The sequence below is a fragment of the Marivivens niveibacter genome (assembly GCF_002150005.2).
Taxonomy (GTDB): Bacteria; Pseudomonadota; Alphaproteobacteria; order Rhodobacterales; family Rhodobacteraceae; genus Marivivens; species Marivivens niveibacter.
On record NZ_MSPP01000001.1, the window covers coordinates 738,454 to 796,124 of the forward strand.

Here is a 57,671-nt window from a genome sequence, read left to right on the forward strand (position 1 = left end):
TAACATCGATATCTGCCTCGTAGGCTTCCGTCAGGGATTCGACGACGAATTCATCCCATTCCGGAATTTCGATATCTTCGATAATTTCTTCTTCGATCGCGAACCGTTCCAGAAACGTTGAAATGATCTTGCGTTTTTTCGTTTCCGTTTGCGGTGGGTGATCTTTGATATACGCAACAAAGCGCTGCATGCCTTCAGGCGACATGATTTCGCGTAGTAGATCAAAACCGCCCGTGATGCGCGTTGTGGGATCGACCCCCGATATTTCGCGGATCAATTGCGCCCAGATAAAGGGCGTATCTTCGTTGCACCAAACGGTGATCGGAATGCCGGGCGCATTTTCCTGAATGCGGCGGATAACGTCGGACCAACGGATGCTGTCCAATTCTGCGCCGCGCAGAAACGTATTTACGTCATCTGTTTTGGATTTCGCCAGCGTTGCAGGGATAAACGTCGCTGGGTCGCGAATACCCAGATAGAACGAAATTTTGTCATGCGGGAATAGGTCGCGCAGGGTCGCACATTTGGCCGATGCCAGTGAATAGAATTCACCGCCTTCAAAGATCCGATTGGGAACGCAGATGAAATCAGGGTTCGACAGGATCAACCTGCTGCCTTCTTGATCCTCTAAAATGGCATCAATCAAAATATCCCGCGTATCAGCAGCGGGCAGCATCCCATTGAGGTTATTCAATGTTTCCCGAACCAGCCTGCGATACCGATTGGGGCGCGGCACAACAATCCCATGTTCGGCATACCGATCCGCGTTTTTCAAAAGGCTTTTCAGTAGACGTTCTTCGTCTGTGCAACTTGCGCCGATGTGGAACGCAATTTCCAAGTGCCTGCTCCTTTTGTGCCTTCTTTGTGCGGGTCTAATATACGGTGATTTCTGGACAGGGAAACCGGTTTCGGCTAGGCGGTGATTTATGTCCGATGAAACTGCTCAGAATTACAGCCCTCTAGCACGTCGCATGTCGTTCGACCCATGGTCAACAGCGTCGATTCTGATTGCGCTGTTGGTGCTTGCGCCCATTGCAGCGGTGCTTTGGTTTGCGGCCACGCCGACCGACAATATCTGGCCGCACCTGATGTCTACCACGCTGCCGCGCTATTTGGGAAATACGCTGGTTTTAATGTCGGCGGTGGGCGTTGTGACAGCGGCGGTTGGGGCCGGGGCTGCTTGGCTGGTTGTGATGTACCAGTTTCCAGGACGACAGTGGATACAATGGGCGCTTCTTATGCCCTTGGCTGTGCCTGCCTATGTCGGCGCATATGCGTTGGTGGATTTGTTTGAATATGCGGGTCCTGTTCAAACGGCATTGCGTGACACATTCGGCTGGTCGCGACCGTCTGACTATTGGTTTCCTGCGGTACGCACGCGTTGGGCGGCGGTCGTGGTGCTGTCCGCGTCGCTATACCCATATGTCTATCTATTGGCGCGTGCTGCGTTTCGTGAACAATCCGGCGCAGGGTACGAAGTCGCCCGCGCATTAGGTGTGGGACCATGGGGCCGTTTTTGGCGTGTTGGTCTGCCTTTGGCGCGTCCCGCGATTGCAGCAGGCTGCGCCGTTGCGATGATGGAAACGGTCAATGATTTCGGCACCGTTGATTATTTTGCCGTTCAAACCCTGACCACGGGTATTTTTTCGACATGGCGTCAGGCAGGCAATTTGGGCGGAGCTGCGCAAATCGCGGTTCTGGTTTTGGGCTTGATCGTGATGCTGGTCACATTGGAAAAATTTTCCCGCCGCAAAAGCCGCTTTTTCACGTCGGCACGGGGTCAGCGCCCTGTGTCGCCTGTTGCGATCAAAGGTCCGGCAAAGTGGTTGGCCAGTTTCGTCTGTATCATCCCGCTGCTGATCGGCTTTGTCCTGCCGGTTTACGTTCTGTCGACCCATGCGATGGTCGCGGCAGAATGGGTTGCGCCAGGTTTGCTGCGGGCACTGGTCCATACGCTGGTCGTAGGCGGAGCTGCCGCGATTCTGACCGTGTTGGGCGGTGTCGTCATGGTCTATGGCGTGCGACTGTCAGGTAAAAACCTGCCTCGGATTTTGATGCCGGTCACTGCGATCGGATACGCCGCACCGGGGGCTGTTCTGGCATTGGGCATTTTTGTGCCATTGGCCGCAATTGATAACCGCGTTGCTGATGCGATCCTTTCGATCACAGGCTGGGACCCTGGTTTGATCATGACAGGTTCTGCTGCGGCTTTGGTGCTGGCCTATGTCGTGCGATTCTTTGCAATTGCCCAAGGCACTGCTGACGCTGCATTGGGCCGCGTTGCGCCCAGCTTGCCTATGGCGGCACGTTCATTGGGACAATCAGCAGGCGGCGTTCTGAACCGAATCTATCTGCCGCTGGTGCGCGCGTCGGTTGGGTCGGCTTTGTTGTTGGTTTTCGTGGATTGCGTCAAAGAATTGCCCGCCACACTGCTGCTGCGTCCGTTCAATTACAACACGCTTGCCACCCGCGTTTATGACAAGGCGAGCCTTGAAAACTTGACCGAAGCGGCCCCAGCAGCGCTGATGATTACGCTGGTCGGTTTGGCTGCCGTTGGTTTTCTTGCAAGAGCGAACCGATAGGGGTTGCAGCCCTCGATTTGTCAGGCTAATACCCCGCCCAGTGCCCCTATAGCTCAGCTGGTAGAGCAACTGATTTGTAATCAGTAGGTCCGCGGTTCGAGTCCGTGTGGGGGCACCATCAAATCCCAGACATCGACAGTATCGTGGTCATCGTAGATGGCTCATTGCCTTAGAATTCGGCCATGAGCGTGATGAATGCACCTTGGTCGTTGCGCGTCAGATCCGTCAGGTCATCCGAAAAATCGGTCGCGTTGTAACCGATGCCCAATGACACAGAATCTGTTACCTTGCGGCTAAGCGCGATCAGTGCGCCGCCTTGGGCGAAATCGGCATCCACGGCATTCAGATAGCGCAGTTCAACCAGCGCGTCCCATTCATGTGGCAGGTGGTATCGCGCATTGGCGATAGCAATCCATGCGTCATTATCGGTATAGGCCGATGCGGCGTCTGTGGCGCTTTGGCTGATGCGGGCGCCGATTTTGCCGCTGATTGTCCATCGGTCGGTCAAATCATAGATGGTGTTGATCGACGCGACATGGCTCCGCTGCAATGGCGCTGCGTCATCTGTGCCGTCTGTCGATTGGCCATAGTCATCGGCCAAATAGGTATAAGACGCCAATACGTTCAGGCGGTCATTCGTCGTCGGGCGGTAGGCGTATCCCAGTTTTGCACGCACATAGTCGCCAGCGGGCAGGGTGGCGTCATCGCCAATGGTTCGGATGCCATCAAAGCTAAGCAAGACACGCTTATCATCGTTGATGCGCACGATGCCGTCCATCACGACCGCAATCGTTTCGCGATCGACCTCGGTTGCGGATAGGGTTCCGTTGTCACGACGATATTCCAACAGTGCGCTGAAGGCGTTTTTGGTTTCATATGTCGCGTCATAGGCAAAGCTGATGGCGTTGCGGTCAAAATCGCCAGCTGGGTCGATGATACGCCCCGTTTCAAACGACGCGCTGATCGTTTCGCTGTTGGTCAGACGGTATTCAGCACCAAAGGTTGATCCAATAGATTGGTGACGGCCAAACATATCATAGCTGTTTTCGGAAAAAACATTCAGGTCAGAGGTCAGCTGAGAGGAACCGCCAGTGATGAAACGTCCTTTGTCGCGGCCGACCAAATCCACGCCGCTGATGGTGCGCCCTGCAGCCAGTTCATAGCCGAAGTAGGTTGTCGTTGTGCCATTGTCGTAATCCAGTCGCAGCAGGCCGCCCGTGCCGTCGGTGCCAGTCGAAACTTCCGCAGCAGCGGATAGGGTGTCTGTAAACGCATAAGACGCACCAATGCCGATACGGTCGTTGCGCGATAAAGCGCCAGACTGGTGCAGAGTCGACTGGCCGAATGCATATGCGGATAAGTCATCGTTCGGCGCATAGGTCGCTTTTACTGCGGCATCGGTGCGACGACCGTTTTCTGTTGGATTAGATGTATCGGTTTTGTCGGTGTGGCTGATACCGAAATCCAGTTCCCATCGGTCAGACACCGCATAGGACAATTCGCCGATCACCTCGGTTTCTTTCGATTGACCCGATTGAATGCGCTCTGCGGCAATGCCCCAGGCTAGGCGATCAGATACATTGACTGTGACGTCGAACCCTGTCGTGGTTTGGTCCGTTTGGAATTGGCGGTCAGGTGTCGAAAACCCAGCCGAATACCGCTCCGACCAAAGACGCAGCTGACCATCAGCATCTGCGCCTAGATCGCTCAGCGCCATTTCTGCATTCAATTTGAATGCGCGCCCGTTGCCCGCGGTTGGCGTGGTGGTTTCGTAAATACTGCCGCCGTCTGCAGAAAACTCTGCGCCATATCCTGGGCCGCGTGTCATCGCAGCCTCTGCTGTGATGACGCTGCTTTCGCCAAAATGATACGCTATATCAACGCCCTGCGCGGTCTGATCGGCAGAACCAGTTCTGTCGACAGTCGCTGTTGCGCCGATTTGCAGCCGATCATTTGCCCACCCTTCGACGCGGGTACCATAGGCATATCCGTCGATGTCATCGCCCGTCGGCGCATAGTCATACTGAACGACCAAAGATTGCGTGTTTTGGTCGGACGCTGCCGCGACCAAAGCGCCATCGTCCACAACGGCCGCAGATAGCGGGGCGGCCAATGTAATCAGGCCTTGGGTATAGTTGATGTCGTAATCGGTGCCCGCAGTTAGGTATCGGCGGGAAATCACGCGACCGGTGTCAGGGTCCGCCACGACGATAGAGGCAATCTCTGATCCGGGAGCGATGAATTGTTCGTTGAGGAAATAGACCGAGCCGCCCGTGCCGCGCAGGATGTCTCGGTTTGAGAGCGAATCCGGCGTTGCCGCATAAGCCGAAACCGTTAAACGCGGGTCGCCATTTGTTGTGCGGCTGGGCATTTCATAGCGACCCGACGCACCATAGATGGCCCGTTCGTTGCGCATCAATTCGGTGCTGGTTAGCGGAGCGCGTGCATTGCCCCACATCACATATGATCCATCGCGTTCGGCGCGCAGATAAAAACGACCATCGGTTGGCGCATCGTTGGTCGCGGTGCTGTCGTCGCCATATGTCGCGTAGGCCAAATCGGGATTCAGGCGCGCCAATAGGTTCAGCGGGTCTGACTGAGCGAAACCATTAAACAGCTGATCGACGGGTCGTTCACCCGTGTCTGCCGCGCCAACAAAGGACCAACCGTTTGCGGTACGGCCTCTGGTATAAAATGCGATTTGGCCGCGGTTCCATGTATCGCCTGATGACAATGACTTGCCATAGGTAAGCTCGGCTCGGCCCGTGGTTTCCCATTCACCGTTCGGGATAGTGATGACGGGGGAAACAGATGCCGCACCATTGGCCGAGGCCGTAATGACATGGCTGCCTACTGGCAAAATGCGTTGGATCACGGCGCGGCCATTTGGGCCGGCGGTGTATTGATCACCAAACGCGTTCAGTGACGCGCCTGCGGGTAAATCCGTCGCGCTGACCGTCACCGCTCCACCTGTAACAGCGATAGACCGATGTGCCAAAGACAGCGATGTATCAAAAGAGCGGTCGGTATCGACAGGGATCGCAACGGTTTCGTCATAGCGCCCATTTTGCCCATAGACCCGCAACGCGATCCGCTGATTTTCCTGCGTAGCAATGGTCACATTTTGGCCGATAGGGGCAGGGTGGACCGACACCAGTTTCCCGCCGTCATAAATGCGCAATTCGCTGGCCGATATAAACGCTGGATAGTTGGACAGCGTTTGAATAGTTGCACGGCCTTGATCTACGCGGATCGACATATCCAATACGCGCGGCGTCGCCAGTCCATCGGCGATGACATCGATGCGTCCCTGCTGCAATTGCGGGATTTGGCGATCTGGCAGGGTGTTGGCCAGCGCACGGTCACCTGACACGGGCGCACCGCCGACGACGATTGCAAAACCAGCCCCATCTTGGGCCACACCGGCAGAGCCGATGATCGCGGCGGTAGACAGTAAAAGGGCAAAGCGGCGTTTGGTGGTCATCATTGCTCTTGCTCTTTACTGTAGGTATTGAACGGTTTTGATAACCGTGATCGGCGTTCCGCGTTGTGCACGTGCCGCCCGTTTGATTGCGGTTTCAACCATATCCAAACGATCCAACGCGACGGCGTCGCTGTCGGTCGAAGACAGGATATAAACCAGTTCGATTTGCGATGGCTGGCCAGACAGATCAGCGACGAATGTAGCGATTGCTGAGCCCAATGGTTCTGGCAATTGGTCGTCGTCGCCAAAAGCGTCACTGGTCAGCGCGATCTGCACTGGCACCAATGGGCCTACGGCAAAGTTCATCTCGGCCGCCATGCCAGCCGTCAAACGCAGGCTGCGCGGGTTTTCCGACAAAACGCCCACGCCCTGAGGCAAGCTGCGGGTATCCAGTTCGATGGTGAAATTCGATCCTTCGCTGCGGGGCAGGGCCGCACATGGAACGTGGAACCGCCCGAAAGCATCGGTCGTAATCAACAGACCGTTCTGGGTCGCAATACGCGTGGCTGGAACGCCTGCTTCGCCTTCGGTTTGGCGGTTGTTTCCATCTGTGTCGATCCAGACTTTGCCGATGACATCGGAACAATCAAACACGCCTTCGGGTGTCATGCGCAGGGTAACGGTGCCAATGGTCGAAATCCGTTGGCCGGCTGCATTTTCAGCAAAGGTTCGGTTAACGATTTCCGCGCCATCCGACAGGGTCTGGGTCACACGGGCGTTGAATGTCACTGTCGCGCTGTTGCCCGCAGAGATATCAACACTGTCCCAAGTCAGGTTGGATCCGACCATGTCTGGTTCACGCGCCGCGCCATTGACTGTGGCGGATCCCGGCACATAGCCCAGACCGTTTGGCATGCGGTCCACCAATACAATGTCACTATAATCGCTGACCGAATTGTTGGTGAAATCCAGTGTGAAGGTCACAACATCACCCGCACCAACGGTTTCGCGGTTGGCGGTTTTGGTGGCTACAAACAAATCGCTTGGGCCAAATGCGATGACCTCGGGGTCGTTCGTTGTGTTGCCATCGGAGTCATCTGTGTCGTCAGATACGTCTGACACAATGGCGTTGTTTTGCGTCGCGGCGGATACATCGACTGAAGCGCTTAGAACGCCCGTTTCAATAATTGTATCTGTCAGGGTCGCCGCGACCGAATAGGTCCAGATTTCACCGGGTGTGACCAAACCATCGTTGTTGGCATCGCCGTCCACGTAGGCTGGCACAGCGGCAAAGCCTGATGCACTGCCTGTGCCGTCCCACAGGGTTTCGTCAAACGACACTGCATCCAGCGACACGTTTCCTGTGTTTTCAACAGTGATGACGTAGGGAACCAAAGTGCCCGCAGCGGCGGTTTCGGCAAAATCTGTCGATAGGGTTGCGTTCAACACTGGTGCAGGGGCGATGTACAATTCGGTCGGCGTATCACCACCTAATGTTGCATCGTTGTCTGACAGGTCAAACAGCGTCGCTCCAGTAGGCGAGGTTGCAGTCGCGGTGATCTGGTTTTCCAGCCCGGTCGCATCGACGTCTGCCTGTGTCAGGACGTAAGTCACCTCGTAAGTGGCGGTCTCACCCGGAACGATAGTGCCTTCGGCCGATCCGAAATCAGAGGTGACGTAGGTCGCTGTGATCCCCGAAATCGGCGTGCCATCGGCGCGGGTCATCGTATCGACAAGCGTGACGTTCGACAGCGTGACATTGCCAGTGTTCAGGGCATAGACGTCAAAAGTGACAGGATCACCGGCCTTGTCGCCCGATTGACCAACCAATTTTGTGATGTCCATTTCTGGCGCAGGGGCAAAGCGTGTGATTGTCGGATCATCGGCGGTGTTTCCATCCGCATCATCCCCGTCATCTGAGACATCAGACACGGTGACATCATTTGGCGCAGTCATGGTGACCGTTGCTGTGTTTGAAATGCCGCCTGAATCTATGTCTCCTTGGGTTAATGTATAGGTTACCGTCCACGCCAACATTTCAGACGGCGCAATTGGTGCAGCACCCGAAACCAGCGTCGGCGTCACCGCAATCGCATCGCCGTTCAAGCGCGTCATCGTGTCGGCTATCACAGGGGCATTTAGGGTCACGTTGCCGATGTTGCGCGCAGTGATGGTGTATTCCAAAACATCGCCGACTGCGGAGCCGGCGGTGGTCACGGTTTTTATGACATCCAGTGCAGGGCCAGCCACGAATAATGTCTCGGTCGGATCGTCGGCGGTGTTGCCGTCGGTGTCATTTCCGTCATCAGAGGTATCCGACACCGATACCAATTGCGGCGACACGGCTGTCACATCGACAGAGTTAAACACTCCGCCCGCATCCAGATCGGTCTGGGTCACGGTGTAACGCGCGGTATAAATCCATGCTTCGGTTACATTAAGTAGTCCATCGCCGTCATCGCCCGCCACATAGGCGAATGGCGCATCCAGTTGCACGGCGGTGTTGTCAACGCGCTGCATTGTATCGGTTAGCGCGATATTCGACAGCGTGACGTTGCCCGTGTTTTCCACCGTGAGGGTGTAGGTGATGACTTCGCCTGCCACAGGTGCGACAGCGGATGCTGTTTTTGTGGCTTCCACCGCTGGTAACTGGTCTGGGCCATCTGTCACCAACGTGGCGCTATCACTCACGTAAGTGCCCAGTTGGGTCGCGGCAGTGACCGATGCTGTGTTTTCGATATCACCCGCATCAACCATTTCTTGGATCACTTGGATGCTGAAACTGCACGGCGCCGATACGGCATTTGGCGCAAGCGTTTCGATCGTGCAGGCCAGATTTGGCGCCATTGGATCGGTTATCGTCACATCAAACATCGTGACGTTTCCAACGTTCTGCGCCGATAGCAGATAGGTCAGTGACGATCCCACAGCGCCAAATTCATTCGGTGTTGCGGTTTTGGCCAATGCAATCGCCGGCGACTGCGCGGGCAGAGTGACGTTCGCCGTGGCCGTTGCGGTGAGCTCAGATCCTTTTGGCGTCACTGCAGATGCAGATGCCGTATTGGTCAGTGTCCCTGCATCCAAATCCGACTGTGTCACGGTATATGTGCCGGTGCATTCAAGCGCCTCGGTCGGTGCAAGTTCGGCCCCTATCGACGCAGCGGTCCCGCCGACCGTACAGGTCAGCGCGTCAATCATTGGATCATCAATTGTGACCGCGCGCAAAGTGCGGTTGCCGTCGTTGAGCGCTGTGATTGTAAATGTCACAACCTCACCGACAGCCGCCACCACAGTGGGATTTGCCGTTTTGGTCAGGCTTAGGTTCGCCCCACCTGCGGCAGGGACAGTAACTGCCTGTGGGTCCGAAACAACTTCGTCATTTTCTGCGCCATACTGGGTCGAGGCATAGGCCTGATTGACGACCTCGCCGTTATCCAGATCAGACTGAACGACGGGGTAGGACCCATAACAGGTTGCTGTATCACCCGGCGCAAAGGTTTCATCGCCAGCCGTTGCGGTCCAACAAGTGATATCACCAATCAGCGGATCAACGATGATTACATCACGCACGAACGGGCGCGTGCCTGCGTTTTCGACTGTAAAGGTGTAATCCAGAACGTCACCAACCGCCGCAAATGTTGCGCCATCTGCGGCCGTTTTTGTCATCGACAGGGCAGGGACTGCGGCCTCTGGGATGCTGACCGTGGTGCCTAGCGACGACAGATCGCCGCTTTGTGCCGTAGCTAGGTTGGTCACCACGAACAAATCAACGTCGTCTGCTGTCACCACATAATCTGCAGAACAGGTGATCGACTGGGCAGGCGCCAAACCACCCGCAGGTAATGCAGGGCAGTCCACAGTATCGATGCGGTTATCAGCTACCGTGATCGGGTCAGTCAGGGTCGTGTTGCCAGTGTTGGTAACGGTATAGGTATATTCGATGATCGCGCCGACGACGAACTCTTCTGCGGGGACTGGCTCCACTGTTTTCACGATGTCGATGTCTGGCGTTTGGATGGCCGGTATTGTCACGGTGTTTGACGTGGCAGGTGTTCCGACCTCGGCCGATGCGGTCGCTGTATTTGCAACGGACCCTGCGTCAATGTCTGCTTGGGTCACGGCATAGCTGCCCGAACAAGTCAGCGTATCGTTTGGCCCCAACGGGCCAGCCCCGCAGGTCAGCGATCCGCCTGCATTTTCAATCAACGGGTCGGATACCGTAAATGGACCAGTCAACGTGATGTTGCCTGTGTTGGTCAGGACAAAGCTATAGTCCAGAACATCCCCAACCGTGTCATAGCTGGCCAAAGACCCAACCGCGCGCGATTTTGCGATTGTGATGGCTGGGGCCGCGGCGATTGTCAGTGTTGCAGGAGTGTCCGCTTCGTCATTGACGATTTGCCCGCTGGGCGCTGCGCCTTGGGCTATGACGGTATTGGAAACACCACCTGCATCTACATCGGACTGCGTCAGGGTATAGGTCGCCAAATAGGTCGCCGTTTCATTTGGCAACAACGATGCAGGACCAGAGCCCAGATCCGCGCCCGTAAAGGTCGGCCCAGAGGTCAGCGTCAGAACAGTGCTATCAGCGCGGGTTAGCGTATCAGTCAGCGCAATGGCCGTTAGCGTCACATTGCCTGTGTTTTGGACCGTGATTGCAAACTCAGCCGTTTCGCCTGCGACTGATACCGCGTTGGTCAGAGTTTTTTCGGTTTCGATAGATGGCAAGGCAGTGATGTCCAGCGACGCAGGTTTGTTACCCGGTCCTGTACCGTCATCCGAAATATCCGATACCGTCGCGCCAGCAGGCGTTGTGGCAGCTACGGTTGCGCTGTTGTTGATACCACCTGCATCAATATCGGCCTGCTGCAATGTATAGGACACGGTATAGGTCCAAACCTCACCCGTATCGATTTCGCCGTCAGTGTCTGTATCGCCGCTGACATAGGCGGGCGCTGCATCTGTTGACAACAACGCACCGTTTTTGCGGGTCAGTGTGTCGGTCAGAACCGGATCAGACAAAGTCACATTGCCTGTGTTTTCGGCTGTGATTGTGAAAGTGACCGCATCACCTGCAATGGGGGCAACCGGGGCGTTGCTGACGGTTTTTAAAACCTCGACCGCGCCAACAGGTGGCAGATCAACAATGGTTGCGTCATCATCTGCCTGCGTTGCGCCAGTGACGTCTGACACGATAGAGGCGTCAGGGGCCGTGCCGCTAACTGTAGCGCTGTTTTCAATGTCACCGGCGTCGACGTCGTCTTGCGTCAGGGTGTATGTCGCCACAAAAGTAAGGTTTTGCCCCACTGGCAAATCAATGGTCGCCGCATCGCCGCCCAGATATGCGCCGCCTGCATCATAGGTAATAGTCGGAGCGCCGCCCGTACCGCTAAAGGCGGTTTCTGTGACGTTGATATCAAACAGCGTCACATTGCCCGTGTTTGAAACTGTAAAGGTGTAGTCGACCGTATCGCCTGCATCTGCCCGTCCATCAGTACCAAAATTGGTTGTGGCGGTTTTGATGCCGCGAATGGCGGGGCTGCGTGTACCGGTGACTGTCGCGTCATCAATAGCAGTGGTTGTTGCGACTGGAATTTGTGTCGATGTGACTTCGGCGACGTTGGTGACGAACCCCGCGTCAACGTCGTCTTGGGTGACTGCGTACGTGGCCGTGCACAAAACGAAATCGCGTGGGGCCAACCCCGGTGCAATAGCAGGGCAAGTCACCGTTCCGATTTTGTCGTCAGAAATGACAGGTTGGGCTGTCAGGGTTACGTTGCCCGTGTTGGCCACGACATATTGGTAATCCAATGTATCTCCAACTGCGGCAAATCCCGTGTCCAACGCGGTTTTTTGCAACGTGAATTCCAGAATGTGGTCTGGGCCACGCGCGAAAACGCTGTCAGAGACCGATTGTTCTGTGCCGGTTGGATGTACAGGCAAATAGGTTGCAGTCGCCGTGTTCGTGACACCGCCGTAATACGGCGCTGGGCCGTTTTCGGCGTCGATGTCGGCCTGCGTAGCTGTGTATGTATAGGTACAGCTGTTATCGGTGTCCGTTGGTGACAGCGTGCCAATGTCGCAGGTTCCTGGAACCAGATCATCTGTGATGGAAACATCGGCCAGGGTCACATTACCAGTGTTTGTCACTGTGATACGGTACTCAATGTCTTGACCAACAGCACCAAAGGCAACGCCGCCGATCACGGTCGATGTGATCTCTTTCGTGATGGTCAGGTTCGGCGCGGCGGGTTCGACGGGCTGATTAACGGTCGAAGACGCCGTGATGGTAACGCCCTTGGGGTCGTCACCGCGTACGGTTGCCGTGTTGATAATGGTCTGTGCGTCAATGTCGTCTTGGTCCACGGTATAGGGCGCAGTACAGGTCCAGCTATCCCCCACAGACATCGTTTGCGGCATGGTTACAGGATTGGTGCCGTCGGTACAGGACAAAGCCAGCTCGGGCATGTTATCACTGACGATCACATTGGACAGCGTCTGGTTGCCGGTATTCTGAACCTCAATCGTAAAGGTGACCGTGTCACCAACCGCAGGGAACGCCGTAGCATCGCCCGTTTTTACGATCGCAAACGCAGGCGCACCCGCAGTTGTGATGGTTACATTGTCAGGGGCGGAAACAACGCTCAGCTGGTTTGTGCCGCCATAGGTGTAGACCGTATCGGCATAGGCGTCGTTTGAAAGTTCTTCGCCGTCCAAATCTGCCTGCGTGACAGAATAGGGTGCGGTACAGTCAAAACTGTCACCAACGGCAAAGTTGCCATAGGTCGCGGTATCGCGGCAGATAAAACTGCCGATCTTGTTGTCGATGACGTTGATGTCGCCGTTCAGATCAGCTTTGCCCGTGTTTGTCACTGTGTAGGTATACGTAATGACCTGCCCCAAGGTGTCATAGGTCACAGCATCCGCTGATTTCGCGATCGACAAAGCGGGCGGGTAAAGGACAGGATCGTTAGGATAAATCACCGAAGTTGGTGGGGATTCAATCGCGGCCCCGTCAAATGTACCGGCACTGGTCGCCACATTCACAGTAGAGCCCAAAGAAATGTCGCCATCTGTCACCACATAGTTCGCAGTACAGCTGGTGGTCGCGGCAGGGGGCAGTGATCCAGCGGTGCCACAAGAGATGGTCCCGATTAGGTTGTCGGTCACACTGAATGGCCCATCAATCGTGACGTTGCCGTTGTTTGTGATGGTGTAGGTGTAACCAATCGTTTCGCCCGCCGAATACAGGGGCGGGGTCGTTGTGACCTCTTTCAAGGTCGTCAGCGATGGGGTTTGCCGTGCGGTTACGGTGGCGGTATCCGTTGCTTGATAGGTCAGACCATCAAATATGGTTTGGGCTGTGCCGATGTTTGTAACCGATCCCGCATCAATTGCGGCCTGATCTGCTGTCCAAACCAAGGTGCAAGTGCCGTTCGCGCCGGGTGCTAAAGTGCCGGGATTACAATCAACGCTACCTGCAGGGATTTTATCGTCGGTCACCGTGATCGGATCGGTCAGGGTCACATTGCCTGTATTTGTTACGCGGTATTCAAATGTCACCGTGTCACCAACAGCGCCATAGGTCGACGCGGATGTTTCGGCCACATATTTAGCCAACGCAATTGCGGGGTTTTGTCCGGCTGTGACTGTAGCGTCATCTGAAACGGTCAGCTCTTCGCCTTGATCGCTGGTTGTCGCGGTCGCCGTATTGGTAAAGCTACCGCTATCCAAATCTGCCTGAGTGACCTCGTAGGATGCGGTACAGACAAAAGACGCGCTGGGCGCTAATCCAGCAGCAGGGACCGCTGCACAGGACAAGGTATCAGCCAAAGGATCGCTGACATCAAACGGGCTGGTCAATGTGACATTGCCGGTGTTCGTGACGGTGATGGTGTAATCAATCGTATCGCCAACTGCCGCGTAATTTGGTGTATCAGCGGTTTTATCAATTGAAATCGCTGGCGCACGCGCTGGGCCTGTGGACAGGACTGATGCGGTATCCGACACAACAGTTGTGTCAGGCGCCGAACCAGAGGCCGTTACCGTATTTTGAACCGATCCTGCGTCGACGTCCGCTTGGGTTGCGGTGCGGCTGACCGAAAACGGTGTTGTGTCAGCGCATTGTGTCACGGTCTGCGATGGCGCAATGGTGCCAACCGCGCAGCTGAAGCCCAGCGCCGGATCATTGATCGTCACATTCGTCAGCGTAACATTGCCGGTGTTTTCAATGCTGAACGTCCATGTCAGCGTGTCATTCAGTGCGAAATTTGCAGGGCCGGATTTAGTCACATCGATTGACGGGGTGGAAGTCGGGCCATTGGCGGTCACTGATGGCGATTGATCAGCGGGTGCGGTCACGCCTGCGGGGGCGTCAGCAGAAACGGTTGCCGTGTTTGTATAGCTGCCCGCGTCAATATCGGACTGCGTGACGCTATGGGCCGCACTACAGGTCGATGTGTCAATCGCACCTGGTGCCAGCGTGCCGATAACGCAATTCAGGCCTAGCTGAGCATCGGACACGGTGACATTCGACAGTGTCACATTGCCGGTGTTTTCGACGGTAAAGCCAAAGTTCAGTGTATCGCCGACCGTGGTGTAATCCTGATCGACTGTTTTCACAGACGTAAAGCCCGCGTTTCGGCCAGCCACGGGCAGAGTGATCGTGTCTGTTTCATCTACCGCCAACTGTGCCCCAGACAGCGTTGCGTTATTCGTCAGGCTGCCAGAGTCAAATTCCGACTGGCTCACAACATGCGCGAAACGACAGCTGTTGTTGGTGGCTGAGGGCGCAAGAGTTGAAATGGAACAGCTCCATCCGCTGTCCAACGCGTCGGTCAGCGATAGGTTGTTTAGCGTGACGGTTCCGGTGTTCGTCACAGCCAATGTGTAGATGATTTGTTCGCCGACTTGGGTGATTTCAGCAATATTGGCCGTTTTGTCCAATGTGGCCGCGGCGACCTGCGCCCCTGCGGCGGCGTTTGCGATGACGGTATTCGACGGTTCGTTCAGCGCCGCGCCCGATGGCGTGCGGGCGGCAACGGCTGCGGTGTTGGTGATTGTGCCCGAATCCAGATCGGATTGGGTGACAGTATAATCGCCCGAACAGGTCATCGCAGCAGACGGCGCTAATGTCGTGGATGGGCAGGAAATGTTTGTGATCAGCGGATCGGTCACGGCGATTTGGGACAGCGTTTTGTTGCCGGTGTTCGTGGCTGTTAGGCTATAAGTCAAAACCTCGCCCTTGGCGGTAAATTCGGCAGGGCCCGATTTCACGATCGAGATCGAAGGCGCGCCATTCACCGAGATTGTGACAGTCGAAGGGGCCGAACTAAAGGTCGATCCATTGTAGCTGGTTGAAGCGATCGCCGTGTTTGTGATGCTATCCTGATCAATCTGCGTTTGCGTTGTCGTTAACGCGCCCGTGCAGTCAAAGCTTTGCCCTGCAAGCAACGCAGCGGGCTGCGATGAACAGTCAACGCCGCTGATAAGCGGGTCATCAATGGTGATCGGCTCAGTAATGGTTGCTGTGCCTGTGTTTGTGACGGTGAAGGTGTAGTTAACCGTTTCACCAGCCGATGAAACCGAAGCCACATCAGCCGATTTGACCAAAGAAATGCCGCCATCAAAATTTGGGGCGACGGTTTCACTATCTTGGGCTGACGCATCGCCATTTGCGTCTTGGACGGTTGCGACATTGGTCACAAAGCCTGCGATCTGATCTTGGGTCGTTATCGTGTAATCGCGGCTACAGCGGATTGATGCAGTGGGGGCCAGGTTGCCCGGGTTACATTCGAACGTACCGATTTTATCGTCCACAACCGTGATAGGACCAACCAACGTGGTGTTGCCGGTGTTTTCGACATCAAAGGTGTACGTGATCGTCCGACCTGCAACAAACTGCGGCGGAGGCACATTGCCAGCGGTTTTGTCCAAACTGATCGCAGGGTTTTGTTCGGCGTTGACCGTGACCTGATCGGAATTCGATTGCACGGCTTCGCCCAACGTGGCGGCTGTGCCGCTGGCATAGGCGGTATTGGTGATGGCCCCAGCGTCGATATCATTTTGAGTGATCGCCGTTTCCGTTGCCGTACAAACAGTGGTCGTTGACGGCGCAAGCGATGTGACGGGGCAAGTCACCGCGAGCCGATCATCGGTGACGGTCAGGTTTTCAATCGTGACGTTGCCACCATTGGTGACGGTGTAATCGTAATCGATCGTGTCGGTCGTCGCCGCATAGGTGGTGGCCGATCCATCGTTCAGAGATTTATCGAGCGTTAACAGTGGTGTACGCGTTGCTATCAACGTGACACTGTCGGTCTGGCTGGCTGATTGACCTGCAACCGAAATGGATGCTGTTGCCGTATTCAGCAATGATCCTGCATCCAGATCAGCCTGCGTAATCGCGTAGGTCGCATTACAAGTAACCGTCGCACCGATGGCTACGCCGCCTGTTGGGCAATTCACAGGCGCGATGCTGTCGTTGACAGTTGGCGCAGATGGCCAAGCCACGTTGGACGTGTTGGTCACATCAATCGAATAGACAATGGTTTCACCAACGGCAGAGTAGCTGGTCGCACCCGTTGATTTGTCGATGGTCAGGGAAATCTGCGGCGCGGATGCTGCAACGGTGGCCGTGTCGGTCTGGCTGATCGTGGTCCCAAGCGGTGTATCGGCACGCGCTGTTGCTGTGTTCGTGATTGGGCTGCCATTCACCGCCGTTTCAAATTCGGACTGGGTGACGGTATGCGCCTGCGAACAGGTCAGATCATCGCCGGGTGCCAGCGATGCTGCGATACACGAAAGCGACGGGAGTTTCGGGTCTGTCACCTCAACATTGGTCAGCGTGACATTGCCGTCGTTCGTGGCGCTCAGCGTGTAGGTGATGATGTCACCCGCTGCGGCGATCGACGCGACATCCGCAGTTTTTTCAAATGATAGGACAGGCGTGCGCGCAGGGCCGGTGATGGTGACGGTATCGCTGACGTTGCCCAAATTACCATAGGTCGGCGTACCCGATGCGGTTGCGATATTGGTGATTTCACCAGCGTCAATGTCGGCTTGGGTGACGACGTAGGACCCTGTGCAGGTCGCAAACTGCGCGGACCCACTGCCGCTCGTTGTGGCGTCCACGGTCGTGGTGTCGCAAGTAACCGACGGGATTTTGTCGTCGTTTATGGCGATGTCGGTAATCTGTACCGATCCGATGTTGGTTACTGTGTAGGTGTAGTTCACCGTTTCGCCAATTGCGGCATAGCTGCTGCGATCTGCGGTTTTTTCAATCTCGTACCCTGGGGCGACGGTGATCAGATCGTTATTGCGGATGTTTTCGCCAGCGCTGAAATCCCAATAGTTATCGTTGGGATCGCGGTCGAAAACTTGGGTCGTGGTCTGGCCCGTCGATAGGATCGAATTGGCCAGAGCCGGGTCTGAACTTGAAAACCAACCTGTGCTGATTGCGCGGTCTGAGAATCCGGATGTGAACCCGTAGCTGACTGTTCCTGTGGTGTTCGTGGATTCTGCGGTCACGTCGGACCAATTACCAACGTTGTACCCGTTCAAAATCAGGAAAATATCGTCTTCGTCAAAGTTGCCGGGCGAGGTATCGCCGTCATCAGCGGTAAAGCGGATGTAAACTTGGGCAATGCCCCCGCCAAAATAGGTAGAGCAGGATGAGAAACCGCAATTCAGTTCAACGGGGTCGTTGATTGTAAACGGGTTGCCGCGAAATTGGCGGGGTCGACCGCGATTTTGGAACCCAACAAACGCGCCTTGTGGGTTGGAGAACTGATAATAGATGTTTCCGTTGTCACCGATAACGACAAAGGCCACGCCGCCAGCTTCGGGGTATTCTGACGGCAGGCTGATATTTGTGCCTGGGACAGTCATCGTAAAGGATGTGGCGGCTGCGTGGTCTGGCACAAACGATAGGGTTGCGAGTGCCATTGCTCCAAAAGCATGGAGTAGTTTTGTCATCTGTGTCCCTTGTCGTCCGACCTTGGCGTTTAAACTGTTGGCATACGCGGGGTCGGTCCGACACGCGCAGAAATCCTGAGTCTCTAAGTTATCTTTGCCTATGATTAAGTCCAGATCAGGTAGGGGGGAAATTCGGGCAGAACGTGACCGTATGAAGGTACGTCAGTGGCGCTTTGGAACTGCCTGCATAAACTTTCGATGCGATGGTGATCTGATGGTCATTGGAATTACAGGCTTGCGCCGTGCCTGCGGCTAGGGTGTACTTCGGTCATTAGATCAGAGGGTTACATGGCACAGTTAGAAAAACGCATTGCACAGGGCCGCGGGGACGAACCCGCTGATATCGTTCTACGAGGCGGTCAAGTTTTATGCGTCGTGACTGGCGCTATGATCCAAGGTGACGTTGCGATCTGCGGCGATACGATTGTCGGCATCGGGGCGGATTATGATGGCGCGCGAATTATTGATGTAACGGGCCTGATTTTGGTTCCGGGATTTATTGATACCCATCTGCACATCGAAAGTTCACTGGTGACGCCGTTCGAATTTGACCGCTGTGTTGCGCCGCGCGGGGTGACGACCGCCATCTGTGATCCGCATGAAATTGCAAATGTCATCGGTCTGGAGGGCATCCGGTATTTCCAGTCGGCCAGCGAACGCACGGTCATGGATATCAAGGTGCAGCTATCGTCATGCGTGCCGTCTAGCCATATGGAAACGGCAGGGGCGACGTTGCTGGCCGATGACATCGCGCAGGTTATGGGGCACCCGTCTAACATCGGGCTGGCAGAGTTCATGAACTACCCCGGCGTTATGTTCCGCGACCCTGATTGCATGGACAAAATTCGCCTGTTCGAAGGCGCGCATATCGACGGGCATTGTCCTCAGCTATCGGGCAAGGATCTAAACGCCTATGTCAGCGCGGGCATCCGCACCGAACACGAGGCAACAACCGCCGCCGAAGCCATCGAAAAGTTGCAAAAAGGTATGCGCGTTTTGATCCGCGAAGGGTCAGTGTCCAAAGACCTAGACGCGCTGCATTCGGTGCTGACGGATGTAACCTCGGCCTATTTGTGTCTGTGCACGGATGACCGCAATCCACTGGATATCGGCGAACATGGGCATCTGGATTACATGATCCGCCGCCTGATCGAATTGGGCTGTCCGCCGCTGGCTGTGTACCGCGCGGCGTCCTTGTCCGCTGCCGAAGCGTTCGGAATGAAAGACCGCGGTCAGATCGCACCGGGGAAACGGGCCGACATCGTTGCTGTTAAATCGCTGGCGGATTGCGATGCGCAATTGGTGTTGGCGGGCGGCGTAGTGGTGGATGATGCTGCCTTTGCCACGCGGGACATCATCGAACCTGTGGGTCGCAATTCCGTCAATTCGCCTATGGTGACCCCCGATATGTTCCGCCACGGCGGCAACAACCCAGAAACGCCCGTCATTGGTATTCTAGAGGGCAAGATCATCACAGAATACCTGACCCGCGATATTCCCAGCTCAGATGGCGACAAACGTCCCGATACCACCCGCGATTTGACCCGCATTGCGGTGATCGAACGCCACGGGAAAAACGGCAACCATGCGACGGGTTTCGTCAAAGGGTTCGGGATTAAACAGGGCGCGATTGCGTCGACCGTTTGCCACGATCACCACAACATCGCAGTGGTCGGCGCGGATTACGATGACATGGCTGTTGCTGCGAACCGCTTGGGCGAAATCGAAGGCGGCTTTGTTGTGGTTAAGGATGGTCAGGTGCTGGCCGAACTGCCGTTACCCGTCGCAGGTCTGATGAGCCTTGAGCCCTTTGAAACCGTCCGCGATATGCTGGTCGATCTGCGGTCCGCCGCGCGGTCACTGGGCGTCACGTTAGAGGAGCCATTCCTGCAACTGGCGTTCTTGGCTTTGCCCGTTATCCCCGCGCTGAAAATCACGGATCGCGGGATGGTGGACGTTCATAAATTTGAACTAATTTCCTAATTGCCTGATTTTTGTGCAAGATGCCTAATTTTGTGCATTCATTCCGTTGCGATCATATCCAATGGGGCGCAATGTTTGCGCCATCTTTCGCATCTTGGATCGCGGTGTCTTTGATTAGATGCGAATTGGGGGACAGATGTTAGACGCGCATCCACATGTATCTTTGCAACGGGCCAAAGGGCGGGCCATGGCTGCGTTTGGCGGCGGTGATAATCGTCTACGTGATCTGCATCAGTCCGGCAGCCTAAAGGCGCTGCTGCCCAAAAACCACGCGCCCGTGCCTGATCTGGTGCTGGTGAACACGGCGGGTGGCCTAACAGGCGGCGATCGGTATGCGGTGAATGTTACCGCGCATGATGGGGCATCGGTCACTGTTGCAACGCAAACTGCCGAACGCGTTTACAAAGCATCAACAGGCGTCGCCCATATGGATGTGACTCTGTCCGTTTCTGGCGGCGGTGCGCTGCATTGGTTGCCGCAGGAAACCATCCTATTTGATCACAGCGCGATCCAGCGGACCATCACCGCTAATGTGGACGAAAGCAGCCGTTTGCTGATTGTCGAACCGGTGGTCTTTGGCCGTCAGGCGATGGGCGAAACGCTGACGCAAACGCATTTTTCTGACCGCTGGCGCATTCGTCAAAACGGGCGGCTGATCCACGCCGAACAAACGCGCATTTCGGGCGATTTCGCAGCCTATCAGGGCATAGGTGCGTTGAATGGCGCGCGGGCGGTTGCGACCATTTTATATGTGGGGCCTGATGCGGTTGACCTGCTGGAAGCCGTGCGCAGTTACGGCATTCAGGCCAGCGCGTGGGACGGGCGAATGGTAATCCGTTTGATGGACGAAAGTCCTCGTAACTTGCGCCTGCAAATCACTGATTTTATGAAAAAATTCCGCGGCTGCGATCTGCCCCGCGTTTGGACAATGTAAGGAGGAAACATGAACCTTACCCCTCGTGAAAAAGACAAACTTTTGGTGTCCGTCGCGGCAATGGTGGCCCGTGGTCGTCTGGAACGCGGCGTGAAACTGAACCACCCCGAAGCTATCGCGCTGATCACCGATTTTGTGGTCGAAGGCGCGCGTGACGGACGGTCGGTCGCTGATCTGATGCAGGCAGGCGCGCATGTCGTGACCCGCGATATGTGTATGGATGGCATCGCCGACATGATCCACGACGTGCAGGTCGAAGCAACCTTTCCCGATGGGACCAAACTGGTCACCGTCCATCACCCCATCCGATAAGAGGTTCCCATGATCCCAGGTGAAATTTTCCCCGCTGACGGCGACATCGAACTGAATGTCGGGGCCGAGGTGACGACGCTATTGGTTGCCAACACGGGCGACCGTCCCATTCAGGTCGGCAGCCATTACCATTTTGCCGAAACCAACGCGGGTCTGGCGTTTGACCGTGACGCTGCACGTGGCAAACGTTTGGACATCGCGGCAGGCACCGCTGTGCGTTTTGAACCGGGCCAGGAACGAGAGGTCGATTTGATCCCTCTGTCCGGTGACCGCAAAGTGTTCGGTTTCAATCAAAAAATCATGGGGGACCTGTAAATGCCGGCCAAAATTTCCCGCGCAACATATGCTGATATGTACGGCCCCACAGTGGGCGACAAACTGCGTCTGGCAGACACAGACCTGATTATCGAAGTCGAAAAGGACCACACCATTTACGGTGAAGAGGTCAAATTCGGTGGCGGTAAAGTCATCCGCGACGGCATGGGCCAATCGCAGCGCACTCGCGCCGAAGGCACCGTTGATACGGTCATCACCAATGCGCTGATTATTGACCACACAGGTATCTACAAAGCTGACGTAGGTCTGAAAGACGGGCGTATTGCTGGCATCGGCAAGGCGGGCAACCCCGACACTCAGCCAGGCGTGAACATCATCGTTGGTCCCGCGACCGAAGCGATCGCAGGCGAAGGCCGCATTCTGACCGCTGGCGGGATTGATAGCCACATCCACTATATCGCGCCGCAACAATTTGATGACGCGCTGCATTCGGGCGTGACGACAATGATCGGCGGCGGGTCGGGTCCTGCGCATGGTACTTTGGCGACGACCTGCACGGGCACGTGGCACATCGGCCAGATGATGAAATCCTTTGACGGTTTGGCGATGAACACGGGCATCGCGGGCAAAGGCAACGCATCGCTGCCCGAACCGCTGCGCGAAATGGTGCGGGCAGGGGCTTCTGCTATGAAACTGCACGAAGATTGGGGAACCACTCCAGCGGCGATTGATTGCTGTTTGTCCGTGGCCGACGAAATGGACGTGCAGGTGATGATCCACACCGACACGCTGAACGAATCCGGTTTCGTGGAAAACACCGTTGCGGCGATGAAAGGCCGCACGATCCACGCGTTCCACACCGAAGGCGCGGGCGGCGGGCACGCCCCTGACATCATCCGCGTCTGCGGCGAACCAAACGTGATCCCGTCGTCCACCAACCCAACGCGGCCCTATACGGTTAACACGCTCGAAGAACACCTCGACATGCTCATGGTCTGTCACCATCTAGACCAGTCGATCCCCGAAGACGTCGCCTTTGCCGAAAGCCGTATCCGTAAAGAAACCATCGCCGCCGAAGATATCCTACACGATATGGGCGCGTTTTCGATCATCGCGTCTGACAGTCAGGCCATGGGCCGCGTGGGCGAGGTGCTGATCCGCACATGGCAAACCGCTGATAAAATGAAAAAACAGCGGGGCCGTTTGGACGCGGAAACAGGTGAAAACGATAACGCCCGCGTCAAACGCTATATCGCGAAATACACCATCAACCCTGCTATCGCGCACGGCATGTCGCGCCACATCGGCAGCGTCGAGGTCGGAAAACGCGCCGATCTGGTGCTGTGGTCGCCTGCGTTCTTTGGCGTGAAACCCGAAATGGTTCTGCTGGGCGGTACGATTGCAGTTGCGCAGATGGGCGATCCAAATGCGTCGATCCCAACGCCGCAGCCCGTTTATACGCGCCCCATGTTCGGCAGCTTTGGCGGTGGTCTGACCGCAGGCAGCGTGACGTTCGTTTCCAAAGCGGCGTTTGACGCTGGCGTCGGCGAATATCTGGGCAAAGAGGTTCTGCCAGTCGAAAACTGCCGCGGCATTGGTAAGGCTGATATGGTCCACAACAACCTGATGCCAAAGGTCGAGGTTGATCCCGAAACCTACGAAGTCCGCGCAGACGGCGTTTTGCTAACCTGCGAACCTGCCGAAAGCCTGCCGATGGCGCAGCGCTATTTCATGTTCTGAGGCTGCAATGACGACTTTGGAAATCCTAGCCGCGCGCGAATTGAAACGGGGGCCGATGCCGCCGACCGCATTGTCGCTGACGTTGACGTATGAGGATCGTTTTATCCGCCGCAAACGGCTAATCACCGATCAGGGCGAAGCCGTGCTGGTCGATCTGGCGGAGACAACTTCGATTGATCATGGTGACGCGCTGGTGCTGACCGATGGCCGCATGGTCACAGTTCTGGCCGCGAAAGAAGAATTGTTAGAGGTGCGCGGCGAAAACCTGACGCGTCTGGCTTGGCACATTGGCAACCGCCACACGCCGTGCCAAATTGGGCAGGGCCGTTTGTTGATCAAAGACGATCACGTGATGGCCGATATGCTGATCCGTCTGGGCGCAGATTTGGCGCGGGTCACCGAACCATTCACCCCCGAAGGCGGCGCCTATGGTCACGGGAGGACGCATGGCCACAGCCACTGATCTACTGACTCTGACGCAATGGTTTGGCGCGAACTTTCCCGTTGGCAGTTATGCCTATTCCCACGGGCTAGAGGCGATGATTTCAGATGAGGCTGTCACGGATAAAGACAGCTTTGCCAATTGGTTGCACGATGTTGTTGAGTTTGGTTCTGGGCGTCAGGATGCGATCCTTTTGTCGCTGGCTTATCGCGGTGATGCCGAACAGGTGGCTGAATTGGCGCTGGCCTTATCGTCTAGCGGTGAACGCCATTTTGAAACAACGCAACAGGGCCGCGCCTTTGGTCAGGTGGTTGCAAACGTTTGGGGCGACGCGCAGTCGGCGTGGCCGTTTTGCGTGACCGCCGGTGCCGCAGCGCAAACCCATGGTTTGCCATTGGAACAAACGTTGGTGTTTTACCTACAAGGTTTCGTCAGCAACCTATGCACCATCGCCGCCCGCGCGATCCCAATCGGCCAATCGGACGCGCAGCAGGTTTTGCGCGACATGGGGCCAGTGATCGAACGCATCGCGCAGGTGGCCCTAACCGCGACCGAAGACGATCTGGGCAGCGCAGCATTCGCAGGCGATATCGCCGCGATTGCCCATGAAACACAAACCGTGCGCATTTTTCGCACGTAGAATAGGACACGACATGACTTCACCTCATGGACCATTGCGGGTCGGGATCGGCGGGCCGGTTGGCGCTGGCAAAACCACGATGACCAAAGAGCTGTGTAAACAACTGGCGCATCGCTGTTCGATGGCGGTCATCACGAACGATATCTACACCCGCGAAGATGCCGAAGCATTGATGCGTGCGCAGGTTCTGCCACTGGATCGAATTCGCGGCGTCGAAACGGGTGGGTGCCCGCATACCGCGATCCGCGAAGATGCCTCGATCAATTTGGCGGCGATTGCCGAATTGAACGAAACCTTTCTCGACCTGGATCTGGTCCTGATCGAAAGCGGCGGCGACAATCTGTCCGCAACCTTTTCGCCTGAATTGGCCGACCTGACGATCTATGTCATCGACACCGCAGCGGGCGACGATATTCCGCGCAAGGGCGGCCCTGCGCTGACCAAATCCGACCTGCTGGTGATCAATAAACGCGATCTAGCGCCTTATGTCGGGGCCGATGTGGATCGCATGAACCGTGATGCCACCGAACACCGCAAGGGCCGCCCGTTTTTGTTTGCCGAATTGCGCAATGGCGTTGGCCCCGCAGAAATTGCCGATTTCATCATCCGCGAAGGCGGTCTAACCGTCCGCGATATGGCGGCTGAATAAGGCTTCACACAGCCGTGATCGTTTGCGGTGTGTTCGATGCAACTATCTTAGGGCGTGCTCGTATCCATTAGTATCTGCTAATGAATGGGGGCACTGCCATGCCTACTGAAGTTTCTTCTAATCAATTTTATCGCCTTGATTTTAGTTTGCTAGGTGCAGACCTTGGCGGGCTGACTAACCTGAACGTCGCTAATGATTTGGACCAGGTTTCTGGAACAATAAACGACCAAAATGGTGTAATTTCATCAGGGGCCGAAGCGAACGCAACCTTTACCCAAGACGGCGGAGAGCCGACCGAATTGACGTTCCTCGGTGCAGGGACGATCAGTTTGGTGTCCCTACTTGGTATCGAACTGTATCCGCGCGAGGTAATGTTGTTCGAGGCAGGTGGTGAATTCTTTCTTTTCGCACCAGATGGTTTGCCGCCGCTTTCATCTACTCAGTTTAGCCTTAACCTTGATGCAAACGCAGAGTTTGTTTTGGAGTCTGGTCCGGACGGTACAGTTGACGGTCTGGAAACCGGCGAAGTTATGGGGCTGGGCTATACCGACCGCCAAGGCGACCAGATCACCGATGGCGCGGACACAATTTTCGGCAATGGCGGCGATGACGTTATTCTGTCCGCTGGCGGCGATGATTTTGTTTACGGCGGCGATGGCAATGACACGATCACCGGCGGTGCTGGCGCAGATAGTTTATTCGGGGATCAGGGTAGCGATGTGTTCATCGGCGGCAATGATGGCGATGTCATTGCTGGTGGCGAAGATGCTGATGGGACCGATTTCGATACTCTGGACCTGACAGGCACGAATGTCGCAACGATCAATTATGCCGATGACACGCGCGAAAACGGCACTGTGGTTTTTGATGATGGAACCAGTTTGGTGTTTTCGGAAATCGAAAATGTCATTCCATGTTTCACGACCGGTTCGCAGGTCGCAACGCCAAAAGGTTTAGTTGCTGTCGAGGACTTGAAGCAAGGTGATCTGGTTATCACGCGGGATAACGGTATACAGCCGATTGCTTGGGCAGGGCAGCGCAGCCTGTCGCGCGCAGAGTTGGAGAAGGACCCAAAACTGCGCCCGATTTTAATCCCCAAAGATACCTTTGGCGAAAATCAGCCAGATCGCGACATTATGGTGTCTCCGAACCACCGATTGTTGTTGTCGGGGGGCGATGTTGAATTGCTGTTTGGCGAACACGAGGTGTTTTCAGCCGCAAAGTTTTTGGTCGGATTGCGCGGAATTAAAAGGGTCGCTGCGACTTCGGTTTCTTACGTACATTTCATGTGCGAACGACACGAGGTCGTATGCAGCGACAGTTTTTGGAGCGAAAGTTTCCAACCGGGCGACTACAGCTTGGGCGGTGTTGATGCGGCGCAACGCCGTGAATTACTGCAATTGTTCCCCGAGTTGAAAACAAAATCAGGGCTTTCTGCGTATAAAACTGCGAGGCTAGACCTTAAACGATTTGAGGCGAACAGTTTGTTGCGAAATTCGATCTAATTGGAATTGTTCCAATAGAGTGGGTTGTCGCGTAATTTGCGCGTCTAACCTACCCTTTTTAACTTTTGAGAGAGAGGCAATTTTGATTTAGATCAGAAATATTAAGAATAATTTTGTATCATTTGAGAAATTTTATTTCTGAACGGTCAATTCCCTAGGCGCTTGCCACCGCTTGGAGTGAATTAGCATAGACCCCCAATCCAATCCCAAAAATTGACGTATCATTCCATATCAGCCCGCTCGGTAATCAGCCGACATCGTGCCGGGTTCGTGATGCGCCATAAGGGAGGGATGAACTGTGGCACTCGTCAAAAAGAAATCAGCGAATGGTGCAGCCTCGGTCGCACGTGTTTCCAAAGGGCCAGCAAACAAGCAAAGCCCGAGCGTTGACCAAAAACGCCAGCATGCCCGCACGGTTGCAAAACAAAAACAGTCTGCCGACACAATCGCATCGGCCTGCGCAGAACTGAGTGCGGGCGTCCAAGAGGCCAGCGCGGCCACAGAAGAGCTATCAAACGCGATGTCGCAGATTGCGGCGGGTGCGGTACAAGCGGCGTCATCCTCGGAAGAAAGCGCTGCGTCGATGACGCAAGTAAACCGCCGTGTCGGCCTACAATCCGCGGCAGCGTCCAAATCGCTGGATGTGACGAACAAGCTGCAAACCCTGATCGCCGAAGCGGATACCAGCGTTGCTGGATTGATTGATAACGTCGACGTTGGCGCCAAACGTCAGTTGGCGTCGGTTGATCTGATGCGCGAACTGGAAAAACAGGCCCAGAATGTAATCGAAGCCGTCAATCAGGTGATCCGCATTGCCGACCAGACCAACCTATTAGCCCTGAACGCCGCGATCGAAGCGGCCCGTGCTGGTAAACACGGTAAAGGGTTTGCCGTGGTTGCCGACACCGTTCGCAAGCTCGCCGAAGCGTCAGAGCGGAATGCGACCGATATTGATGAACTGGTGCGCAACATCCAAGGCAAGGCCAATGTGCTGTCAGGCAGCGTGGGCGAGGCGGCCTCTACCGCCGCCGAAGAAGTTCAGAAATGCCGTAAGATCACGGATAACCTATCGGTCATCGCAGAGGACATGCGATCAATTCAGACTGGTGCGGAAACTCTGTCGGCGAATGCATCCGAAATGGGCGCTGCGGCAGAACAGGCGCTAAAGGGCGCCGAACAGGTTGCGGCCGCCGCCGAAGAACAATCCGCAGGCGCCGAACAAGCCAACAAAAGCGTCACGGATCAAGCTGAGGCGTTAGAAGAGGCTGACCGCGCATCAACCGAACTGGTTGAAATCGCCGAAGACCTAAGCACCGCCGCAGACATTGGGAAATCGTCCGAAGAGCTTGCCTCTGCGTCCGAAGAATTGGCGTCGACGATCGAAGAGTTGAACCGCGCGAGTACCGAAATTTCGACCGCTATTTCGCAGATTTTGGACACCGCATCATTGCAGTCCGCCGCGGTCGAAGAGGGCGTCGCGGGCATCGTTCAAATCGAAAAAAGTGCAAACGAGGCCAAGCAAAATTCCCAAGAGGCGCTTGCCAAAGGGAATGCCATCAGTGACCTGTTGATTGAAAATCGCGACGGCATCGGCGCTGTGATCAAAGGCGTGAGTGACGCGATGCAGACTGGTAAGCAGTCGGTCACCGAAATTCAGGAACTGGAAATCGTCAGCCGCCGCATCGACAAAATCGTGGATGCGATTGCCAACGTGGCGATCCAGACCAACATGCTGGCCGTGAATGGCGCGGTCGAAGCTGCCCGCGCTGGCGAGTACGGCAAAGGGTTTGCTGTTGTGTCGACTGACATTCAGAACCTTGCAGAAGACGCCCAAAAGAACGCTGACGACATTAAGGATATGGTCAAGGGCATTCAGGACCAGATCGTTATTGTGCGCAATGATTTGATTGAAACTGCAGAAAATTCGTTGGCCGAGGTCGAACGCGCCCGAGGGACGACAAAACTGTTGGAACAGGTCGCCGATGACATGGCGATTGTTCTGGAAGGTAACACCGAGATCCTCAATTCGAGCGATGAAATCCTAGAGGCTATCGCGACCGCACGGCAAGGAATGGAGCAGATCGCATCTGCTGCAGAACAGGCCCAAACCGCCGCAAATCAAGCCGCGATGGCTGCTGAAGAGCAACGCAAAGGTGCCGAAGAACTGTCCGCCGCAATCGACAACATCGCTGCGAGTGCAGACGAATTGCAGATGGGTTGATGTTCGCGCTGTAAGTAATTGAAATTGCAAAGGGTTAGTTATGGTACAACATGAACCATCCGCCTTTGACGCCGACAAAGTCGGACAAGATCAGGTAAACAGCGTTCGCCAGTTTGTCAGCTTTGTCATTGGTCAAGAAATGTTCGCCTTTTCGATTGAAAAGGTTCAGGAAATTATCCGTGTCCCCAATTTGGTGCGGGTGCCTATGTCGCCTGTTTCGATGTTGGGGCTGGCAAATTTGCGAGGGGAAATCCTACCTGTGTTTGACCTGCGCGGCATGCTGGGCAAATCAGGGTCGGCCATCACCGACACTTCACGCGTTATCGTGGTCGAAGAAGGGGCCAAGGTCGGGTTGGTTGTTGATCGCGTGGCCGAAGTACTGAACGTCCCCGCCGACCGGATCGAAGATGTGACCGCGATCGAAAAAACGGTGAGTACCGATTTACTCATGGGGGTGGTCAAAAACTTTGGTGATCACGGGTTGATCCAATTGGTTGACCCCAGCGGTTTGCCGGAATTGCAGCGGTCTCAAATAGACGCGGAAAAACAGTCAGTTTCGGCCCCCGCTGCCGCCAAAATGGCACGGCCCGATGATGACACATCTATCGAAGATGTTCTGCAAATCGTGTCCTTTCAGATCGGCACCGAAGAGTACGCATTCAAATTGGCGGATGTGGATGAAATTGTGCGCGTACCAACCTCGATCGCCGAGGTGCCGAATGCACCGCGCAATGTCCTGGGACTGATCACTTTACGTGACCGCGTCCTGCCGATGATCAGCTTGCGTGATTGTTTGGGTGTTGCCCCAGAGGAAGGCGCAGACATCAATCGCGTCGTTGTTTTGCGCGTTGCAGATGAAAACGGCGAATATCGCCAATTTGGAATGGTGGTCGACCGCGTCCGCGAAGTGCTGCGCGTACCCATGGATCAGATCGATGATGTTCCCGAAGGCGTCAAACGCCGCGGGGCAAATGAAATCGAATGTATTTGCAAATTAGACGACGGCGCGCGGATCGTTTCGGTTTTGTCGGCCTATGAAAGTCTGGGCCAGATCGACCTAAACGAGGTTCCGACCGACCTGCAATCACAAGACACCACACAGGAGGCAGAGATGACATCCATTGATGCAACCGACCAAGAAGAGGTTCAATTGGTCGTCTTTAAATTGGCGAACGAAGACTTTGGTATATCGATCCATTCGGTGCAGGAAATCATCAGGCTGCCTGATCATTTTGTGTCGGTTCCGAATGCTGACCACGAAATCGAAGGCATCATCAACTTGCGCGGTATGGTTTTGCCCGTGATCGATATGCGTCGTTATTTCAACATGTCGGCGGCGACCCGAACGGAACGCCAACGTATCATCGTGCTTAGCTGCGGCGGCACATTGACGGGTTACATCGTGGACAGCGTGACCCAAGTTTTGCGCGTCACGACTGCTGAATTGACCGCGCCGCCACCCTTGAACAACGAAGCCGCAAAGTTCGTACAGCATGTTGCCAAATTGCGTGAATCGCAGTCGATGGTTCTGGTTCTAGATAGTGCGGCGTTTGACGTTGTTGATGGCGCAGCACTGGAAATGGAAGCCACGCCATGAAGTTGCTGATGGTCGAAGATTCTGCGCTTATGCGGCGGGTATTGCGGGAAAACGTTTCTGCAGACCGTAGGATCGATCTGGCCTTTGCTCGAAACGGAGAAGACGCCATCGACAAGCTGCAAAGCTTTGAACCAGACGTAATCACGATGGATATCAACATGCCGAAAATGGACGGGCTGACCTGTCTTGCGCATGTGATGGACATTCGTCCATGCCCCGTGATCATGTTGTCATCCTTGACGGAGAAAGGGGCCACTGCCACGTTTGAAGCGTTGGAGCTGGGCGCTGTTGATTTCGTGGCAAAGCCTGATGGTACCGTGTCCACTGATATCTCGTCCATTATCGATGACTTGATGCAAAAGGTTTGGTCGGCTTTTCGGACACGAAAGCCTGCAAGCATTAAAAAGATGAAACCGCCAGCGGCACCGGTCCGCAATCCTATGATGGATCGCGCGCGACCACGGGTCGAACTGATCTTGATCGGTAGCTCTACAGGGGGGCCTGGGGTGGTGCAGCATCTTTTGGAAAACCTGCCGTCGCATTTGCCTGTGCCTATCCTAATCGCGCAACATATGCCGCCGCGTTTCACCACGACATTTGCCGGCAGATTGGGGCAGATTTGTCGCCATCCGGTGATCGAGGTGACGCAAACAACGCCGCTTGAACCGGGCACCGTTTATCTGGCGGCTGGCGGTAAAGACGTTGTTGTAGATCGCAAATTTAATCGGCTGGTTGCATCGCCAGTTCGGTCCGACCCACAGTTTCCTTGGCACCCTAGTGTGTCCCGCATGTGCCTGACTGCGCTGGATAAGATCGAACCAGCAAAGTTGATTGGGGTGATGCTGACGGGGATGGGTGATGATGGATCTGCCGAAATGGCGCGTATTCATCAACGGGGCGGCGTTACGATCGCAGAATCCGCAGATACCGCTGCCGTATTCGGAATGCCGGGAAAGCTGATCGAAAAAGATGGTGCATCTGTTGTGCTGCCATTTCCCGACATCCCTGAACAACTATCGCGCTGGTTAGGTCAGTCAGCCCCAATTCGGAGGCGCCAATGTTCGTAAAATCAACAACGCCAAAAATGGACCAAGGCACCGGATTTGATGCCTACGCGATGATCAAAGATACGAACGCTGATAATCGCCGCGCTGCTGCGATTGCACTGTCTGGGCAAAAAGAGGCATTTGCCGAACTTGCCGATCTATCCCGTAGCGAGACGGAAACACCTGTGCGCGATGCGGTGTTGAATGCACTTATCGCTATTGGATCGGCCAAAGTGGTTGACCTGTACATCGAACATCTGCGTGCAGATGACGCCACGTTGCGCCGAGAAGCTGTCTACGCATTGCAGCATTTACCGAAAAAAGCAGCTAAGAAAATTCGGAAACTGATGTCGGATCAGGATCCGGATGTGCGGATCATGGCGGTGGATATTCTGCAATTGCTGACCATCTCAGATGCTGTGGAATGGATCCGTGACCTGCTGGCAAACGAAGACAACGCAAATGTTGTCGGTGTCGCAGTCGACCGGCTAAGCGAAATTGGCGGCCCGCAAGATGTAGGCATACTAAAACAGGTAAAAGACAGATTTTCGTCTGATGCTTATGTCCAATTTGCAGCGACACACGCGATTGATCGTATCATCGCACTAGAGGCCGAGGAGCCGTCATGAAAGCTTCTCTGAGCCAGCAAGATTTCAATCTATTTCGAGAGTTTTTTTACAAAAAGACCGGCATCGAATTCGATGATAGTAAACGTTATTTTGTTGATAAACGCCTGTTGAAAAGGATCGAAGAAACAGGGGCCAAATCGTTTCGAGACTATTTCATTTCGGTTCGTTTTGAATCCAGCCAAAAAGAGTTCCAAAATATCGTCAACGTAATGACGGTGAATGAAACCTATTTCTACCGCGAAGATCATCAATTCAAAACCTTGACCCAACAGGTTTTGGACGAATTGATTTCGCAGCCCAACCGTGGCGCGGCGCCGTTGCGCATCCTGTCTTTACCCACCTCAACCGGAGAGGAGCCGTATTCCATCGCGCTTCAATTGATCGAAAACTGGCCTGGTTTGGACAGTCATGACGTTGAACTGGATGGCGCTGACATCGATACAGATGTTTTAGAGCGGGCGCAAAATGGCGTTTATAATCAGCGCAGTGTGCAATACCTGCCGCCTGACGTATTGGATCGCCATTTTACCGAAGTTGCAGGTGGTCGGTATCAAATCTCCGAAGACATCCGTGACGCCGTGAACCTTTTCAAGGCGAACTTGTCCAACCGTGATGATTGCCGAAAACTGCGCAATTATGACGTGATTTTCTGTCGGAATTTGCTGATCTATTTCGACGATAAATCCCGTCAGACTGCCATCAATGCGCTGTACGACGCGCTTCGCCCTGGTGGGTTTCTGTTTCTGGGCCATTCCGAAAGCATCAGTCGCATGACGTCCCTGTTCGAGGTGCGTCGTTTCCCCAATTCCATCGTGTATCAAAGGCCGCTGTCATGACGGGTCACCCATTCAAAGCGTTAATCGTAGATGATGCCACAACAGTGCGGATGTACCACCGATCGCTGGTCGAAGAGGCAGGTTGGGCAACCGTCGAGGCCGAGAACGGTGTAGAAGCGATGGAAAAGGTTTTGGACCAACCGGTCGATCTGATGTTCGTCGATGTGAACATGCCGATCATGGATGGTTATGCGTTCATAAAAACGGCGCGCGCGTCGGAAAAGGTCGGTCAAATTCCGATCGTGATGATTTCGACCGAAGCCCAAAAAATCGACCGCGACAAAGCGTTTGAGGCAGGGGCCAACCACTATCTAGTCAAACCTGCCAGCCCCCAAGACATCGCAAACCTGTTGACGCTGTTGTCACCGGAGGATCCGTCATGAACTCTTTATTAGATCAATTCGTATCGGAATGCCGTGACCTGATCGAAACATCATCGCGGGCGCTATTGGCATTGGAAACCGATACTGAAAATCCCGCCCAGATCAACGAACTGTTCCGCGCCATTCACACGATCAAAGGTGCGTCAGGTTTGTTTGATTTCAAACCTTTAACGTCCTGTGTTCACGCGGGCGAAGATTTGTTGGACGCCGTCCGCGCAGGGGATGTTGCGTTTAATTCAGGCATTGCTGACCTCTTGTTAGAAATGCTGGATCGGCTGGTCGAATGGCTGGATAGTATCGAAGACAGCGAAACCTTGCCGTCCGATGCACAGGAGATAAGCGCAGCGCTCAGCACCCGTTTGCGTGACTATATTTCGGACGGTGCGGGCGTAAATGATGCCGACGACACCTCTCAACAAACCGAGGTCGCCGCGCCGTGGCCAGACGACATACCTGTCCTAGAGGGTGCGGAAACAGGTCTGTCACTCATCACCTACACACCGGGTGAGACGACGTTCTTTGCTGGTGGCGATCCGCTCCGCACGGTTTTGGCTGCGCCGGGTTTGTTGTGGATGCAGGTGGTGCAACCTGATGATTGGCCTGATGTGGATCAGCTTGATCCATTCATGTTGAAAATTGGGTTCCGATTGGTGTCTTCGGCCACCGTACCCGATTTGGAAAAACATTTTTCCTACGACATTGATGACGTCAGCATAGAACGCATTGCAGCGACAGACGGTCCTAGTGCCATTGAACAATTGGCTGATGATATCTTGCAATCTCAAGCCGCGTTGCTGGCGACACCGCAAACTGGCGTAGCTGCTGAAAATATCCAGAAAAGCGCAGCCGACGTTGTGGCCCGTGTGGGGCGAAACCTGAATGTGTCTGATGACGCTGTTGGCGATTTGGACGCCACTATAGCCGATGTGCGCGGTGAACCGGCAGGCAACGATCCTGCGCCCGTCGATAAACCGCAGGTCGCCGAACCGGAAAAACAACCCGCAGCAGCGCCCGCAAAACAACGATCATCAGGGTATTTGCGCGTTGATAGTGACCGTATCGACGCCCTGATGAATTTGGCTGGCGAATTGATCGTTGCCAAAAACGCGATGCCATTTTTGGCACGCAAAGCGGAAAACATCGAAGATGGTCGCGAATTGGTGCGCGAAATCAAAATGCAGCACAACACCATTAACCGCATCGCAGAAGAGCTTCAGGCGGCGATCATGCAGATCCGCATGGTGCCTGTTGGGTCTGTGTTGTCACGGTTTAACCGCTTGGTCCGCGACATGTCCCGAAAACTGGGTAAAGACATCCGCTATGTTGTCGATGGCGAAGATACCGAAGCTGACAAAGCCATTGTTGATGAACTATCCGATCCAATCGTTCACCTGATCCGCAATTCGATTGACCACGGGATCGAAGACCCGACCGAACGGGCGGAGGCGGATAAACCCAAACAGGGCACCATTCGGGTATCGGCGTTTAACAAAGATGACAGTGTCGTCATTGAAATCACCGATGATGGCAAAGGCATAGCCGTCGATAAGGTGGTGAAAAAGGCGTTAGAGCGTGGATTGATCGACGCTGAACGCGTCAATGCAATGTCTGCGAATGAAAAGCTTCAGCTGATTTTCCTACCAGGCCTATCCACCAAAGAAGAAGTGTCCGACCTATCGGGCCGCGGTGTCGGAATGGACGTTGTTGCTAGCATGGTGCGCCGTTTGGGTGGGCAGATTTCCATTGATAGCGAACCGGGATTGGGTGCGCGTGTGACCTTGTCATTGCCACTGTCGATGGCGGTTCAACAGCTAATGATGGTTGAGGTCGGCGATGGTCTGTACGGCGTCCCAGTTGATAGCGTGGTCGAAAGCCAAAAGATCAGTCCGGTCAGTATTCGGCGTCACCGCGATGCCGAAATGGTATTGCTACGCGACCGTCTAATACCTTTGGTGCGGATGCGCGATTTGTTCCAATGCGATGCGCAAGACGACCCCGAAACGCTCAGCGTGATGGTGGTGGATGTGAATGGTCACGAATCCGGTTTGGTTGTCGACCGGTTCCATCCAGGTGTCGATGCCATCGTCAAACCGATGTCCGGCGTTTTAGCAAACTACGATTGTTATTCGGGCACCGCGTTGTTGGGCGACGGTTCAATCCTGTTGGCCCTAAACCTAAGGGAGATTGTCGAATGCCAATATCACTAACAGACACAGAGGCGGTTCTGTCGGGTGACATCGACATCACCGATGTCGACGCATTGCACCCATGGCTGACAGAACATCGCGGCGGCACCGTCGATCTGACCGATTGCAAATCGGCGCACACAGCGGTCGTTCAGCTGCTGATCGCGGCCAAGGCAAACATCAAAAATAACTCTGAAACCAATGACTGGCGTTCGATTTTGTCAAATTCGAACAGCTACTTGCTACAATAAAGGACCATAAAAATGGCACATATTTTGATCGTTGATGATAGCCCGACCGTGTTGATGAGCATGGACAATCTGTTGCAGCGCTTTGGCCATACCACGACCCAAGCCGCCAGCGCAGAAGAGGCCGTCGATATCGTATCCCAAGGCGGCGACGCACCTAAAATGGTGATCACCGATTTTCATATGGGCGGTGCCAACGGTGCAGAGCTGATCCAATCACTGCGCAAGCAACCGCCATTGCGCTTTACCCCCATGCTGGTGCTGACCACGGATTCCCAAAAAGAACGCCGCGAAGAAGCCAAAGCCGCTGGCGCAACGGGGTGGCTGACCAAACCTGTCGATCATGAACAGCTTGAGGCTGTTTTGAACAAACTACTGCCAAACAGCTAAAGGGGAAAACCATGCTAGGGGAAATTGACGATACCAGTGCATCCTATGGTGAACATCTGCCGCGGCTGTTTGATCTGCTAAGCGGTTTGACCAAAAACATTGCCCACGAAACGAACGAAGCGTCGATCAGTTTCATGACCTATCTGCACGAGGTTGAAACCGCGATTGCCGATGAGAAAGATAAAACCGACGCTGCGATTTCACACATCAGCGACCTAGAGGACGTCTCCGCCCAGCATAGCAAGGATCAGATGAAGCTGACCCATGATATGATGGAGGTTAAAAAGGTCGGTGCGATGATCCGCGAAGAAATCAAATCCACCCGCGAGGTCATGGCATCCGTCGCCGATGCCATTAACAACATGCGTGTGGGTTTCGGTAAACTGGACGATGTGACCGCAGCGATTTTGGATCTAGAGGTGAAGGTCAACGCCACGTCTGAAAAATATCCCGATGCTTTGTCTGATTTCACGGATATTTCGATGGATGTCGCGCGTTTGGCGAATGCAACCAATGCGATTTCGCGCAAACTGCATCCCTATGTGACGGCGGCCACCCGCGAGGTCGCGCCCTACACCAGCGAAGAAGAACAGGAAAAACAGGCCTCGATTTTTGCGAATTTAGACAAGCAAAATGAAATCATGCGGAATGTTCAGTCCACTGTGTCTGGCGTGACCTGGAATTTTGCTGAATTGGTCGAGTTGAACGAAGAACAGCAAGGCGAACGCAAGGCGATGTCGAAAAAGATCGAAGGATCCATTCGGAACGCCATTTCCAGCGCGCAATTGGGTGATGTGATCCGCCAGCAGGCCGAAACCATTGACCTGATGCTCCAAGAGATGAGCACCTTTATCCGCGATCGGGATATTTCGTCTGATATTCGCAATGATGTGGATAATCTGATTGCGCAACTGTCGCAGAAATACGTGATGTATTCGCAGCGCCGTATTCACACCCAAGAAGGCCATGAAGGCGAAGATAGCTGGTCTGACAATGACGGTGATCTGAAAATCGAATTGTTCTAAGTCAGTGGAAATCACGACTTTTGGGGATGATTTGCGCGTTGCGCGGGTGGCGACCAGAGGGCGCGGGGATTGGGCGTTTAACCTCGTCACTGCGGGCAATGGGCGTGGCCATGGATTCAGGCGCGAGCCGTAGCAGGGCGTCCGATTTATCAATCAGGTTTTGCGCGACCACGTGGATAATGTCGCCTTCGCGTTGGATATAGCCATGCACCGCCAATAGCCGCGATTGCATGATCGTTTTGCGGCACTGTTCCATCACCTTTGGCCAAACGACGACATTGGCGACGCCTGTTTCATCCTCGATCGTGATGAAACATACACCTTTGGCCGATCCGGGGCGTTGGCGGATCAGGACCAGCCCAGCCAGTTTGATCCGCTGGTTCGGGCGGCTGTGCATCAGGTCGCCGCAGTGCGCGTACCCCTGTTTGCGCATCGACCCACGCAGAAACCCCATCGGATGCGCCTTGAGCGATAGTCGCAGCGTTTGGTAATCGGCGACCACCTGTTCGCACACGGGCATATCGGGTAGGGCGACGGGTAAATCGGCACCTTCGTCGCGGCTGTCCTGAAACAGGGGCAGGTCGGGCGCGTCGCGCAGGGATTTGGCATCCCACAGCGCCTGACGGCGATCAATGAACAGCGACCGCATCGCGTCCCCTTCGGCCAGTTTGCGGATGTGTGCCGCCGATAGCCCCATTTCCTGCAGTGTTTTGATATCGCGAATAGGCGCGTCGCGGCGGGCGATGAATTGATCTATGGCCCCGCGGTTTAGCCCCGATATCTGCCGAAACCCCAACCGAATGGCGAACCCGTTTTGGTGCGGTTCCAGCGTGCTGTCCCATTGGGAATAATTCACATCAGGCGGGCGCACGGTGACGCCGTGTTCGCGGGCGTCGCGCACCAATTGGGCGGGGGCATAAAACCCCATGGGCTGCGAATTCAGCAGGGCCGCGCAGAACACCGCAGGGTAATGGCATTTGATCCAGCTGGACACATAGACCAGATGCGCGAAACTGGCGGCGTGGCTTTCGGGGAAGCCGTATTCGCCAAAGCCTTTGATCTGGTCAAAACAGCGGGCGGCAAATTCGGGGTCATAGCCGCGTTCGGCCATGCGCCCGACCATTTTCTGTTCCAGTTTGCCGATGGTGCCACGGCTGCGGAATGTGGCCATGGCTTTGCGCAGCTCGTTCGCTTCGGCGGGGGAAAAATTCGCGGCCTCGATCGCGATTTTCATCGCCTGTTCCTGAAAGATCGGCACGCCATAGGTGCGGCCCAGAATGTCGCGCAATTCTTCGGGATTGTGGGGCGGCGCGGGGGATGGATAGACAACCGGTTCTTCGCCTCCGCGGCGGCGCAGATAGGGGTGGACCATGTCGCCCTGAATGGGACCAGGGCGGACGATGGCGACCTGCACGACCAGATCGTAAAATTCGCGCGGGCGCAGACGCGGCAGCATGTTGATCTGGGCGCGGCTTTCGACCTGAAACACGCCGATACTGTCGCCTTTGCACAGCATGTCATAGACGCGCGGGTCTTCGCGCGGGGTGGTGGCTAGGCTGAGTTTTCGCCCGTAGTGCGCTGATATCAAATCAAAAGATTTTCGAATGCAGGTCAGCATTCCCAGCGCAAGGATATCTACCTTAAGGATCCCCAGCGCATCAATGTCATCTTTGTCCCATTCGATAAAACTGCGGTCGGCCATAGCGCCGTTGCCGATGGGCACGGTTTCGGTCAGGGGCCGTTCGGTCAGGATAAACCCGCCCACATGCTGGCCCAGATGGCGAGGCATTCCGATCATTTGCCGCGCGATAATCAGCGTTTTGCGCAGCAAAGGGTCGGTCAGATCTAGCCCAGCTTCGGCCACGCGGCTGTCGTCCACGTCGGTGCCCCAATGGCCCCAGACGGTTTTGGCGATGGCGCTGGTGATGTCCTCGGATAGGCCCATGACCTTGCCGACCTCGCGGATGGCTGATCGGGGGCGGTAATGGATCACCGTCGCGCATAGGCCCGCGCGGTCGCGGCCATATTTTTGGTAGATGTGCTGGATCACCTCTTCGCGGCGTTCATGTTCGAAATCTACGTCGATATCGGGCGGTTCTTTGCGTTCTTCGGAGATGAACCGTTCAAACAGCAACTGGTGTTGGGCGGGGTCCACCGCGGTGATACCCAGCACATAACAGACCGCCGAATTCGCCGCCGATCCGCGCCCTTGGCACAGGATTTCGGGCTGCGATTCATAGCGGGCAAAGCGGATGATGTCGTGGATCGTCAAAAAATAGCGGGCGATATCCAGCTTTTCGATCATCGCCAGTTCTTTGCGCAGGACTTCGGCGGTTTTGTCGGGCACGCCGTCAGGGTATCGCCATTCTGCACCGGCCCACGTCAGGTCGGTCAGATGCTGTTGCGGGGATTTGCCTGCTGGCACGACCTCTTGTGGGTATTCATAGGCCAGTTCGCGCAGGTCAAAACGGATGCTGTCCGCGACTTCGCGGGTGGCGCGGATCGCGTGGGGCCATTCGGCAAACAGGCGTGCCATTTCATCGGGGGATTTCAGGTGCCGTTCGGCGTTTGGTTCCAGCAGAAACCCCGCATCAGCCAATTTCACCTTTTCGCGGATGCAAGTCATCACGTCCTGTAATGGGCGGCGATCGGGTGCGTGGTACAGCACATCATTGGTCGCCAGAATAGACAGGCGGTTACGCGTCGCCAGCGTATCCAGCCGATTGATGCGGGCGCGGTCATCGGCGCGGTACATATAGCTGGCCGCCACATGGGTTAACTGCGGCAGAGCGCGCGACAGCTGCGCAAGGCGCGGCTCCCATTGTGATAGGTCGCTGGGCGGCACGGCGATCAGGCGCATTCCGTCCGCATGGGCAGCCAGATCGTCCAGAGTGATTTGGCAAATGCCTTTGTCCTGCCAATCGCCATCGGGCGTTTGCATTTTGCCTTTGGATAATAGGCGGGACAGACGGCCATAGGCATCGCGGTCCGTGGGGTAGGCCAGAAATTCATCGCCCGTGGTCAGCACAATTCGGCAGCCGATCAGCGTGCGAATATGCGCCTTTTCGCAGTCCATATACATCCGCACAACGCCCGCCAGCGTGTTCCAATCGGTGATCCCGATGCGGTCGTATCCCATGTCCCACGCCGTCTGGGCAAAGTCGGCGGATTCAGACGCACCGCGCAGAAACGAAAAACACGACGCCAGCCCCAGTTCGACATAAAAACTGGGCGCGTTGGGGGTGAACCCATCGGTGGGGACCGTCTTTTTCGGGTGGCGCGGTTCGATATCGGGCATGAGGCGGGCCTATAGAAACAGGCCTTGCATGAACCACTGCGGTTCGCGCCCACGGTTGTCGCCCAGCACCCCGTCACGGTAAATCCAGAACCGCAGGCCGTGCTGTTCTTCGACTTTGTAATAATCGCGCAGACGGGTGCCGGGGCGGTCGGCCCACCATTCAGGCGCGATCCGTTCGGGCCCGTCAAAGCGGCCGACCTTATGCACCTTTTTGCGCCAGACGAATTGGGCGGGCGGGCCTTCGGGAACGGCGTAAAGGACGCGGATTTCTTCGGGGTGTTCTAGCAGGCGCTGGGGACGGCGCGGATTGCGCAGCGGGCGGCGGGGCGTGCCCGCCATTGCAGGCCGCCAGAGTTCGCCGCGTTCGGGGATATGACGGTCACGGCGGTCGGGGCGTTGAATGGCCTGCACGCCAAACCGCGCGACCAGACGGTCGACGGTATGCGACAGTTCCGCGCCGCGATGGGTTTTGCCGTCCAGACGGTCCTGATTGTGGTCCATCCGTTCGACAAAGGGCGCGGCCAGCGTGATCAGGTCAAACCCATACCCAGGATCAATGCTATCCAGTTTGCCGTCAAACAGCCGCGTCAGGTGATCCGCATCGCGGCTGGGTTGGCTGGTGGCGGCGTGGGTCCATGATACCTCTCCGTCCGTGCGGAACACGGTCAGGGTCAGGCGGCGCGCGCCAAATCCCGCCTGTTCCAGATCGTCACAGAGGGCGCGGGTCAGGGCGGGGATATGTTCGGTCGGGTCTTGGACGGGTTCGGGCAGGCGGGCGTGCTGGATGAACCGCGGCGGGTCTTCGGGCGCGGTCAACGGTTCGGCCAGTTTGCCCAATATCTGATCCAGCCGCATCAGCGGGTTCGACACCAGCGGCGCACGGGCAAAACGGCGGGCCAACGGCACACGCGGCACGGCCCGCAGATCGCCGATGGTTTTTAGCCCCAAACGGTTCAGCAGCAGGACAGTGTCGCCATCAATCCGCAGCGCCCGCACGGGCAAGGGCGCGATCATGGCGTCCAGATCCCCGACGATGGGCCGCATGCCCCCAAACCGCGCCAGCGCCCATGCCGCGCCAATGGTCGGGGCCATCGCGGTAGAGGCAGTGATGCCTAGGCCCGCCAGACGGTCCTCTATCTCTAACAACATGCCATCGGGGCCGCCGAACAGATGGGCGCAGCCCGTGGCGTTCAGCATGATCCCGTCGGCGCCGTCTATGGCCGTCCACGGGGCCCAGCGGCGCGACCACATCATCAGGCGTTCCAATGCGGCGCGGTCATGGTCGGGGTCGGCGTAATGTAGGTCCAGTTCGGGGCACAGCGCACGCATATCCACGACCCGCGCACCAACGGTGATGCCTGCATTTTCGGCGGCAGGGTTCGTCGCGTGCACCATCGGCCCGCGCGGAGTATCCACGGCCAGCACGCGGGGGCGATCTGCATCATAGGCATCGCCATGGCGGGTGGTTAGGATTTGCCAACGCTCCATCGCAAAGCGCGGCAGGTGAATGGCAACAAAGGCGCGGGTCATCTGCGCACCTGTTCTGCGGGGGGAACCGCGTCTGCCTCCATTCCATGGCTGAATTGCAGGGTGCCATTGTCATAGGTCGCTACCCATCGGCCAGGTTTGCCCCAGCGGGTGCGAAACAGGTCTGCCTCCCACACCGGAGTGCCGGGTGCGCGGTTGTCCCATGGGTTTTGCAGCGATTGCAGCGACGACACCCGCCACCGATTGCGCGCGGCGCTAAGCGTGGGTTCGGCGGCACGGCGGATCAGCCATGCAGGCACGCGGTAGGATTCCGCCCGCAGCGCCAGACGTTTTGTGGCTGTGAAATCCAATGCCTGCGGATTGCCCCATAATTCGCCCAGAACAGCGCCGAAATCGCGGCAACGCAGGCCTTCCTCCATCGCCCATAGAACATCGACGGGGCGGGTTACATCCACATAGATCAGGTCCAGATCACGGGGCAGGCCAGGGGTATAGGGGCGGCCTGTTTCCTTGCGCGTGATACGGTCCTGAATCCACAGAACGGGTTTGTCCGTGTCCAGATGCGCCACCACAAAACCCACCGCTGCGGCATCGGCGGCGCGAGGGCTAAAGACTTCGGATAATGTGGCGTCTTTGGGGGTGGGACTCGTCATAGCAACACTCAATGTTCTACTTTTGTTCTACATCGAGTCGCCCTGTTGCGTCAACGTTTCGATAAGGTTTGAGCATATGCCCTGATTGCGGGCTATTGCCCGTTTGGTGGTTGCGTGCTAGCCCGCTAATAAGGAACGGGAGGATCGCTCATGTATATCGGTTTGGATTTAGGCACGTCGGGGCTCAAGGGCATCGTGATCGACGACAATCAGGCCATTCTGGCCGAGGCGCTGGCGCCGCTAACCGTGCAGCGACCGCATGACGGATGGTCCGAACAGAACCCCGCCGATTGGATCGCCGCCGTCAATGACGTCATGGCAGGGCTAGCAGCCAAGATCGATCTGGGCAAAACCCGCGCAATTGGCCTGTCGGGGCACATGCATGGTGCAACGCTGGTGGACAAAGCGGGCGAGGTTCTGCGCCCTTGTATCCTGTGGAACGACACCCGCAGCGCGGCAGAGGCCGCAGAACTGGACGCCGATCCGCAGTTCCGCGAAAAGACGGGCAATATCGTATTCCCCGGATTTACCGCGCCGAAATTGGCATGGGTCAAAAATAACGAACCAGAGACGTTCAAAAAGGTCGATAAGGTTCTGCTACCAAAGGATTACTTGCGTCTATATCTGACCGGTGACGCGGTTGCGGAAATGTCGGATGCGGCGGGTACATCGTGGTTGGATGTGGGCAAACGCGATTGGTGTGACGGGCTGCTATCCGCGACCGATCTGACACGCGAACAGATGCCGCGACTGGTTGAAGGGTCGGAAAATTCGGGCATCGTGCGCGGGGCTTTGGCATCCGAATGGGGCTTGCCCGCAGATGTGATCGTCGCAGGCGGCGGCGGAGATAACGCAGCCAGCGCGGTGGGCGTGGGCGTTGTAAACCCAGGGGATGCGTTTGTGTCGCTGGGTACATCGGGCGTGCTGTTCGCAGCATCCGAGGCGTATCAGCCAGACGCGGCATCGGCAGTTCATACGTTCTGTCACGCGCTGCCTGAGACTTGGCACCAGATGGGGGTTATTCTGGCCGCTGCGGATGCCATGAATTGGTTCGGTCGCGTGATGGGCGCGAAGCCTGCGGATTTGACCAGCGTTTTGGGTGATCTGCGCGCGCCGACGCGGACGCTGTTCCTGCCTTATCTGGGCGGCGAGCGCACGCCGCATAATGATACGAAAATCCGTGGCTCGTTCCTGCATCTGGATCACAGCACGGACCAGCAGGCCATGACCCGCGCCGTGCTAGAGGGCGTCACCCATGCAATCCGCGATTGTTATGATGCGTTGACATCAACAGGGACCAAGATTGACCGCCTGATCGCTGTGGGTGGTGGATCGAAATCCGATTATTGGGTGCAGGCGATTGCAACGTCGCTGGGCATCCCTGTGTCATTGCCAGAGGCAGGCGATTATGGCGGTGCGTTTGGAGCGGCGCGATTGGGTCTGATGGCCGCGACAGGGGCAGGGGCAGAGGCCGCGCCGCTACCCGTGATCGAACGCACGGTAGATCCGGTTGTAGCGTTGCAGGACGATTTTGCCGCGGCACACGCGCGGTATGGCGCGGCGTATCGGGCGCTAAAGGGGCTGGAATAAACAGCTAAGGGGTTGAAGCGTTTGACGTAACCCGTCAGGCTGACCCTATGACCAATGATATTAGGGCCTTAGCCCAACAGATTTTTATGGCGGGTGTCGCAGCGGCGGACCCATATGCAGGTGTTTTGCGCGGGATTGACGGGTTTGACCCCGCGCTGATCCTATCGGTGGGTAAAGCAGCCCGCCGTATGGCGGAGGCGGCGCTGGGTGTGACGCCGAGCGCGGACTGCATCGTTGTGACCAATTACGAAAATGCCGCGCCCTTGCAGGGCGCGAAGGTTATGAGCGCCGGTCATCCGGTGCCGGATGACAACGGCGCTGCGGGTGCTGCTGCATTTATGGACGCGATTAAATCGACTGACGGGCCTGTGCTAGTGCTGGTATCAGGGGGCGGGTCGGCGTTGCTGCCAGCGCCAGTAGAGGGCGTGAGTTTACAAGACAAAGCCGAGGTGAGCCGACTGTTATTGGGGTCTGGTGCCGATATTCATGCGATGAATTTGGTACGACAGCAGTTGTCGCAATTGAAAGGCGGCGGGTTGGCGCGATTGTGTGCGGGGCGGCCTTTGCGTGCGCTGATCCTTTCGGATGTTGTGGGCGATGATCTATCCACGATTGCGAGCGGGCCTACGGTGGCTGCGTTGGGCACTCGGGCGGAAGCACAGGAAACTTTGGAACGATATGGGCTGTGGGATAAGGTTGCGGATAGTGTTCGTGCGCATCTATCGAACTCTGAACAAAAGGTGGGGACTGTATCGGCGGACAACATTCTGATAGGATCTAATGCGCAATCGGTCGCTGCATTGAAAGACGCGGCAGGGCCAGACTGTTACGTGATTGATGATCCGATTGAAGGCGATGTGGCCGACGCTGCTCGCCAAATTTGCGATGCGGCCGGACCCGGGATTACCGTTTGGGGCGGCGAGACGACCGTGACACTCAAGGGTACTGGCAAAGGCGGACGCAATCAGGAGCTATCATTGCTCATTGCGCAAGAAGCCGCACGTCGGGGCTGGACGGACTGGTGCTGTTTGCAGGGGGGATCGGACGGACGCGATGGGCCAACGGATGCAGCCGGCGGAATTGTCGATCAGGATACGCTATCGCGCATCGCTGCTGCGAGGGGCGATATTGATGCTTTGCTAGCAAACAACGACAGCTACGAGGCGTTAAAACTGGCAGCTGATTTGTTGATCACTGGCGGGACGGGCACGAATGTGGCCGATTTGGGCGTTATGATCCGCCGCTAAGGTTAAGCCGTGCTTTGATTGGTAAATGGTCCGAGGCATGGGCACCAGTCACGGTCGGGATTGGTAATGGCGTAACTGTGCACATGTCGCAATGCACCAGCCGATCCAAATGACCCAACGGGAGCCGAGACGGGAACGTTTTGCCCGCCGTCAAAACGGTATAGCCAGCGAGGGGTTCAAACCCTCTGCGGGTCGACCATTCGTTGAAATCCCCCATCATAACGGTCGGACGATTGTCTAGTTCGTTGATAATTGCGCGGATGTGCGCCATCTGTGCACGCCTGTCGCGCCGCAAAAGGCCCAAGTGTACGGCAACCAATCGAAAGCCTACGTTGAAATCCACAACGATCGCCCCGCGTGGTTCTAGGCCCGGCAGCGGAATGCGGTGAATGTCGGTATGTGCCAGGTTCGGGCGCGCAAGGATTGCAACGCCATGCCAGCCCAAACTGTGGTCATTTTCAGCGACGGGGATCGGCGCAAGATCAGTGTAGGTCCCGATCGTATCTCGAGGCAGGGCGGTAGGACGGGTGCCTAATCTGAAATCAGCCTCTTGCAAGGTAACGATATCAGCATCCAGTCCGTGAATGGTTTTCAAGCTGCGGATCGGATCGCGCCGCAAATCTACACCTAAACCGGCGCGGATGTTGTAGCTGGCTAAAGTCAGATCTGTAAGCGAAGCGTTGACCATACCATTTATGTAATAGCTAGAGCTGCGATTGTTAGGTGCAGGAAATGGTCGTGTATCAAAATCTTTGACCGTGAGGCATTATCTGTGCCCCCGCTGACGAACCGTTTTTGCGTTTCATTCGACAGTGAAACCACGAAAACCGGAACTGGCTGCCTATGTCTTTCGTTTTTTCGTCTAGGCCAGTTGTCAGAACGTTTGTCGGGCAAATAGTCTCACAACCATAACAGGTAAGGTATTCCATACCATTTGATCATTGGGTCAAAATAAACTTAAGAAAAATGCTCTTATGTAAAAAGTTTACAATTGATTAACGCGATGCTGTCGTGTTTTTAATGCCATCGTGGGTTGTGTACAGTGGGCTAGAAAAGCAGGCGTCGCACCCCCGATGAACATGCTGAAAGACGCCTTTGGGGGGCAAAATAGTGAAATTTACGGCGATGAAATTGGTTGCTGCGGCACCAGTTCTTTTTTCTTTGACCGCATGTGGCGGCACCACAATCGAAGATTTCTTTTCGGTTAGCAGCACCTACGCAGCACTGAATGATACTGCTGGGACAACTTCGACGACCACCAGCACGATGGGTGGCGTTGCTGTTCGCGTCAGTTCTGCATCTGACGACGCTGATATCGTTGGCATGAGCGGTTCGTTGAACCACAACACCGGGAAAGTCGTGATTAACGATGGCCAGTACAGCTTGGTCGATAGTGACGGATTTGACTATTACGGCTATGCAACAGATGGAAGCGGCGAGGCCGTACTGTTGGTCTACGCCTACGCGACCCAGACCTATGATTATGCATCAGTCTTTGCCGAAACTTATACAGTTGGCGGTGTTAATTACTACCTGACTGGGGTTGGTGGCATCGTTACCCAAGAAGGTGATATGCCCAATTCTGGCTATGCGGTGTATACAGGTGATGCCGCAGGCCTTGGCGCTGATTCGTTGGGCGACTTCGATCTTTACGGTGGCACAGCAACAGCCAGCGCTTATTTTGGTCAAGGCGGCAGCGTGGATCTAGAGATCACTGACCTAATTTTGGATGACGGCACTGATCTATATCCAGCAGGCGGCATTGCATTTACCGATATGACAATCGACGGTAATGGTTTCTCTGGTGGCGAAATGACCGAAAATTTCAATTACATTGTTGTCGGGACTGGCGGCGAAGGTACCGCCGAAGGGACATTCTTTGGTTGGGATCAAGGCAATGGAACACCAGACGAAATCGGCGGTGTTATTCTGTTTGAATCGTCGGATTCGGCTATCTACCTAGATTTCATCGCCGACTAAACAAACCGTTAGGTTCGGATCAGGCACTATCATTTCTATCGATCCGTCGTTATATCGCGGGCAACTCTGCCACAGTGACGGATCGATAGGTTTTCAATGTCCGAACTAAACTCTGACATGTCTCAAAGTGCGCGGCTAAGTGTTGCGCCGATGATGGATTGGACAGACCGGCATTGCCGTGTTTTCCACCGTATGCTGTCGCAGCAAACCCTTTTGTATACTGAAATGGTGACAGCGCCCGCTGTCATCCACGGCGATCGTGATCGGTTGTTGGGTTTTGACGCTGTCGAACATCCCGTCGCAGTCCAATTGGGTGGTTCGGATCCAAAACAACTGGCCGAAGCAACGGCAATTTCCGCAGACTACGGCTATGACGAGGTTAATCTGAACTGCGGTTGCCCGTCTGATCGCGTTCAATCAGGCGCGTTTGGGGCGATCTTGATGAAATCGCCTGATCTGGTTGCCGAATGCGTCGCTGAAATGATCGCTGCTTCGCCGGTCGAGGTGACGGTCAAATGCCGTATCGGCGTGGATGATCAAGAACCGCATGACGTCCTACCAGAATTCATCGCAAAGGTCAGCGCTGCAGGCGTAAAACGGTTCACCATTCACGCTCGCAAGGCGTGGCTGCAGGGGCTAAGCCCCAAGGAAAACCGCGATATTCCGCCACTGGATTATGATCTGGTGCATCAGATCAAACGCGACAATCCTGATCTGCATATCTCGATCAACGGCGGTATCGCGACGCTAGACGCGGCAGAGGAGCAATTGGCGCAGGGTCTTGACGGTGTGATGATCGGGCGCGCGGCCTATCACAATCCGGCTGATGTTCTGTGCCAGGCCGACCGCCGCATTTACGGGCAGGGGACCGATACCGATCCTGTACAGATCGTCCGCGATATGCTGCCTTATATCGAAACGCATCTGTCGAATGGCGGCCGTTTGCATCAGGTTACCCGCCATATGCTAGGTGCCTTCATGGGGCGTCCCGGCGCGCGTGGATGGCGTCGGCATTTGTCGGAAAATGCCACGCGCGATGGGGCAGGGATCGAAACCGTCGAAGCTGCGTTGGAGTATCTGCTATGATCGAAGGCGGCTTTATCCAGTTCGACAAAACGCCCGAAATGACCGCATGGGCCAAAGCTGCAAATGCGGCGGCGGACGCTGTTCTGGCGGATCCTGCGCAACAGGCAAAATGGTTGCGTCATGGACAGACGTGGTTTGTTGGTGTCGACGCTTTGCCGACGGATGAAAAAGGGGCCATTGATGGCGTGCCTTTGCGGGGGCCTTGGGATGGTATGGTTCCCGGTTTGCCGCTGCACCCCGCGCAGTTGTCAGTCATCTACAAAGGGTATCCGCGGAAAGACGCGGATGAGTCGGACAAGGCGCATAAATATCGTCTGGCTCGGGATGCGGCGCATTTGGATGGCCTATTGGCTGAAGGTCCGGAAAAACGGCGCCACCTACGCGAACCGCACGCTTATATCACAGCCGTTGCGGTGAATGACTGCACCCAGGCGCCTTTGGTCGTTTGGCCGGGTAGCGAAGAGATCATGCGCGAAGCTTTTACCGTGGCGTTTGCTGGTATGCCGCCATCCATGTGGCCAGACATCGATGTCACTGAAATATACGCCGATGCCCGCGCCGAAGTGTTCGAATGCTGCGAACGCGTCGAATTGCCAATGACCGCAGGGCAGTCGGTTCTGCTGGACCGCATGGTGATCCACGGAACTGCGCCCGATGCTAAAAACAAAGTGCCAGCCGCAGGACGGCGCATGGCGTTTTTCCGTCCGCAGTTCGACAATTTCCGCGACTGGTTGCGTGATTAATGGGCTAGGCTGCCGCCCGCAATTTTGCGGGTGATGAACGACGCAATCGGCCACGCCAGATTTGTGGCAACAAAGGCGATGGGCCAAGCGATCAGGAAATTTGGAATCCACATTCCGATAAATCCAGGCATCGGCCCCATCGCGATCAACAACATGATGCCTGACATGGAAAACGCCATGAGGCAGGTCATAACGATCTGATTGATAATAATAATTTTCTTCGACATCTCACACTCTGATAGATGGGGGATGTCGCGTATAAATGCCGACACCGCCCCGTTATGGGTTTCGGTGTCGCGGCATCATGGGATGACCCATGTGTAAATTCCCGATTGCGGGGGCTGGAATAACCGGACCAGCCAAGAATTTTTCCGACCCTTACATCGTATCGAATTAACCAAAGCGTCGCAAGGCAACAAAAACCGATGACCTGCGACGTTCAAAACGCGGTTTGCATTGAGCCTTGGTTGCCGCAGTGCGGTCAAAACGCATCTCTTTTGTGACTGCTTCGAAATACCTCATTTATCTATTATCCAAACGTAGTTCTTACTCTGGCTGTGCTGAACTTATGTTTTATCCATTTTTTGAATGGTTTCGGGGCCGACAAATTATTGCAGGGTGTGGTTTGGCAACGCGGTGTCATGAATCAACGTATTGGGCTCGTTAGGTTTCATTATGGGGGGGATATGATCGATCAAGCACGCATCGACGCGCTAGGCGATATGCTGTTCGAGGCACAGCGCACACGTCAGCCAATAGATAAAATCGCCGCATTGGAACCGACCTGCACGATTGAGGATGCCTATCGTATCCAGTCGCGCATGATGGACCGCCGCATTGCGGACGGCGAAAAGGTGATCGGCAAAAAGATTGGTTTAACCAGCAAGGCAATTCAGGACGCTTTGGGCGTTTATCAGCCTGATTTCGGCATTTTGACGGATGCCATGCTGTTTCAGGACGGCGATACCATTGATCTGGGCACTCTGATGCAGCCCCGCGTCGAAGGCGAATTGGCCTTTGTGCTGAAACATGACGTGAATGGTCCGGGCGTGACGGCATTGGACGTGCTGCAAGCCACCGCATACGTCACCCCCTGTATCGAGGTTGTGGATACCCGTTTTCAGGACTGGAAAATCGCAATCCAAGACACTGTTTCCGACAACGCGTCATGCGGTGTGTTTGTTCTGGGCCGTGAAAAGACCGACCCACGCGACGTGGATTTGCGTCTGGCGGGCATGGTCGTTTGCAAAAATGACGAGGTCGCAACATCGGGCTGCGGCGCCGCTGTTCAGGGGTCGCCTTTGAATGCTGTGGCGTGGCTGGCGAATACGTTGGGACCGTTGGGCAAACCGCTAAAGGCTGGCGAAGTCATTCTGTCTGGATCACAGGCCGCATTGGTTGGGATGCAAGGCGGCGACACGTTGTCTGTTGAAATCGCTGGCATGGGCAAATGCAACGTTCATTTTACCGGAAAGGCGCTGGCATGACTTTGACCCAAATAGATATCGTGCGTTTGGCTGAACGTGTCGAAACAGCGCAAACCTACGGTCATGCGATCCGCAAACTGACCGAAGAGTTCCCAGACATGACCGTCGAAGATGCCTATGCCGTGCAAAACGCGCTGCGCCATAGTTTCATCGCCCGTGGTCATCGCCTGACGGGGTGGAAAGCAGGCCTGACATCGAAACCAAAGATGATCCAGATGGGCGTCGATAGCCCATCCATCGGGTTTTTGACCGACAAAATGGCTGTCGCCGAAGATGGGAAAATCTCGGTATCCGAAATGGTGCATCCGCGCGTTGAATGTGAAATCGCATTCGTGCTTAAGTAAACTTTGTCAGGTGCGGATTGCACCGCAGCGGACGTAATGGCGGCCACCGATTTTCTGATCCCAGCGATTGAAATTATCGACAGCCGTTTCACCGGTTTCAAATTCGATATGCAAAGCGTGATTGCAGATAATTCATCGTCCGCGCGCTATGTCGTTGGCAGCTATCCGCGCCGTCCAGACGGGATTGATCTGCGCACAATCGGCGCTGTGATGGAAATCAATGGCGACATCGTCGCGCTGGGGGCAGGTGCCGAGGTGTTGAATAACCCCGCCGAAGCCATCGCGCTGATGGTGCGCATTCTGCACGGAATGGGCGAAACGCTGACCGCAGGTAGCATCGCGCTGAGCGGTGCGATCACGGCGGCCTATGCGGTCAAACCCGGCGATCATGTGCGCGCGTCATTCCATGAACTGGGCAGCGTTTCGGTGTGTTTCACCGACTAAATCTATGATAGCGCCAAGCCTTATGTCCGGCCAATTTGACCGCCAACCAGTGCCGCCGGATTACGAGTGTGTTTTTCCTCGTTTCGCGGGTAGGTTTTCTAATTCAAACGGTCCAATCGGGCGGCCCGCCCACCGCGCCGTTTCTTCAACGCTGGTTCGCGGGCAGGCAAGTCATCCATGACGGCCCGACGTTCGGCGGGTGTCATGCGCGACCAATTTCCGATTTCTGCAAGCGTTCGAAAACAGCCCGTGCAAATTTTTGCCTCTGGGTGGATGGCGCATAGTTTTTTGCAGGGGCTTTCGATCTCGGCCCGTTTCCAGATATCGTCGGTCACTTTAGGCTCCCAAATGGCGCAAACGGTCCAGCACCCCTTGCAGAATATAGCCTGCTGCGACGTGGTCGATCACCTCGTCGCGACGTTTTCGGGATGTATCCGCCTCTAGCAGCGCGCGTTCAGCGGCGACGGTGGATAGGCGTTCATCCCAAAACGTGATCGGGATATCCGTTAGCTTTTCCAGATTGCGGGCAAAGGATCGGGTCGATTGAGCGCGTGGGCCTTCGGTGCCGTCCATGTTCAAGGGTAGGCCCAAAACGATCCCTGCGATGTCGCGTTTCGCCAAAATCGCCAACAGCTTTTCGGCGTCCACGCCAAATTTTTTGCGTTTGATCGTTTCCAACGGGGTGGCCACCTGACGCATACCATCAGAAACGGCAACGCCGATTGTCACGGTGCCTAGATCCAGCCCGCAAATCGCACGGAATGGCGGGATTGCGCCCGCAAATTCATCAACCGTTTGTAGGATCATTCGGCGACTCCTGCGGAGACTGCCGCAGGGCGGATGACGTTCAGCGCCGTTTCATTGCCTGCGAAATTTTGCTGTGCTTCGCCCCAGATCGCTGCGGCGCGTTCGGTATCGCCCTGAACGCCCAGGGCGCGGATTAATTGCGCCCATTCGTCGGGTGTTCCGCCTTCGTTTGCCAAACGCGACATCAACCCGTCTACCATGCCTTGGATCATGTTCGCTTGGGATTCTGCGTCCATTTCGGATGCGTTTTCAATGTCTTGGGCGGTTGGGCCGCGTAGGGTGTTCACCGGCGGTGTGTAATCTTCGCGGCCTGCGTACCATGCCAAATCCATCGTGGTTTGTTGGACGTTCGCAATCCATTCAGCATCCTCTGGCGCGTTGCGCAGCAGGCGATCCCAATAAACAAAGGCTTGATCGGGGCGGCCATTTTGCATGAACAAAGCGCCTACCCAATACAGACCAGTCAGGCTGTTGGGGTTTTCGTCCAGAATGACCCGCAAAACGCGTTCAGCTTCGGGCGTGACCACGCCGCCAGCCGCAGAGACCATAAGTTCGGCCAAGGCTTCTTTTTCGTCGATGGGGGCATCGTTTCCGCCCATCTGCGTTACGATTTGGCCCTGCGCACGTGCGGCGCGTGCCGTGTTGCCCATGATGATCTCCATCCGCGCAAGATCGCGCAACGCTGCAATGTCATCGGGATTGTCCAGTGCGTTTTGGCGCACTCGTTCGACAGTGTCGCGTAGGTTATCGGGTAGGTCGATATCTTCGGGGGTAGGCTGTGCCGATTCCGCTTCGGCTTGGGACGGACGGTTGTCGTACTGCGCACGCGCGTCTGCGATGCGCTGTTCGCGGGGCAGGTCGTCCGCATTTGGTGCGCCCAGTACGGCGTAAAGACCCAAACCGCCTGCGACCACGGCAACCAGCGAAACAACAGCGGCACCGATCGCAATTTTGCGCGGGGTTTCGCCATTGTTGTTTGCCGCTGTTTTATCGGCGGCTAATAGACGGCGTGCGACTTCGGTCTTGGCTTGTTCGGCTTCGTCGGCGGATAGGATGCCGCGATTCAAGTCGCGCTCAATTTCCGCCAATTGAGTTTTGTAGATATCAACGTCCGATGGGCCAGTTGTGTCTGTTTCATTCTTTCGTGCCAAAGGCAGCACCAACATGCCGCCCGCGACAAGCGCGAGTAAGGTAGCAATGATCCAGAACATCCATGCGCCTCCAACTGATGTGCCATGAATACCTAACGGTCATTTCGCCGTGATAAAAGGCCCTGCGTCCGCATGACCCGATACCGATTTGGCGCGAACGGTTATTCTATGTCGCAAAGGTGCAATAATCGGGCGTGTCCAGTCGACATTTGGTCTGTGATTTTTTGCACTTAAGGGGAAACAGGGATGCCCGCGACCAACAAAGGGGATTCGCACGCATGAGACGCTATTCCGTATTCGCTGTAGCCCGAGAGGGTCTACGTTATCATTCTGGTTGGGAACGCGCATGGCGTTCGCCTCAGCCCAAGAAAAAATACGATGTGATCATCGTAGGGGCAGGCGGTCACGGTCTGGCGACGGCCTACTACTTGGGCAAAAATTACGGCATCACAAATGTCGCGATTATTGAAAAAGGCTGGCTGGGCGGCGGCAATACAGGCCGTAACACCACGATCATCCGTTCGAACTACCTGCAGGACCCATCGGCGGCGATTTACGATAAGGCGCTGTCGCTGTACGAAAACCTATCGCAGGATTTGAACTACAACGTGATGTTCAGCCCCCGTGGTTTGATCATGCTGGCGCAAACCCACCACGAGGTGCGCGGCTACAAACGGACCGTTCTGGCCAACCAGTTGCAGGGCGTTGCGACCGAATGGGTCACACCAGAGCAGCTGAAAAAGCTGGTTCCGATCATCAACATCGACGGTCCACGCTATCCTGTCATGGGCGGCCTGTACCAAAAACGGGGCGGCACGGCGCGTCACGATGCTGTGGCGTGGGGCTACGCACGTGCCTGTTCCGACATGGGCATGGACGTGATCCAGCAATGCGAAGTCACTGGCGTGCGCACCGAAGGCGGTAAAGTGGTTGGCATAAACACCACCAAAGGCGACATCGATTGCGACAAACTAGGCATGGTTGTTGCGGGGCATACCTCGACCTTGGCTGAAATGGCGGGTTTCCGTCTGCCGATTGAATCGGTGGCCTTGCAGGCGCTGGTGTCCGAGCCGATCAAACCTTGCATGGACGTGGTCGTCATGGCGAACACCGTTCACGGCTATATGTCGCAATCCGACAAAGGCGAAATGGTCATCGGCGGCGGCACCGATAGCTACAACAACTACACCCAGCGTGGGTCTTTCCATCACATCGAAGAAACCGTTCGCGCACTGGTCGAAACATTCCCGATGGTTAGCCGTTTGAAAATGCTGCGCCAGTGGGGCGGCATCGTGGATATGACCGGTGACCGTTCTCCGATCCTGTCGAAAACACCTGTCGAAGGTATCTTTGTGAACTGCGGCTGGGGCACCGGCGGGTTCAAGGCGATCCCAGGCTCTGGTTGGGGCATGGCCGAACTTATGGCCAAAGGTCACAGCCCGCTGACGGCCGAATTCGACATGTATCGTTTCCGCGAAGGAAAATTCATCGACGAATCCGTTGCTGCGGGGGTTGCGCACTGATGCGGAACCTTTTCGCCCATACCTGCGTTGTACCTGTAACAAGTGATTTTACAGGAGATCAGCAATGGTTGACCAAACAAACAATTCGTCGTCTGGCACGAACTCTGGCCTTGCGTTCATCGTGGGTGCATTGGTCGTTGTCGTCGCTGTTCTGGGCTATTTCGTCTGGGCAGGGTCGCAGCAGTCTGACGACATCACTATTTCCATCGACGGTGGCGGCACTGCGCTGCAAGAAGCTGGCGAAGCTATCGAAGACGCCGTCGGTCAATAACCCTATTTTGCATTCCCGACTGTCACAGGTCGGCAAAGCCGCGCGCTTTGCCGGCCTGTTTTCGTGTGGATGGCCCAACACAAGGAACGCGACATGTTGATCCTTCATTGCCCTTATTGCGGCGTTTATGCCGAAGAAACCGAACTGCATGCTGGCGGCGAAGCGCACCTGAAACGCGCCACCATCGGCGACAGCGATGAAGCGTTCGAAGAATACCTGTTCATGCGCGAAAACAAAAAAGGCGTGCATCTGGAACGTTGGCGTCATGCGAACGGCTGCGGGAAATGGTTCCTATGCGCCCGTGATACCGCCACGCTAGAGGTTTACGGCACATATCCCGCCCAAACCACCGAACCGCCTGCTGACATCGTTGCAGCAATCACCGCAAAACACCCCGGCTGGTCGTGGAAGGAAAAGGCATGAGCACCCGTCTGCAATCTTTGGGTCGTATGATCGACCGTTCGAAACCTGTCGAATTTACCTTTAACGGCAAACGTCTGCGCGGCTATCAGGGCGATACCTTGGCGTCCGCGATGCTGGCGAATGACCAGATGATGATGGGCCGTTCGTTCAAATATCACCGTCCCCGCGGCGTAGTCGCATCGGGCGCCGAAGAACCGAACGCCCTGTTCAACATGGGGACAGGCGACCGGTTTGAACCGAACCAGCGCGCCACCACGCAAGAGGTGTTCGATGGACTGACGATCAAATCGCAGAACCATTACCCGTCGCTGGAATTCGATATCGGCGCGGTAAACCAGCTGTTCGCACGCTGGCTGCCTGCGGGTTTCTATTACAAGATGTTCATCCATCCGCGTCCGTTCTGGAAATACGTCTACGAACCCTTCATCCGTCAATCGGCGGGTCTGGGTCAGGTGCCAAAAGAAAAAGACGCTGACACATACGAACATTTCTATTTCTTCTGTGACGTGTTGGTTGCGGGCGGCGGTATCGCTGGTCTTGCTGCCGCGCTGAAAGCAGGCAAAGAAGGCAAACGCGTTCTGCTGCTGGAACAGACCGCTGATTTCGGTGGTCGCGCAGTTGTCGACGGCGTTGAAATCGACGGTAAATCGGCCTCTGATTGGGTTGCTGAAACCTTGGCCGCGCTGAATGCGATGGAAAACGTCACCGTGCGCAGCCGCAACATGGTCGCGGGTGTCTATGACCACGGCTATGTTCTGGGCTACGAACGCCTGACCGATCACCTGTCCGATAAATCGGGCCCACGTCACCGTTTGTGGCGCATCCGTGCAGGCGAAATCGTATCGGCCACTGGCGCGATCGAACGTCCGCTGTCGTTCTATGGCAACGATATTCCGGGCGTGATGCTGGCGTCCGCTGTGCGCGACTATGTTGTGAACTGGGGCGTCTCCTGCGGTGACCGCACCGTTGTTGTGACGAACAACGACGACGCATACCGCACCGCGATCACGCTGAAACAGGCTGGCCTGTCCGTTCCTGCTATCATCGACGCCCGTTCCAGCGGCGCTGGCCCCATCGCGGCCGAAGCGGAAAAGCTGGGCATCAAAGTGATGAAGGGCAAAGCAATCGCCAAGGTCAAAGGCAAAAAACGTGTCACCGGCGTGCAGATCTGTCTGCAAGCAGGCGAGGGCAGCGTGATCGAAGAGATCGCCTGCGATTGCGTTGCAATGTCTGGCGGGTGGTCGCCTGTTGTTCACCTGTGGTCGCACTGTGGCGGCAAACTGAACTGGGATGACGATCTGGCGATGTTCCGTCCGAACCCGGAAAAACCACCGCTTGGCGCTGATGGTCAGGCATTTGTGTCTGTTGTCGGTTCGGCAAACGGTCACCTATCGACCGCCGCTGTACTGGCAGACGCAGGCCAAACGGTCACCACTAATGAGCCGGCAGAGGCTGCGATCCAACCTGTTTGGATGATGCCGCAAGGCGCGGGTGTCAAACTGCGGTCCAAGGCGTGGCTGGATTACCAGAACGACGTGAAAGTATCAGACGTTCAACTGGCGGCCCAAGAAGGGTACGAAAGCGTCGAGCATACCAAGCGTTACACCACGTTGGGCATGGCAACAGATCAGGGTAAATTGTCCAATATCAATGGCTTGGCGACCCTTTCTGCAGCGCTGGATTCGACGATTCCGAATGTCGGCACCACGACGTTCCGTCCGCCATATACTCCGATCTCTTTGGGGGCGATCACGGGTGTTGCGCGTGATGAGTTGTTCCAGCCTGTGCGCAAAACGCCGATGTTCCAATGGCACGACGCCAACGGGTCCGAATGGGAACCTGTGGGCGGTCAGTGGCGCCGTACCTATGCCTACGTGCGTGATGGCGAAACCACCAAAGACGCCGTTAACCGCGAAATCGTGAACACGCGCGAAAACGTTGGTCTGCTGGACGCATCGACATTGGGTAAAATCATCGTCAAGGGCCCCGACGCGGGCAAATTCCTGGACATGCTGTACACCAACATGATGTCGAACCTGAAAATCGGCAAATGTCGTTACGGCCTGATGTGTAATGAAAACGGGTTCCTGATGGACGACGGCGTTGTCATCC

At 55.7% G+C, this 57,671-nt stretch carries 43 protein-coding genes and 1 tRNA gene (2 of these 44 only partly in view); 33 read left to right on the forward strand and 11 right to left on the reverse strand.

Translation table 11 applies throughout. The features are described 5' to 3' along the window. Window positions 1-838, reverse strand: the 5' portion of a protein-coding gene (locus BVC71_RS03630) for a hypothetical protein (protein WP_086450244.1). It extends 38 nt beyond the left edge of the window; only the first 838 of its 876 coding nucleotides appear in the window; the start codon lies at window positions 836-838; its stop codon lies off the left edge, out of view. A gap of 88 nt (window positions 839-926) precedes the next feature. Here BVC71_RS03630 and BVC71_RS03635 point away from each other — a divergent pair, with 88 nt between their 5' ends. Further along, on the forward strand, window positions 927-2,582 hold the full coding sequence (locus tag BVC71_RS03635) for an ABC transporter permease (RefSeq protein ID WP_086450245.1): 1,656 nt from the start codon (window positions 927-929) through the stop codon (window positions 2,580-2,582). Window positions 2,583-2,624: 42 nt separating this feature from the next. Next, window positions 2,625-2,700 (forward strand) — tRNA-Thr (locus tag BVC71_RS03640). Between the two features lie 51 nt (window positions 2,701-2,751). On the opposite strand, the gene BVC71_RS03645 is transcribed toward BVC71_RS03640, so the two are convergent. Both BVC71_RS03645 and BVC71_RS03650 read right to left on the reverse strand, forming a co-directional pair. Further along, a complete protein-coding gene (locus tag BVC71_RS03645) occupies window positions 2,752-6,069 on the reverse strand; it encodes an RHS repeat domain-containing protein (RefSeq protein ID WP_086450246.1) in 3,318 nt (1,105 codons plus the stop codon). Between the two features lie 12 nt (window positions 6,070-6,081). Beyond that, window positions 6,082-17,982 carry a DUF7507 domain-containing protein gene (locus BVC71_RS03650; RefSeq protein ID WP_086450247.1) on the reverse strand — a complete coding sequence of 3,967 codons (11,901 nt, stop codon included), beginning with the start codon at window positions 17,980-17,982 and terminating at the stop codon, window positions 6,082-6,084. A 288-nt stretch (window positions 17,983-18,270) separates the two neighbouring features. On the opposite strand from BVC71_RS03650, the gene ade reads away from it, so the two are divergent. The 19 genes from ade (at window position 18,271) to BVC71_RS03745 (ending at window position 37,024) form a co-directional block, all read left to right on the forward strand. After that, a complete protein-coding gene (gene ade, locus BVC71_RS03655; RefSeq protein ID WP_086450248.1) occupies window positions 18,271-19,965 on the forward strand; it encodes an adenine deaminase in 1,695 nt (564 codons plus the stop codon). Between the two features lie 136 nt (window positions 19,966-20,101). Continuing rightward, window positions 20,102-20,899, forward strand: coding sequence for an urease accessory protein UreD (locus tag BVC71_RS03660; RefSeq protein WP_165767718.1), 798 nt, complete (start codon window positions 20,102-20,104; stop codon window positions 20,897-20,899). A 9-nt stretch (window positions 20,900-20,908) separates the two neighbouring features. Further along, complete coding sequence (locus BVC71_RS03665) at window positions 20,909-21,211, forward strand: urease subunit gamma (protein ID WP_086450250.1); 303 nt, start codon at window positions 20,909-20,911, stop codon at window positions 21,209-21,211. A gap of 9 nt (window positions 21,212-21,220) precedes the next feature. After that, complete coding sequence (locus tag BVC71_RS03670) at window positions 21,221-21,526, forward strand: urease subunit beta (RefSeq protein ID WP_086450251.1); 306 nt, start codon at window positions 21,221-21,223, stop codon at window positions 21,524-21,526. Beyond that, entirely contained in the window at window positions 21,527-23,227 is a 1,701-nt protein-coding gene (ureC, locus tag BVC71_RS03675) for an urease subunit alpha (RefSeq protein ID WP_086450252.1), read from the forward strand. It begins immediately after the preceding gene. 55 nt (window positions 23,228-23,282) lie between these two features. After that, entirely contained in the window at window positions 23,283-23,690 is a 408-nt protein-coding gene (locus BVC71_RS03680; RefSeq protein WP_240516792.1) for an urease accessory protein UreE, read from the forward strand. Continuing rightward, window positions 23,674-24,309, forward strand: a complete 636-nt coding sequence (locus BVC71_RS03685; RefSeq protein WP_240516766.1) for an urease accessory protein UreF — start codon at window positions 23,674-23,676, stop codon at window positions 24,307-24,309. The genes BVC71_RS03680 and BVC71_RS03685 overlap by 17 nt, the downstream gene beginning before the upstream one ends. A gap of 13 nt (window positions 24,310-24,322) precedes the next feature. After that, entirely contained in the window at window positions 24,323-24,958 is a 636-nt protein-coding gene (gene ureG, locus BVC71_RS03690; protein WP_086450255.1) for an urease accessory protein UreG, read from the forward strand. A gap of 98 nt (window positions 24,959-25,056) precedes the next feature. Further along, window positions 25,057-26,463: a Hint domain-containing protein gene (locus BVC71_RS03695; protein ID WP_165767719.1), complete on the forward strand. Its 1,407-nt coding sequence runs from the start codon at window positions 25,057-25,059 to the stop codon at window positions 26,461-26,463. Between the two features lie 298 nt (window positions 26,464-26,761). Next, window positions 26,762-28,684 (forward strand): methyl-accepting chemotaxis protein, encoded by a 1,923-nt coding sequence (locus tag BVC71_RS03700; RefSeq protein WP_086450257.1) that lies wholly within the window; start codon window positions 26,762-26,764, stop codon window positions 28,682-28,684. Between the two features lie 40 nt (window positions 28,685-28,724). Next, entirely contained in the window at window positions 28,725-30,281 is a 1,557-nt protein-coding gene (locus tag BVC71_RS03705; protein WP_086450258.1) for a chemotaxis protein CheW, read from the forward strand. Next, entirely contained in the window at window positions 30,278-31,348 is a 1,071-nt protein-coding gene (gene cheB, locus BVC71_RS03710) for a chemotaxis-specific protein-glutamate methyltransferase CheB (protein ID WP_086450259.1), read from the forward strand. Before BVC71_RS03705 ends, cheB begins: the two co-directional genes overlap by 4 nt. Continuing rightward, window positions 31,339-31,956, forward strand: a complete 618-nt coding sequence (locus BVC71_RS03715; protein ID WP_086450260.1) for a HEAT repeat domain-containing protein — start codon at window positions 31,339-31,341, stop codon at window positions 31,954-31,956. Before cheB ends, BVC71_RS03715 begins: the two co-directional genes overlap by 10 nt. Further along, on the forward strand, window positions 31,953-32,792 hold the full coding sequence (locus BVC71_RS03720) for a CheR family methyltransferase (protein WP_086450261.1): 840 nt from the start codon (window positions 31,953-31,955) through the stop codon (window positions 32,790-32,792). Before BVC71_RS03715 ends, BVC71_RS03720 begins: the two co-directional genes overlap by 4 nt. After that, a complete protein-coding gene (locus tag BVC71_RS03725) occupies window positions 32,789-33,175 on the forward strand; it encodes a response regulator (protein WP_086450262.1) in 387 nt (128 codons plus the stop codon). Before BVC71_RS03720 ends, BVC71_RS03725 begins: the two co-directional genes overlap by 4 nt. Continuing rightward, entirely contained in the window at window positions 33,172-35,382 is a 2,211-nt protein-coding gene (locus tag BVC71_RS03730; protein ID WP_086450263.1) for a chemotaxis protein CheA, read from the forward strand. Before BVC71_RS03725 ends, BVC71_RS03730 begins: the two co-directional genes overlap by 4 nt. Then, window positions 35,367-35,612 carry an STAS domain-containing protein gene (locus BVC71_RS03735; RefSeq protein WP_086450264.1) on the forward strand — a complete coding sequence of 82 codons (246 nt, stop codon included), beginning with the start codon at window positions 35,367-35,369 and terminating at the stop codon, window positions 35,610-35,612. The genes BVC71_RS03730 and BVC71_RS03735 overlap by 16 nt, the downstream gene beginning before the upstream one ends. Before the next feature lie 12 nt (window positions 35,613-35,624). After that, window positions 35,625-35,999: a response regulator gene (locus BVC71_RS03740; RefSeq protein WP_086450265.1), complete on the forward strand. Its 375-nt coding sequence runs from the start codon at window positions 35,625-35,627 to the stop codon at window positions 35,997-35,999. A gap of 11 nt (window positions 36,000-36,010) precedes the next feature. Next, a complete protein-coding gene (locus tag BVC71_RS03745; protein ID WP_086450266.1) occupies window positions 36,011-37,024 on the forward strand; it encodes a hypothetical protein in 1,014 nt (337 codons plus the stop codon). A gap of 1 nt (window position 37,025) precedes the next feature. Here BVC71_RS03745 and BVC71_RS03750 read toward each other — a convergent pair whose 3' ends face one another. Genes BVC71_RS03750 through BVC71_RS03760 form a run of 3 tightly spaced genes read right to left on the reverse strand, consistent with a single transcriptional unit; the run spans window position 37,026 to window position 42,463 of the window. After that, a complete protein-coding gene (locus BVC71_RS03750; protein WP_086450267.1) occupies window positions 37,026-40,322 on the reverse strand; it encodes an error-prone DNA polymerase in 3,297 nt (1,098 codons plus the stop codon). A 9-nt stretch (window positions 40,323-40,331) separates the two neighbouring features. After that, window positions 40,332-41,852: a Y-family DNA polymerase gene (locus BVC71_RS03755; protein ID WP_086450268.1), complete on the reverse strand. Its 1,521-nt coding sequence runs from the start codon at window positions 41,850-41,852 to the stop codon at window positions 40,332-40,334. Then, window positions 41,849-42,463, reverse strand: coding sequence for an ImuA family protein (locus BVC71_RS03760; protein ID WP_086450269.1), 615 nt, complete (start codon window positions 42,461-42,463; stop codon window positions 41,849-41,851). Before BVC71_RS03760 ends, BVC71_RS03755 begins: the two co-directional genes overlap by 4 nt. A 150-nt stretch (window positions 42,464-42,613) precedes the next feature. Here BVC71_RS03760 and xylB point away from each other — a divergent pair, with 150 nt between their 5' ends. Continuing rightward, complete coding sequence (gene xylB / locus BVC71_RS03765) at window positions 42,614-44,053, forward strand: xylulokinase (RefSeq protein WP_086450270.1); 1,440 nt, start codon at window positions 42,614-42,616, stop codon at window positions 44,051-44,053. Window positions 44,054-44,100: 47 nt separating this feature from the next. Further along, a complete protein-coding gene (locus tag BVC71_RS03770) occupies window positions 44,101-45,300 on the forward strand; it encodes a glycerate kinase type-2 family protein (RefSeq protein ID WP_086450271.1) in 1,200 nt (399 codons plus the stop codon). On the opposite strand, the gene BVC71_RS03775 is transcribed toward BVC71_RS03770, so the two are convergent. Beyond that, the gene (locus BVC71_RS03775; protein ID WP_086450272.1) at window positions 45,284-45,988 is read right to left on the reverse strand and encodes an endonuclease/exonuclease/phosphatase family protein; all 705 of its coding nucleotides are present in this window, start codon (window positions 45,986-45,988) and stop codon (window positions 45,284-45,286) included. The genes BVC71_RS03770 and BVC71_RS03775 overlap by 17 nt on opposite strands. Before the next feature lie 422 nt (window positions 45,989-46,410). On the opposite strand from BVC71_RS03775, the gene BVC71_RS03780 reads away from it, so the two are divergent. From BVC71_RS03780 to BVC71_RS03790, 3 genes are all read left to right on the forward strand, one after another. Next, window positions 46,411-47,280, forward strand: a complete 870-nt coding sequence (locus BVC71_RS03780; protein ID WP_133064487.1) for a hypothetical protein — start codon at window positions 46,411-46,413, stop codon at window positions 47,278-47,280. 96 nt (window positions 47,281-47,376) lie between these two features. Beyond that, entirely contained in the window at window positions 47,377-48,366 is a 990-nt protein-coding gene (dusA, locus tag BVC71_RS03785; RefSeq protein ID WP_086450274.1) for a tRNA dihydrouridine(20/20a) synthase DusA, read from the forward strand. Continuing rightward, entirely contained in the window at window positions 48,363-49,109 is a 747-nt protein-coding gene (locus BVC71_RS03790) for a hypothetical protein (RefSeq protein ID WP_086450275.1), read from the forward strand. The genes dusA and BVC71_RS03790 overlap by 4 nt, the downstream gene beginning before the upstream one ends. Here the strand turns inward: BVC71_RS03790 and BVC71_RS03795 are convergent. Continuing rightward, window positions 49,106-49,336, reverse strand: a complete 231-nt coding sequence (locus BVC71_RS03795) for a DUF2798 domain-containing protein (protein WP_086450276.1) — start codon at window positions 49,334-49,336, stop codon at window positions 49,106-49,108. The genes BVC71_RS03790 and BVC71_RS03795 overlap by 4 nt on opposite strands. Window positions 49,337-49,795: 459 nt before the next feature. Here BVC71_RS03795 and BVC71_RS03800 point away from each other — a divergent pair, with 459 nt between their 5' ends. Genes BVC71_RS03800 through BVC71_RS15505 form a run of 3 tightly spaced genes read left to right on the forward strand, consistent with a single transcriptional unit; the run spans window position 49,796 to window position 51,384 of the window. Further along, window positions 49,796-50,596: a fumarylacetoacetate hydrolase family protein gene (locus BVC71_RS03800; protein WP_240516767.1), complete on the forward strand. Its 801-nt coding sequence runs from the start codon at window positions 49,796-49,798 to the stop codon at window positions 50,594-50,596. Continuing rightward, the gene (locus BVC71_RS15500) at window positions 50,593-50,940 is read left to right on the forward strand and encodes an FAA hydrolase family protein (RefSeq protein WP_205905949.1); all 348 of its coding nucleotides are present in this window, start codon (window positions 50,593-50,595) and stop codon (window positions 50,938-50,940) included. The genes BVC71_RS03800 and BVC71_RS15500 overlap by 4 nt, the downstream gene beginning before the upstream one ends. 36 nt (window positions 50,941-50,976) lie before the next feature. Further along, on the forward strand, window positions 50,977-51,384 hold the full coding sequence (locus tag BVC71_RS15505) for a fumarylacetoacetate hydrolase family protein (protein ID WP_205905950.1): 408 nt from the start codon (window positions 50,977-50,979) through the stop codon (window positions 51,382-51,384). Window positions 51,385-51,482: 98 nt separating this feature from the next. On the opposite strand, the gene BVC71_RS03810 is transcribed toward BVC71_RS15505, so the two are convergent. From BVC71_RS03810 to ccmI, 3 genes are read right to left on the reverse strand one after another with little or no spacing between them, the layout of a single operon-like run. After that, window positions 51,483-51,719 carry a DUF1289 domain-containing protein gene (locus BVC71_RS03810; protein WP_086450277.1) on the reverse strand — a complete coding sequence of 79 codons (237 nt, stop codon included), beginning with the start codon at window positions 51,717-51,719 and terminating at the stop codon, window positions 51,483-51,485. A gap of 1 nt (window position 51,720) precedes the next feature. Then, window positions 51,721-52,191 (reverse strand): Holliday junction resolvase RuvX, encoded by a 471-nt coding sequence (gene ruvX / locus BVC71_RS03815; RefSeq protein ID WP_086450278.1) that lies wholly within the window; start codon window positions 52,189-52,191, stop codon window positions 51,721-51,723. Then, complete coding sequence (gene ccmI, locus BVC71_RS03820) at window positions 52,188-53,402, reverse strand: c-type cytochrome biogenesis protein CcmI (protein WP_086450279.1); 1,215 nt, start codon at window positions 53,400-53,402, stop codon at window positions 52,188-52,190. Before ccmI ends, ruvX begins: the two co-directional genes overlap by 4 nt. A gap of 218 nt (window positions 53,403-53,620) precedes the next feature. Here ccmI and BVC71_RS03825 point away from each other — a divergent pair, with 218 nt between their 5' ends. The 4 genes from BVC71_RS03825 to BVC71_RS03840 all read left to right on the forward strand — a co-directional run. After that, entirely contained in the window at window positions 53,621-54,865 is a 1,245-nt protein-coding gene (locus BVC71_RS03825; RefSeq protein ID WP_086450280.1) for a sarcosine oxidase subunit beta family protein, read from the forward strand. 64 nt (window positions 54,866-54,929) lie between these two features. Then, window positions 54,930-55,136, forward strand: a complete 207-nt coding sequence (locus BVC71_RS03830; RefSeq protein WP_086450281.1) for a hypothetical protein — start codon at window positions 54,930-54,932, stop codon at window positions 55,134-55,136. Between the two features lie 93 nt (window positions 55,137-55,229). Next, window positions 55,230-55,559, forward strand: coding sequence for a sarcosine oxidase subunit delta (locus BVC71_RS03835; protein ID WP_086450671.1), 330 nt, complete (start codon window positions 55,230-55,232; stop codon window positions 55,557-55,559). Beyond that, window positions 55,556-57,671 carry the 5' portion of a sarcosine oxidase subunit alpha family protein gene (locus BVC71_RS03840; protein ID WP_086450282.1) on the forward strand. The gene runs 848 nt beyond the window's last position, so the window shows 2,116 of its 2,964 coding nt (coding positions 1-2,116); it begins with the start codon at window positions 55,556-55,558; its stop codon lies off the right edge, out of view. Before BVC71_RS03835 ends, BVC71_RS03840 begins: the two co-directional genes overlap by 4 nt.

Excerpts from the sequence above, each read along its gene's own strand:
- BVC71_RS03635 (WP_086450245.1), top strand. The coding sequence starts at position 927 with ATGTCCGATGAAACTGCTCAGAATTACAGCCCTCTAGCACGTCGCATG.
- BVC71_RS03645 (WP_086450246.1), bottom strand. The coding sequence starts at position 6,069 with ATGATGACCACCAAACGCCGCTTTGCCCTTTTACTGTCTACCGCCGCG.
- BVC71_RS03650 (WP_086450247.1), bottom strand. The coding sequence starts at position 17,982 with ATGACAAAACTACTCCATGCTTTTGGAGCAATGGCACTCGCAACCCTA.
- ade (WP_086450248.1), top strand. The coding sequence starts at position 18,271 with ATGGCACAGTTAGAAAAACGCATTGCACAGGGCCGCGGGGACGAACCC.
- BVC71_RS03660 (WP_165767718.1), top strand. The coding sequence starts at position 20,102 with ATGTTAGACGCGCATCCACATGTATCTTTGCAACGGGCCAAAGGGCGG.
- BVC71_RS03665 (WP_086450250.1), top strand. The coding sequence starts at position 20,909 with ATGAACCTTACCCCTCGTGAAAAAGACAAACTTTTGGTGTCCGTCGCG.
- BVC71_RS03670 (WP_086450251.1), top strand. The coding sequence starts at position 21,221 with ATGATCCCAGGTGAAATTTTCCCCGCTGACGGCGACATCGAACTGAAT.
- ureC (WP_086450252.1), top strand. The coding sequence starts at position 21,527 with ATGCCGGCCAAAATTTCCCGCGCAACATATGCTGATATGTACGGCCCC.
- BVC71_RS03680 (WP_240516792.1), top strand. The coding sequence starts at position 23,283 with ATGCCGCCGACCGCATTGTCGCTGACGTTGACGTATGAGGATCGTTTT.
- BVC71_RS03685 (WP_240516766.1), top strand. The coding sequence starts at position 23,674 with ATGGCCACAGCCACTGATCTACTGACTCTGACGCAATGGTTTGGCGCG.
- ureG (WP_086450255.1), top strand. The coding sequence starts at position 24,323 with ATGACTTCACCTCATGGACCATTGCGGGTCGGGATCGGCGGGCCGGTT.
- BVC71_RS03695 (WP_165767719.1), top strand. The coding sequence starts at position 25,057 with ATGCCTACTGAAGTTTCTTCTAATCAATTTTATCGCCTTGATTTTAGT.
- BVC71_RS03705 (WP_086450258.1), top strand. The coding sequence starts at position 28,725 with ATGGTACAACATGAACCATCCGCCTTTGACGCCGACAAAGTCGGACAA.
- cheB (WP_086450259.1), top strand. The coding sequence starts at position 30,278 with ATGAAGTTGCTGATGGTCGAAGATTCTGCGCTTATGCGGCGGGTATTG.
- BVC71_RS03715 (WP_086450260.1), top strand. The coding sequence starts at position 31,339 with ATGTTCGTAAAATCAACAACGCCAAAAATGGACCAAGGCACCGGATTT.
- BVC71_RS03720 (WP_086450261.1), top strand. The coding sequence starts at position 31,953 with ATGAAAGCTTCTCTGAGCCAGCAAGATTTCAATCTATTTCGAGAGTTT.
- BVC71_RS03725 (WP_086450262.1), top strand. The coding sequence starts at position 32,789 with ATGACGGGTCACCCATTCAAAGCGTTAATCGTAGATGATGCCACAACA.
- BVC71_RS03730 (WP_086450263.1), top strand. The coding sequence starts at position 33,172 with ATGAACTCTTTATTAGATCAATTCGTATCGGAATGCCGTGACCTGATC.
- BVC71_RS03735 (WP_086450264.1), top strand. The coding sequence starts at position 35,367 with ATGCCAATATCACTAACAGACACAGAGGCGGTTCTGTCGGGTGACATC.
- BVC71_RS03740 (WP_086450265.1), top strand. The coding sequence starts at position 35,625 with ATGGCACATATTTTGATCGTTGATGATAGCCCGACCGTGTTGATGAGC.
- BVC71_RS03745 (WP_086450266.1), top strand. The coding sequence starts at position 36,011 with ATGCTAGGGGAAATTGACGATACCAGTGCATCCTATGGTGAACATCTG.
- BVC71_RS03750 (WP_086450267.1), bottom strand. The coding sequence starts at position 40,322 with ATGCCCGATATCGAACCGCGCCACCCGAAAAAGACGGTCCCCACCGAT.
- BVC71_RS03755 (WP_086450268.1), bottom strand. The coding sequence starts at position 41,852 with ATGACCCGCGCCTTTGTTGCCATTCACCTGCCGCGCTTTGCGATGGAG.
- BVC71_RS03760 (WP_086450269.1), bottom strand. The coding sequence starts at position 42,463 with ATGACGAGTCCCACCCCCAAAGACGCCACATTATCCGAAGTCTTTAGC.
- xylB (WP_086450270.1), top strand. The coding sequence starts at position 42,614 with ATGTATATCGGTTTGGATTTAGGCACGTCGGGGCTCAAGGGCATCGTG.
- BVC71_RS03770 (WP_086450271.1), top strand. The coding sequence starts at position 44,101 with ATGACCAATGATATTAGGGCCTTAGCCCAACAGATTTTTATGGCGGGT.
- BVC71_RS03775 (WP_086450272.1), bottom strand. The coding sequence starts at position 45,988 with ATGGTCAACGCTTCGCTTACAGATCTGACTTTAGCCAGCTACAACATC.
- dusA (WP_086450274.1), top strand. The coding sequence starts at position 47,377 with ATGTCCGAACTAAACTCTGACATGTCTCAAAGTGCGCGGCTAAGTGTT.
- BVC71_RS03790 (WP_086450275.1), top strand. The coding sequence starts at position 48,363 with ATGATCGAAGGCGGCTTTATCCAGTTCGACAAAACGCCCGAAATGACC.
- BVC71_RS03795 (WP_086450276.1), bottom strand. The coding sequence starts at position 49,336 with ATGTCGAAGAAAATTATTATTATCAATCAGATCGTTATGACCTGCCTC.
- BVC71_RS03800 (WP_240516767.1), top strand. The coding sequence starts at position 49,796 with ATGATCGATCAAGCACGCATCGACGCGCTAGGCGATATGCTGTTCGAG.
- BVC71_RS15500 (WP_205905949.1), top strand. The coding sequence starts at position 50,593 with ATGACTTTGACCCAAATAGATATCGTGCGTTTGGCTGAACGTGTCGAA.
- BVC71_RS15505 (WP_205905950.1), top strand. The coding sequence starts at position 50,977 with ATGGCGGCCACCGATTTTCTGATCCCAGCGATTGAAATTATCGACAGC.
- ruvX (WP_086450278.1), bottom strand. The coding sequence starts at position 52,191 with ATGATCCTACAAACGGTTGATGAATTTGCGGGCGCAATCCCGCCATTC.
- ccmI (WP_086450279.1), bottom strand. The coding sequence starts at position 53,402 with ATGTTCTGGATCATTGCTACCTTACTCGCGCTTGTCGCGGGCGGCATG.
- BVC71_RS03825 (WP_086450280.1), top strand. The coding sequence starts at position 53,621 with ATGAGACGCTATTCCGTATTCGCTGTAGCCCGAGAGGGTCTACGTTAT.
- BVC71_RS03830 (WP_086450281.1), top strand. The coding sequence starts at position 54,930 with ATGGTTGACCAAACAAACAATTCGTCGTCTGGCACGAACTCTGGCCTT.
- BVC71_RS03835 (WP_086450671.1), top strand. The coding sequence starts at position 55,230 with ATGTTGATCCTTCATTGCCCTTATTGCGGCGTTTATGCCGAAGAAACC.